The following is a 57,671-nucleotide window of genomic DNA, read 5'->3' on the forward strand; positions in this document are numbered from 1 at the left end:
TTTTTTTATACATAATCGAATTTCGAAAATACATATGAAAAAGAGGAGAAGATTATGAGCAATAACAGAGATAAAAATAGCTCATTTAACTACGTCATTCCTGTTTGTATGCTTATAGGTACTATTTTAGGTATATTGATCGGTATCTTATTGTTTCCTATAGAATATATCGTTTTTCCAATTGCTATATTTTCCGCTATAGGTTATTTAATTAGTTTATTTATTATGGTTTTTAGTAGGAGATAGTAAATGCAAGAGTAGGCTAAGTGATGTAAGGATATATGAATCATTTGGCGTTCAAATCTTTATTTGGGAATTGTTTTTTGATTTCTATTGGCTGGCACATTTTTATCTTTAGGCGGTTTCTTAATACTAATAATGATTGAATGTCCCTTTTTTACGTGCTATATAGGAACAATAATGAAATATCAATAGACCTAGGATCAGATATATTGCAGAATGAACGATGAGCATTATGAGGTGTGTAATATGAAGGTTTTCGTTTAACAAATCCTTTATATTTATAATGCCCCATGTAATTGGTAATATTTTAGAGAAAACATCTAATAATGGTGGTAATGTTTTGTCTGTAAGAAGTAAGCCTGTGAAGAATAGAAAGATATAGTTCAATATAACTGATATTGCTGATATACGTTTGAAAATAATCGACAACCCGGCAAGGATAAATGAGAAGCCATAAATACCTATCATTGTCATAATAAGAATTATAATGAGTCTTAAGTCAAACAATTGTCGTAAATCATGTAATTGAAAGGGTATGTTTGAACCTAACATAGTGATGACTATCATAGTTAGAGATGATAAAATGACGCCCCCAATAGCATCGAACACGAAAGATCCAATTGCACGGCCGAGTAGCATTTGAGATAAACGCGTTTGAGTTAGGTAAATTTGCTCTAAGGTACCGAGTTGCATTTCTTCTTGTAATATAAAGGAAAATATAGCAATCGCATTAATACCGATATACCAGATGAATATTCCAATCACTAATTGTAACAACATGTTTTGAGTCGTTGTGGTCGTTGATACAATAGTAAATGTTAATCCAACAAATAATATTAGGTAAGAAATGATTTCAGATATGGAATCAATGTAGTACCTTTTAAACATGCCTCTAAACTTATAAAATTCTGCTATGAAAACGTCTATCATGGTGTATCCCTCATAACTTCTTTAAAGATATCTCTTAAAGATTTTTCAACTTTGTAAATGTCTTTAGTTCTAATAGTATTTTTTTCTAAATAATGTAACGCGTTTGGTAAATCATCCATACATACACGGAAATGATAATCATCGACGAATATAAAGTAGGGAAGTACGTAATTTGATATCGGCACTGTCGTTTCGATCTCAACATAATTTTGATTATTATATTGCTTCAATAAAGCATGTTTCGTATCTGAAAAACATATCTTACCCTCACGTAGTATCAGGATGTTATCTCCAATTTGTTCCACGATCTCCATCTGATGCGTTGTTAAGATAATTGTTTTACCTGATGCGACTAATGTAACTAAGTAACTCAGTAATTCATCCGTCGATTGTACATCTAAACCTAAAGTAGGTTCATCTAATATTAGGACTTCAGGTTCTTTGATAAGTAATATTGCTAAAGCTACCTTTTGCTGCATCCCTCTAGATAATTGACTCACATAGCTATCTTTTTTATCGTTTAAATTAAGTTGATTCAATACGATTTTAATGCGATGCTCAAGGATGTGCTTCTTAATACGGTTCAATTTTCCAAAGTAAAATAAGTTGTCATACACAGTTAAGTAATAATAAATATTACGCTCACCTTCTAAAATGCATCCGATATTTTTAATATCGGTATCAATACGAATGCTACCATTGTCAGGTATAACGAGATTGACGATGCATTTCATTAGTGTTGATTTACCAGCACCATTTTCACCGAGTAAACATGTGATCTGGTTGCGTTTAATCTCTAAATCCAGGTTTTCGAAAACAAGTGTTTGTCCGTAATGCTTAGTTAATTGATGTATTTGAATTATTGGTGTCATAGTATCACCTGTTTCTTAAATAAAAGTCGTCAATTACAGGACAAACTTTATTGAATGAAGAATAGTTTTTAGTTAATTCATGATTCCACTTTTTATAATCATTCATATTAGGTAAATTAGTCTTCCTCTAATTGTTAGTCTGAGTGTAATAATACATGTGTGCTAAAGTCAAGTATATTTCTGATTTATCATATAAAATACATAATTATTATCTTTCTTAACTTAAGGTATACTAAAAAATTCGATTAATCCTCTCATATTAGGACTAATCGAATTAAACTTCTACAACACTTTTTCTACTTCAAGAATCTTCATAAACATACTTACCGCATATTTCATCGCGGATTCATCAATATCAAATTTAGGACTATGATGCGGCCACGTGCTTTCTTTTTGAGCATTGCCACAACCTGTAAGGAAGAAGGCACCAGGGCGTACATGTAAATAGTGTGAGAAATCCTCACCAACCATCATTAGATCAGCATCCTGATATCTGAAGTTTAGTTCATTCGCAGCAGTCTTAATCTTTTCATAAGGGGCCTCATGGTTATAAACAGGTAAATACCCTTTATCATACTCAAATTCATAAGTAATATCGTTCGCAAGCGCTAAGCCTTGAAGCAACTTATCCATCTTGTGATAAACATGTTGCTGTGTTTCTGGGCTAAACGTTCGCACGGTACCCCTAAGCGTTGCTTTATCAGGAATCACATTATCTGCGTCCCCAGCATGAATACTTCCAAATGAAATGACTGCCTCAGTAACAGGATCTAGCGTTCTTGAAACGATTTTTTGAGCGCTTAATACAAACTCAGCTAAGATCACAATAGGATCAATCGTTTCATGAGGTTTCGCGCCATGCCCGCCTTTTCCATGAAGTGTGATATTAAACTCATCAGGAGAAGCCATCATCGCGCCGTTTCGCGTGTGAATCGTGCCAGTTGGATAACCACTCCACAAATGATTGCCGTAAATGCGGTCAACGCCTTCTAAACAGTTATCTTGAATCATTTCAGTTGCGCCACCAGGATTCAGTTCCTCCCCATATTGGAATATGAGTACCACATTCCCTTTAAGTTGAGCTTTATGTTCATGCAGTAAGCGTGCGACGATTAACAATATCGCGGTATGACCGTCGTGACCACATGCATGCATCACGCCAGGCACCTTAGATTTATACGACGTTTCTTTCATATCTTGAATCGGTAACGCATCGAAATCTGCTCGAAAGGCAATCGTAGGACCGTCTCCATGTCCTTTAATCGTGGCAGTAATCCCATTCTTGCCTACGCGAGGATTTATTTCAAAGTCGAGTTTCCTAAGTTCTTGTAGGATGAAGTGGTGTGTGTGCACTTCTTGAAAAGACAATTCAGGATACTGATGCAAATAGCGTCGTATCTCAATCATATCTGCTTCATAATTTCTTGCTAGTTGAAACCAATCTTTCAATGTTACTCACTCTTTCGCTATGACTTTTAATGTTACGTATAATTGTAGCGTCAAATGCCTTAGCTTTCCACCCTATGAAAAATATTGTATGATAGATATGAGAAAAATAATACGAGGGGGATTTAAAGTGGTTCAAACACTTCAAAGCTTTTTAGACGAGAATATCCAATACCTTAAGGATAACGGTCTATACAACGAAATAGATATTATTGAAGGTGCGAATGGTCCTGAAATCACAATCGACGGCAAAAAGTACATCAACTTATCATCAAATAACTACTTAGGTCTAGCTACAGACGAAGACTTAAAGAAAGTGGCTAAAGAAGCAATCGATAAGCACGGTGTAGGTGCTGGTGCAGTACGTCCTATCAACGGTACATTAGATCTTCACGAAGAATTAGAACAAACTTTAGCTAAATTCAAAGGTACTGAAGCAGCAGTTGCTTACCAATCAGGTTTCAACTGTAACATGGCTGCTATTTCAGCTGTAATGAATAAAAACGATGCAATCCTATCAGACGAGCTTAACCATGCCTCTATTATCGATGGTTGCCGCTTATCAAAAGCCAAAATCATCCGCGTTAAACACTCTGACATGGAAGATTTACGTGCTAAAGCTAAAGAAGCTGTAGAATCAGGTGAATACAACAAAGTTATGTACATCACAGACGGTGTATTCTCTATGGACGGTGACGTAGCTAAATTACCTGAAATCGTTGAAATCGCTGAAGAATTCGGTTTATTAACTTACGTTGACGATGCCCACGGTTCAGGTGTTATGGGTAAAGGTGCAGGAACAGTTAAACACTTTGGTCTACAAGATAAAATCGACTTCCAAATGGGTACATTATCAAAAGCAATCGGTGTAGTAGGTGGTTATGTTGCAGGTACTCAATCACTTATCGATTGGTTAAAATCTCAATCACGTCCATTCTTATTCTCAACTTCACTAGCGCCTGGTGATACAAAAGCAATCACTAAAGCAGTTGAGAAATTAATGGAATCAACTGAATTACACGACAAGTTATGGGATAACGGTAACTATCTTAAAAAAGGCCTTAAAGAATTAGGCTTTGATATTGGTGATTCTGAAACACCAATCACTCCAGTTATCATTGGTGATGAGAAGAAAACACAAGAATTCAGTAGCCGCTTAAAAGACGAAGGTTTATACGTTAAATCAATCGTATTCCCAACGGTTCCAAGAGGTACAGGTCGTGTAAGAAATATGCCAACAGCAGCTCATACTAAAGAAATGCTAGACGAAGCACTTAAAGTATACGAAAAAGTTGGTAAGGAATTAGAAATTATTAAATAAGATATTGATTTATAATGAGCCAACCAAGATCATGTGCGATCTTGGTTGGTTTCTTATTTGGATAGAGCGGAAACCATAGGCCAGGCCTATGGTTTTTTTATTTGGATTTAAGTAAACACTTTTATCGGAGCCGTTACGCGAAAGAAATATGAAACAATCGCATAAGGGAGCCGTTACGCGAAAGAAATATGAAACAATCGCATAAGGGAGCCGTTACGCGAAAGAAAATAAAAACAATCGCATAACGGCGTCATTACACGAAAGAAAATAAAAACAATCGCATAACGGCGTCATTACACGAAAGAAAATAAAAACAATCGCATAACGGCGTCATTACACGAAAGAAAATAAAAACAATCGCATAACGGCGTCGTTACACTAAAGAAATCAAAAACAATCGCATAAGGAGTCCAGATACTCACCCCGGTACCCCTCAAACAGCCCATTACCACCTGATTCCTCGTCCACCTGAAGCTACCTACAATCAATCGAACAAAGGGCTTTCTCCCGTACCGGACGTCTACCCATTCCAACTCGTTCTGTATGCTCTGAGTATACAAATTGACCTAATTTTGATAAAATTAAGTAAATAAAGAAATAATGTACGTCAGAGAAATACAACGCACATTCCATGGCGTACATTCAATGGGGAGTTTTGAATATGAAGAGAATTATGATTACAGGTGCTTTAGGACAAATTGGTACGGAATTAGTAACGAAATGTCGTAAGATCTACGGTAATGATAATGTACTTGCGACAGATATTAGAGAGCCAGAAGCGGACTCTGTCATTAAAGAAGGTCCTTTTGAAATCCTAGACGTAACGGACATGGACAAAATGAAAGAACTTGCCAAATCTTTTGAAGCTGACACAATGATGCACATGGCAGCTTTATTATCAGCTACAGCTGAGAAGAAACCACTACTTGCTTGGGAGTTAAACATGGGTGGTTTACTAAACGCGCTTGAGACAGCACGTGAATTCAACATGCAATTCTTTACACCAAGTTCAATTGGTGCATTTGGTCCAACTACGCCTAAGAACAATACACCTCAAGAAACAATCCAACGTCCTACAACAATGTACGGTGTAAACAAAGTTAGTGGCGAATTATTATGTGATTACTACTTCGAAAAATTCAATGTAGACACAAGAAGTGTACGTTTCCCTGGATTAATCTCATACATTAAAGAGCCAGGCGGCGGTACGACAGACTACGCTTGTGAAATTTACTTCGAAGCGGTTCGTAATGGTAAATATTCAAGCTACATCGACAAAGGTACGTTTATGGATATGATGTTCATGGACGATGCAATCGACGCAATTATTAAACTTATGGAAGCGGACGGCGGTAAACTTATTCACCGTAACGCTTATAACTTAAGTGGTATGAGTATCGAACCTGAAATGGTTAAAGAAGCGATTCAAGAACACATGCCTAACTTTGAACTCGACTATGACGTAGACCCAGACCGTCAAGCGATTGCGGATAGTTGGCCAAACGCGATTGACGTGAGCTGTGCAAGAGGCGAGTGGGGCTTTGATCCTAAATACAACTTAGAAGAAATGACGAAAGTAATGTTAGACGCTATCAAAGAGAAAGAAAGTAAATAAGCGAGTTATGAAATACTGGGCTGAGACACTAAGCATGTCTCAGTCCTTTTCTAATAAGGGACGCTCACCAAAGATATGAAACGAAACTTTGCATTCTTTTAAGATCGTGATAGTTTCCCTTTTTTAAAAGGCAAGCCTGATGGACACTCGTAACTTTGCATCAAGATAGGGTTCCCTTTTTTAAAAGACAAGCCTGATGGACACTCGCAACTTTGCATCAAAATGGGCCTCCATTATAAAGAGACAAGTACGATAACTACTCAAGACTCTACTATATGAGACATCGAGATAAAGCCCTTATTTTTAAAGAAAAGCACATCCTCAAACCAATACTTTTCAGAACTTAAAATTCGGGTACAGATGAATAGAGTCACTTTAGCTTAAAGGGTAGAAGCAGTGAATACATAAATTTTATGAATTATTTGAAAATTCGTTGATGGTTGTAAACTTCACTGTTATACTTTTATATATTAGAAAAATTTTATGATGTTTGGAGGAAATATATCATGTCAGAAAAGATAGAACTTGTTGAACGTGAAACGCTTAAAGATAAACCTAATGAAGAGGATCTTACGTTCGGTGAAACGTTTACAGATTACATGTTAAGTTATGATTATGATAAAGAAAAAGGATGGCATGATTTAAAAATTGTTCCTTTCGGTTCAATTGAAATGTCTCCAGCCGCGCAAGGTCTACACTATGGCCAAGCGGTATTCGAAGGTCTAAAAGCTTATAAATCAGAAGATGATGTTGTATTATTCAGACCAGACCAAAACTTTAAACGTATGAATCATTCATTAGAAAAGTTAGAAATGCCTCAAATCGACGAGGAAAAGCTATTAGAAGGCTTAAAACAACTTGTTGATGTAGAGCGTGACTGGGTGCCAACAGGACAAGGACGTTCATTATACATTCGTCCATTCGTATTCGCGACTGAACCTGTTTTAGGTGTTCGTACTTCAGAGCAATACAAATTATTAATCATTCTTTCACCATCAGGTTCTTATTATGGTGGCGAAAGCTTAAAACCTACTAAGATCTACGTAGAAGATGAACATGTTCGTGCAGTACGTGGCGGTGTAGGTAACGCGAAAGTTGCTGGTAACTACGCAGCAAGCTTAAAAGCTCAAACAATTGCGAACGATAACGGCTATGACCAAGTATTATGGTTAGATGGTGTAGAACGTAAGTATATCGAAGAAGTAGGTAGTATGAACATCTTCTTCGTTATTGATGGCAAGCTTGTAACACCTGAATTAAACGGTAGTATCCTTCCAGGTATTACGCGTAAGACAGTTATCGCATTAGCGCAATCACTAGGTTATGACGTAGAAGAGCGCCATATTGCAGTAAATGAACTATTTGATTTATATGACGAAGGTCATGTTCAAGAAGTATTCGGTACAGGTACTGCAGCAGTTATTTCACCAGTTGGTAAACTTAAATACGAAGACCGTGAAATGATCGTTAACGACTTTGAAACAGGCGACATTACAAAAGAACTTTATGAGAAATATACAGGTATCCAAAACGGTTCACTTGAAGACCCTGAAGGTTGGAGAGTTGTAGTTCCACAATATCGCTAAATCTAATTATTCCAAGTACCCAATGTCTAGTTAACAGTAGGCATTGGGTATTTTTATGTGCGATTTGTTATAATTTTAACCAAAGGAGCGGATAGCACATGTGGTTACTTTTTGATAAAGACGGCACGCTCATTGAATACGATGAGACGTGGGTTGAAATCGGTATTGAAATGATAGATGACTTTATCGAGACATATCATATTCATGATAAGGATCGCGTATACCGCGACATTGGCGTTAAAGATCACCAGTTTGTGCCAGGGGGTATCATGGCTCAAGGCACGATGGACGATATTATTCAGTGCTTCAATCATCATGCACAACAAGACGTATCCGAGTGGACCAAGAAGACGAGTCAGCGTCTGATTTCATCTCGTAATCCCGAGACGACTTTAATTCCAGGTGTCGTCGAAACCCTCACCTCTTTAAAAGCCCAAGGACATCGATTAGGCATTATTACAAGTGATAATCAAGTAGGCACTAAGAAGTTTCTAAACGATTTTGATTTAACCGATATGTTCGACTATCTTATTACAACTGATGAGAAGAGCTTCGAGAAGCCAGACCCACGTGTCTTAGAGGCCTTTTTCAAAGAAACAAATTGCACCCAAGATGACATCATCATTATTGGCGACGCACCAACTGATATTGAAACTGGGCAACGTGTAGGCGCTCAAACAATCGGCGTTCTAACAGGCATTGGCGACCGTGATACCTTACACAACGCGACGCATATTATAGATGACATCACTGCTTTACCGGAATTGCTAAGGAATTAAAATTAAAAAGTGATATATGAGTGTACCGATGTAATTACCAATCACATATCCAAGAGTGCCAACAATTAGAATAGGTCCAACTAAACTATTCCAATTTTTACTTATAGCTAATGCTGCAGCTGTAGTGGGTCCACCTGCTGTAGCATTACTTGCAAGTACTATCTCTTCAATACTAAATTTAAATAGCTTACCTAAAGTTAAGGTTGTTGTAATATTACTTATAAGAATGATTATTACAAACACAAATAATAGAGGTGTATGATTAATTATAATAATTAATGAAGCTGGTGCTCCTATAACTACAAAGAAAATATAAATTAAGAATGTACCGATTTCATTAGCACCTGAAAGTTTGTCGAAAAAGTCGTTAAATACTGCAACTATAACTAGCGTGAATGTTGTAATTAATAGGTAAGGATCTGTTATGAATACTTCTAAAAATTTAAGGTAAGGCACCTCTGGAAAAATATTTTTAAGAATTTCGGATAATTTGAAACTTGTGGCTGCTATTATAAAAGCAATCCCTATAGCAAAGGCTATATCGGTAAGTTTTATTGTTTTAGGCTTCCAATAATCTTCGTTTTTTGAATGATTATTTTCTAAGTCATTGCTTCTAAAATATTTTTTAATAAAAGGTAAGTTTGGTAAAGCAAGTAATATCATAAAATAGAAGGCCATAACAGTATTATCTGCTACTATAGTAGATGAAATAAGGTCGCTTGGAGCTTGGAATTTACCACTCAAAGCAGCAAAATTCACGCCTCCTCCAATGTAACTACCCGTCATCATTGCACCTATTTTAGATAAATGTGGTATAAATGGATTCAATAGAACATATGCCAAAGTTACACCTATTACTGTTCCTAATGCGCTAATCAAAAATATAATAAGTAACCTTCTACTTTGTTTCCAAATTTTTATAATGTTAGCTTGAAATAATAAAAGTGGTATAGCAAGAGGTACTATATATTTCCAAACTGTATCATAAACTGGTGATTCAGTAGGTATGATCTTCAGGTTAGATAATAACATTGCGCTAAGTAAACCTAATATAGCTCCTGATATTAAATTAGCCCATTTATATTTATGTTCTAAAATAATACTTATAGAAGCACAACTAATTATAATTGCCCATAAAGTCCAATAATCATTATCTGCAATTAATGTGCTACCTAAATGCATCATAATACCATCCCCCTTTATAATAAATTAAGTATACCAAAATATTCATTTGTCTGAAAATACTGAAAATTAAACTCTCTAAATTAATATTACAAATATAAAAAGCCTACATTGTCACAACGACAATACAGGCATTTTAAAAGTTGAGTTTATACAATATTCACTGTCACAGTTCACCAAACTAGCATTTCATCGCTTATCGACATTGCGATAGGTCTCAATGACGCGCGCAATTTTCTCAATAATTGGGTCGATACTATCAATCGATTCATTAAGGTCATAATCATTAATATCAACGCGTACAACAGGACACGCATTAAAGCTGTCAATCCAATCTTGATAGCGCTTATATAATCGCTTCCAATAATCTATGTCCGTGTCAAGCTCCATTTGACGCCCTCGAGCTTGAATACGTTCCATAATACCATCGAAGTCACTTTCAAGGTAAATCAATACGTCAGGCTTCGGAAAGTAAGGCGTCAGAACCATCGCGTTAAAGAGCGACTGATACGTTTCGAAATCCTCATTCGTCATCGTACCTTGCTCCTGATGCATACGCGCAAAGATGTCGACATCCTCATAAATCGAACGATCCTGCACGAAACCGCCACCATATTCAAACATTTTCTTCTGCGTTTTAAAGCGTTCTGCCAGGAAGAAGATTTGAAGGTGAAAGCTCCATCTCTCAAAGTTATCATAGAATTTATCTAAGTACGGATTATGATCCACATTTTCAAAGGAAGTCCGAAACGCTAACTTCTCAGCTAACGCACGCGTTAAGGTTGACTTACCAACGCCAACAGTCCCCGCAATCGTAATGACCGCGTCGTTTGGTATTGTAGTTTGATGCATGTTTAAATTCCTCCATTTTCTTGAAAAAGTCCTTATGAACATTAACTCCATTTTTAAGTTAATTTGATACATATATGATTGTATGTTTCTCATATTTGTCGATTACTCATGTGTATCATTATGGATTCATTTGTCAATTACTCATGTGTATCATTTTTCAAATTATTATTCATGCGCATGTTTTTACTATTTTCGAATGAACTTTTCACATGAGTGATATACGTAATGTTAAAATAGAACATAAAGAGTTTAACACATTTGAGGTGTGCGACATATGAGAAGTCATGAATTTTATATGAATATTGCATTAGAAGAAGCTAAAAAGGCAGCTTTAATAGGCGAAGTACCGATTGGGGCAATCGTTGTTCATAAAGGTGAGGTTATCGCGAGAGGGCATAATATGCGTGAATCTGATCAGTTACCTACTGCTCATGCTGAACACATCGCGATTACTGAAGCGTCTAAATATATTGGTTCTTGGCGTTTAGAAGATTGTACGTTATATGTGACGTTAGAACCTTGTGTAATGTGTGCAGGTGCAATTGTAATGAGCCGTGTACCGCATGTGGTGTACGGTGCTAAAGACCCTAAAGGAGGTTGTTGCGGTAGTCTCATGAACCTCTTAGAGGAGTCTCGATTTAACCATCGTGCTACGGTTGAAACAGGGGTTTTAGAAGCGGCATGTAGCGATATTCTAAAGGGCTTTTTCAGAGAATTGAGAGCTAAAAAACGCAAACATAAAAGCATACAGGAACACTAAAGTTTGTTAAACTAGGTCTATATGAGAATAATTCTTAATCGTAATATTTAGATTTGGTTCTTAAAGCATAGAAGAAAAGAGGTATTTGCGTCACATGATTAAACTCATTGCTACAGATATGGACGGGACTTTATTAAACGCTGCACACGAAATTACAGAGGATAATATCAATGCGATCAAATTCGCTCAGGATAATGGTATTCCAGTTGTTATTGCAACAGGACGTGCATTCTATGAAGCGAATGGACCTGTTCAAGATACAGCGTTAAAGGTACCTTACATTTGTTTAAATGGTGCCGAAGTTAGGGATGAGTCGTTCGATATTCTGCACACTTCTAGTTTGAATCACGAATTACTACAGAAGATTCGTAACGTGCTCAATGCTGAGAACATTTATTATCAGGTATATACGAACTTTGGTATTTATACTGAGGATCCTGAACGTGACCTTGAAATATATATGGATATCGCTCGAAAGGCCGGGCAAAAAGGTGACGAAGCTAAAATTCGCGCCGGTATTCAACAACGTATCGACAATGGTACGTTAAAGGTCGTTGATAATTATGACCAAATCGAATCTGTGCCAGGCGAAATTATCATGAAGCTATTGGCATACGATGCTGATTTAGATAAAATTGACCGTGCGAATCGATTACTGAGCGAAAGTACGAATCTCGCAGTATCATCTTCATCACGTGGCAATTTAGAAATTACGCATTCTGACGCTCAGAAAGGGATTGCGTTAGGTGAAATCGCGGACCAACTCGGTATTGATATGAAACACGTGATGGCTATAGGTGATAACCGCAATGATTTATCAATGTTAAATCGTGTTGGATATCCTGTAGCAATGAATAATGCAGTAGAAGAAGTTAAAGATGCTGCGACATTAGTAACGTTAACTAATGAAGAAAGTGGTGTCGCACATGCCATTTTCAAACTATTAAAAGAAGAAAACGGATTAGATTTTAGAGGTGAATAAATTAATGAAAGGTTTAATGATTATAGGGAGTGCGCAACAGAACTCTCACACAAGAGCGTTAGGCCAATATTTAATTGGGCAATTTAATACACACGATTGCTGTGATTTAGAAATTTTTGATCTTGCTGAAAAGCCAATTCATACACTAGACTTTACTGGCGTTAATGAAGTGCCTGAAGCATATCAACAACATGCAAAAGAACTTCAAGAAAAAGCGCGTGAAGCGGATTTCTTTATCCTTGGTACGCCGAACTACCATGGTACATTCTCAGGTAACTTGAAAAATGCTTTAGACCATTTAACGATGGACGACTTCAAAATGAAGCCAGTAGGTCTTGTATGTAACAGCGGCGGTATTGTAAGTTCAGAGCCATTATCTCACTTACGCGTAGTCGTAAGAACATTACTCGGCATTGCCGTACCAACTCAAATCGCTACACACGACCATGATTACGGTAAAACAGAAGACGGTAAGCGCTATTTAAAAGACGAAGAATTCCAACTTCGCGCGCGATTATTCGTAGACCAAATCGTATCATTCGTCAACAATGCCCCGTATGATCATTTAAAATAATTTCAATAAGGAAGACGGAAGCTTGAGTGCTTCCGTCTTTTTCATTTGAGCGAGGCTGCGGGTAAGGGCACCGGCCTTCGGTTTGAAGGGTATATGGTTTTGAGGTAAGGGCGCCGTTAGCTCTAAGGATTATGTACGTAGTAGGGAGAAGCGCCGTTATGCGAAAGAAATTTGAAACAATCGCATAAGGGCGCCGTTACGCGAAAGAAATTTGAAACAATCGCATAAGGGAGCCGTTACGCGAAAGAAAATAAAAACAATCGCATAAGGGAGCCGTTACGCGAAAGAAAAATAAAACAATCGCATAAGGGCCCCGTTATGCGAAAGAAAATAAAAACAATCGCATAACGGCCTTTGCACCCTATAGAGATCTAAAATAATTTGTTCACGGACGACTCAACAATCAGGAATTTTCGGTGACGAAAATTTTCCTTGTTACAAAGACTGAATCAAACAATGTAATAAGGACGCCTTATTACAAAGACTGAATCAAACAATGTAACATGGCACCGAAACTATACATACTGACGCTTTAATTTTTACCCTTAACCTAAAGGCGACTGCTAATCCAACTCTTTTCAACTTACCTCAACACACCTGCTCCTTATCAAACAAAAAAAGCCAGTTCATTCTATTAAAGAATGTACCGGCACCTCTATACTTCAAACAAGACCTATCCGCTAAATTAATCGCCTGTCACATACGCTTTTGCATGAGCATTTACAGCTTTCAAGTCAATACCTTGGGCTTTTGCTGCGAAGACACAACCACAGTAACACTGCCTATAAATCTGATAATCGTTACACATTTCAATTGACCTTTGGTAGCCATTATTTTTCTTAAAGTCGCTCGGAAGATACGATGCCTTAAAGTCCTTTTCCACAGAGAGACCCAACTGATTAATAAGTTCGGCGTTCTTCTTTGGCGACAACGTCAACGCGCTTCCGAAATAATCGTAACCTAAGCGATCACTAGCTTCCGCCACGATTTCCAAGCGCATTTCAAAGCAAGCCGTACAACGTAAACCGCCCTCAGGCTCGTCCATCACACCTTTATCCTTCGCCATCTTCATGAACGACTTAGGGTCGTACGGCGCCTCGTAATACTTCACATCCGTGCCAGTTCGCGCATTAAATGCCTCAATAAACGCCTTCTGAACCTTCGCACGACGCAGATACTCATATTTCGGATGAATATTCGAGTTCGCAAAGTAAATCCCGACGTCCGCATGCGCACACAAATATTCGAGCGTAAACGTACTGCACGGCGCACAACAACTATGCAGCAGGATGGAGGGACGCTGGTCATGCCGCGCCCACGACGCAATCATCTTCTTCAAGACCCTATCGTAATTAATCTTCTGATACTTCATCTTCGGTAATATATCATTCGCTGTAATCAGTGTCATCGTCTTCTCCCATAAATTTAAATATATTTTAATATTATATGGTTGTTGTCAATATTTCTACTCCCTTGTGAAAAGCCCTTCACCGATAACTTCATTTATATGTGAAAAGCCCTTATCCAACAACATCACTAATTCAGAAGACCTAAAGTCGGCAGCTACACACAATTTCCGAAGCTCACACGCCTCTTAGCACTATCTCTGTAAAAATCTCTTTGCTAAATCCACGTCTACTTTACCCGTACCAAATCTCCGAACTAAATCATTCCTATCAAGCCATCGTACTCAATCTCCGAACTAAATCATTCCTACCAAGTCATCGTACTCAATCTCCGCTTTAAACCTCTATACTCAATCCTTAACTTCTAAGTTAACAACACGATGGAAGATATCATCGAGTTCAGAAGGGGTTTTGTCAACTTGATATTCATCAACCCATTGTGTCATACCACTTAACAAACCACCGTAGATATAAAAAATCGCATCTTCGGGCACTTTAGGGTCTACAGATATACGGCTCACATTATCCTTAATATCCTTTTTAAATAAATCAATGAAGTGGTTTACAAGTGTTGACCTGAATGCCGCATCGTACATTTGACGGCGTTCGACGTTTTTTGTATTCTCATCCATTAATTTCATAAAAGAGGTAAATGGCGCATTTATACGTGTTTTCAAATCAACCTTAAAATAATCTTCGGTCTTTTCCTTAAATAAATAAAGGAGTAAATCGTATTTATCGTAAAAGTGCTTATAAAACGTTGTCCGATGAACGAGTGCTTCTCTACAAATTTGATTCACAGAAACTGTAGAAAATTCATGTTTCGTCAATAGCTTAAACAAGGCTTCAGACAAAGCTTTCTTAGTTTTAATCACGCGTAAATCTTTGTTGTTCATTCTACACTTCTCCTTTTTTGTAGTTTATCTATACACATATTCGAAAATATACCTATGATATTGTGTTTAAACGCTTTAAAATATGTATAGAGATAATATACAGTGTATGGTTAAACTATAACGTTGAATATAAAAGGGGGCAAATTATGGCTAAGATGTTGTATCGCATAGGGACATTTCTAGCTAAACATAAGTGGATGACGATTTTAGCGTGGGTTATCATACTCGCTGCAATCATTATTCCATTATCGATAAATAAACCACAGTTTCAAAATGATATTAAGATGACTGGACTTCAGTCGCTTGATACGAATGACAAGATTGAAAAGGCTTTTGATCAAGACAGCGAAAAGGCCAACATAAGACTTGTATTTAAAGATAAGAACGAGAAGGGCATAACAAAGCCTGAAGTTACGAAAGATATTAAAGAACTCTTGAAAGACATTAAAGACAATGACAAACACGTTGAATCTGTTGTGGACCCTTACGAGAAAAAGCAAATCAACGAGAAACAAACAACTGCATTTGCGGATGTAAATTATGACGTTTCAATGACGTCTATTGATAAAAAATCTATTGAAAAAGTAAGAGACGCAGCTGAGAAAGTGGAAAGTGATGATTTACAAATCGAAATGACTGGTAACGCGATGAACTCGCAATCAGAAATGGGCGGTGCCTCAGAAGCTATTGGTATCGGTGTCGCATTCGTGATCTTACTTATCACATTCGCATCACTTATTGCGGCAGGTTTACCTATCATCAGTGCACTTGTCGGTTTAGGTAGTGGTGTCGGCATCATCGCATTACTAACGTATGCATTCGATATTCCGAACGTGACACTATCTCTAGCAGTCATGATTGGTTTAGCACTCGGTATTGATTACGCTTTATTCATTCTATTCCGCTTTAAGAAGGTCAAAGCAACTGAGAAAGATCCAATTAAAGCGACAGGTATCGCACTCGGTACAGCAGGTAGTGCCGTGATCTTCGCAGGTATTACTGTACTAATCGCCGTTTGTGGTCTAGGACTTGTAGGCATCGATTTCTTAAGTATGATGGGTTACATGTCAGCGATTACAGTGTTACTCGCTATTTTAAGTGCGATTACATTAATTCCGGCACTTATTAGCGTCTTCCACAAACGCATTAAAGTTAAAGAGAAAGATAAGCATACTGATAATAAAGATAATTTCTGGTCAAAAGTCATTTTAAAACAACCTATTATCGCAGTGTTACTTGGTGTCATCTTACTTGGTGCACTCGCAATTCCTTATTCACACATGCGCTTAGGTATTCCAGACAATGGTATGAAACCGAAAGATTCAACTGAAAAGAAAGCTTACGATATCATTGCAGATGACTTTGGCGAAGGGTTTAACGGCCCAATCGTTATGCTAGCTGACATCTCAGATAAAAAAGATAATCCGCAAGCATTACAAAAAGATTTAGGCGATATTGTAAAACACATTAACGACATGGATAACGTGAAGATGGCGTCTAAACCGCAAATTAGTAAAGATCAAAATCATGCATTAATTACCGTTATTCCTGAAAAGGGACCTAACGCAAAATCTACTGAAAACTTAGTTCACGACTTAAGAGATTATCAAGATGATACGAAAGACAAATACGATATCGATACAGAACTTTCTGGTCAAAGTGTGATTAACATCGATATGTCAGATAAACTTAATCAAGCTATTCCATTATTCGCAGGCGTTATCGTATTACTCGCATTCATCATCTTAATGGTAGTCTTCCGTTCAATCCTTATTCCGTTAAAAGCTGTGCTAGGTTTCGTACTTTCATTACTAGCAACGCTTGGATTTACGACTCTTATCATTCAAGACGGTGTCTTCGCGAACCTCATTGGTATTGATACGACAGGTCCAATACTTGCATTCTTACCGGTAATCACAATTGGGTTATTATTCGGTTTAGCGATGGACTACGAAGTCTTCTTAATGTCTCGTATCCATGAAGCTTATACGTCAACTCAAGATAACGACCGTTCAATCCGTACTGGTATTAAAGAAAGTGGTCCCGTTGTAGTAGCTGCAGCATTAATCATGTTCAGTGTCTTCATCGGCTTCGTATTCCAAAACGATGTCATGATTAAATCAATGGGTATCGCGCTTGCATTTGGTGTCTTATTCGATGCATTCGTAGTCAGAATGACAATCATTCCTGCACTAACAAAACTCTTCGGACGTGCATCATGGTATATGCCTAAATGGTTAAAACGTATTCTACCGCACGTCGATATCGAAGGGCATGCACTTACAAAATCGTTAAAAGACAAGAAATAATATAAGATATAACTTTCGTTAACCTTGCGTAAGGGTTTGGTTGGATTGCTTCAAGTAATCGCCAAGCTCAAGCGCAAGGTTATTTTTATGTATAGGGGTTCGGACTATGTGAAGGGTATTTAAGCCGAGTTAAGAGGGCGAACTTCTAAAATAATAAGGTTAGTTCATGGCATAAATCCTAAACGTGTTTAAGGGGGTCACGACTTCTTTAGGAGTAGGGCGCCCATGCTACATTGTTTGAGAGAGTCTTTGTAACAAGGCGCCCATGCTACATTGTTTGTGTCAGTCTTTGTAACATGGCGCCCATGTTACATTGTTTGAGAGGGTCTTTGTAATAAGAGGTCCATGCTACATTGTTTGTGTCAGTCTTTGTAATAAGGCGCCCATGCTACATTGTTTGAGTAAGTCTCTGTAACAAGGCGTCCATGTTACATTGTTTGAGTCAGTCTTTGTTATAAGGCGCCCATGTTACATTGTTTGAGTAAGTCTCTGTAACAAGGCGCCCATATTACATTGTTTAAGTAAGTCTCTGTAGCAAGGCGCCCATGTTACATTGTTGACGTCAGTCTTTGTAATAAGGAAAATTTTCGTCAACGAAAATTTCTGATTATTGATCCGTTTGTCATACATCTAGCTTTAGATCACTATAGGGTACTTCAGCCGTTATGCGATTGTTTGAAAAATCTTTCGCGTAACAGCTTCCTTATGCGATTGTTTCAAATTTCTATCGCGTAACGGTGTCCTTATGCGATTGTTTAAAATTTCTATCGCATAACGGCTTCCTTATGCGATTGTTTCAAATTTCTATCGCGTAACGGCGTCCTTATGCGATTGTTTCAAATTTCTATCGCGTAACGGTGTCCTTATGCGATTGTTTGAAAAATCTTTCGCACAACAGCACCCTTATGCGATTGTTTAAAATTTCTATCGCATAACGCCCCCCTAAAACAATCGCCTCAAAAATCGATCATCTGACACCTCTCCTTAATAACTCCATTCCGCTCTAATCCTAAAATATCCCAAATTAAAAAAGCCTTCTAAAGTGTTGCACCACTCTAGAAGGCTTTCCTTATATAAAATTTAACGTCCGACCGACGCCAAAACGCACATACGGACCTGAAAAATCCTATTTACGATGTTTCAAACGCGCATAGGCATCATGTTGATGAATAGACTCTTCATTACGGCATTCAATATCAAAGTCATCTAACCATGTTAGCTCAACTAAGTCCGCAGCTACTAAGCGAATTAAATCTTCAACAAATCTTGGATTCTCATAAGCAGTTTCAGTTACATGCTTTTCATCCGGACGCTTTAAGATCGGATACAACAGTGAACTTGCATTCGCTTCCATTGCATCTAAAATAATATCTTTATAGTCATCAATAATTTCTTCTTCTTTATTAATATACGCTTTAACCGTAATGACACCACGTTGATTATGCGCAGAGTACTCACTAATTTCTTTCGAACAAGGGCAAAGCGTCGTTACCATCGCTTTAATTGTAAGTTCTTTACGTGTCACAGTGTCATCTTCAATCGCCATGCCGTACGTTACATCAGCATGCCCAATCGCTTTCATGTTCGTAACAGGGCTAAGGCGGTTAAAGAACCATTTCGCGCTAACATCAAGTCCTGCGTCACGTTGTTCCATTTTGCTTTGTAGACTTTTCAATAATCGATATAAGGTATGAAACTCAAGTTCAATACCATTATCATAATGTTTTTCTACACTCTCTAGAATACGGCTCATGTTAATGCCTTTTTCATCCTGATTTAAACTCGTTGAAAAGCTAAAGTTTCCAGCAGTTTGAAACTGGTCAACTAGCACGGGATAGACAAGGTTCGTAATACCTACTTCCTCGATTTCAAAAAGAAAGTCTTTATGCGTGCTTTGAAGATCAGTCATTTCAGATTTAGTGGTAGGTTTAGTACCTTTAATAGGATCTACAGAGCCAAAATGTTTCCATCTTCCTTCACGTGTAGATAAATCAAATTCAGTCATGCTTTATGCCTCCACCTATCATTCAAAGTTATATGTCCAGTATGTTTCATATTCAAAGAAACCGCGTGTACCTTCAGTAGACGCTTCATCAAGCTGTTTTAATACTGGTTCAGATTGTGATCTATGTGCTTCGAATGCACGAATTTTACGTTCTTTATAGTCTCTAATATCATTTACAACGTCAGGTTCACCAAGAACATCATAGGCATCGTGGCTAAATGCGACTAGTTGAACTTTCGGCCTTTGTGATGCTTCCATACGGCCAATCGTACGTACAACCGCTTCAGCCGTAGCTTCATGGTCAGGGTGAACAGCATGTCCTGGATAGAAAGAAATAACGAGTGATGGATTTACATCATCAATCAATTGTTGAACCATTGCATCTATTTCCTCTTTAGGTTCAAATTCTACAGTTTTATCACGTAATCCCATTTTACGTAAGTCCGTGATACCAATAACATCCATTGCATCTTCAAGTTCTTTTTCGCGAATTTTAGCTAACGATTCGCGTGTAGCAAAAGGTGGGTTACCTAAGTTACGGCCCATTTGACCGAGCGTTAAACATGCATACGTTACAGGCACACCACTGTCTACATATTTAGCTAAAGTTGCAGCAGATGAGAATGTTTCATCATCTGGATGTGGGAAAATTACGAGTACGTGTCGTTCTAAAGACATGTCATCTTCCTCCTATATTTGAAAAGGCTTTTCGCTGATTTGAAGTGAAGCAGCAAGTTTACCTTCATAATTTAAGCCTGAAATTAAAAATTCATCATCTTCGTTAACCTCAAAGTGAGTAAGACCTTGAACATAAACCCATCCATTGTTGTTTAATTTTAAACCAACACGGTACGGATCATTAAGTCCGCCTTTTAATTCAGCATGCGTAAACGTTACTTCAATATTACGTAAGAACGTTCCCGCATTAAAGACACGATCATCGAAATGACTCGCATAAGAGCCATTCGTTGTTTCAACGTGTAGGTAAACAGGTTTATTTTCATAGGATTCTAATAAAGATTGCACTTTATCTTTGTTAATCGGTTCCAACGCTTTCACTCCTTGCATTGTATATCTTACTATTCTACTAAAAAAAGAGAGGGAAATGTACCTCTCTGCTCAATTTTTAAAAAGCAACGTATCTCATTTATTTGCATTCTTATACATTAGCACGATTAAATCATAACATACTATATATTGGTTGAGATATCCCCCATTATAATGAAAATGAGCGACCTCTTCATTGACTGTAAAAAGCTACATGATATATTAAAGATGAAATTGTCACTGCACTTTGATAAGTACGACTATAACCGACTGAACATGCATCGTTTTTGAAATCGGCGAATGGAGGTATCTTTTTTGAAAATAACAAACCTTGGCACAAGAAGTTATGCTTCATTTTATGTCGCTTGTGAAATATATAAAACCATCTTACACTGCCCAACTTGTAAATTAGGACTTGCCACGGGTGGTACAATGGTAGATATCTACAAGTTTTTAGTAGACCTTTTAAAGAGAAATCAATTAGACGTCTCTCAACTCGAAACATTCAATCTAGATGAATATGTTGGTTTAGACGGCACGCATGAAGCAAGTTATCGTTACTACATGAACGATATTTTATTCAAACAATATGATGGCTTTACAGAATCGCTACTTCATATTCCTAACGGCGTTGCGCCTGATCTTGAACAGGAAGCTCATCGCTATGAACAACTTATAAATGAGAAAGGACCAGTCGATGTCCAAATTTTAGGCATCGGTGAGAACGGTCATATCGGCTTTAACGAACCTGGAACAGACATGCATAGCGTGACGCACATCGTAGATCTCACTGAAAGTACAATCGAAGCAAATAGCCGCTTCTTTGAAACACGTGATGACGTTCCTAAACAGGCGATATCCATGGGCCTTTCTTCTATTTTAAAAGCCAAACGTATAATTCTAGTTGCTTTTGGTGAAAAGAAACAAAAAGCTATCGAAGCACTCATTAAAGGGGACGTTACGAAAGACGTACCTGCAACCATTCTTCATGCACACCCGAACGTAGAAGTTTATGTCGATGACGGAGCCATGCCAGATAAAGAAAAATAAGGAGCAATAACCGTGATATTCTTTTTCGATTTACTAACTTACTATAACCCGTTTACCGTGTGCGATAGACGACATTTAAAGAAACTAGGTAAATCTTTGAAACAACAATCTAAAGTGGGGTACACTTTTATTTCAAAAAATGCGAATTTAAGACAACGAAAGTTTATTACAAGACGTATCAAAAAGTGATATATTGAAACTAAAAAATACGTAGCGCATGTGCTACGTATTTTTTTAATTTTATGAATACGCCATAAGTAAAGCTTTAAAACGTTTAGTGCTTGGATAATAACTACTTCCATCCATCTACTCAAACCCTATAAAGGCATATCGGCGTCTACCATCTTTCATCTTACCTTCCGCATCCATAAATGAGTAATTTAATAGTTTGTAACGCTTTCGGTCTAAAATACGCTTACCCATAAACGTTTTCATCGGCTTAACGCCAACTTTAAAATTAAACTTATATTTCGTTTTACCGTCTTCATTAATCTCCTTAATATAGGGTTGTTTACGTTTCTTGTTCACTTTATATACAGCAACAATAATCCCATTATGCGGGTGAACGGCGAGTATATAGTCGATCTTTTTAGCACGTGATTCACTGGTTTCAATTTGACATAGTACATGATTTTGTATACGGCTCGACAAAGGGTTCTTTAAGTGGTGCAATTTTATTTCTTCGCCTGGTTCGACTTTGACCACGAGAACATTATAAATAATATCTCGTGCTTCTAAAGTTTCGTGTTTCATCGTTAGTTGAAGGTCAGCACCGATACCGTAGAAATGATTGTAGCTCGAAGGTACCACATTGCCGTGATGATTCGCGTTGATGCTAAAGAACTTCGTACTCACGTGTGATCTAAGTTCACTAGGCGATATCATTTGATGATGGTTCATAAATGCCTGTTGAATCTTGCTTGCTTCACGTTCTGTTAAATCATTCATAATGATACTTTTCGACAGTTTTAAATGACCTTTCTCTCGAATATCGATTAACTTATTTTGAAGCTTAACACCATAGGCACCAAGCATTTCGCGATGACCATCAAAATCGCTATAATAAAGAGATTGATTCGAATATCCAATATGTAATAAATCATGACGGTCTAAATCATATAGCGCATAAACATAGTACCTACTTAACTCAAGCTTGTCATAATCGATAAGTAGGTCGGTTTTATCATCAATTTCATATTTATGAATCGTTGGTAATACAAGATGTTTCTCTAGATCTCTATGATAATCGTCTACAAAACGACGTTCATAAAGCGACCGGAATTCATCTACAAACCTGAATCCTGTTTTAGATATACGCATCACGTTTTGGCCTTTGATGTGATCGACGAGACCGTATTGTAATAAGATGCGCAGTATTTTAGTGATTTGACCATCGAGTATCAAACTATCTTCAAGAATGCGATTTCTGTAGACCTCTTGCTTAAATTTCATTTCAAAGAATTGAGCTGTGTTGATAAGTTTCGTATCACTGATTCGTATCGCAACCTTATCAGGCGACATTTCGTAAAGTACTCTCAGTAAGAAATAATGCTCATAGTTAAAATTATCTTTATTATGATTATCTAGAAATACACGGATTTCTTGCATTAAATATTCAACGCTATCAAAGGACGTATAGAAAAAGGACTTAATTGGTTTATAAAAGATTTTATTGCGATGATCACTAATACGAAAGGTGATAAAACGTGCTTTTTCGCGTTCCATAATCGTGATGTAGAACGACTGTCTTTTCTTCGAACGGTCCACAGTTATTAAAGTCTCGTCATTCTTAAGATGCTGCTTCATCTCATCTTCTAAAATGTTCAAGAAACGATCTGATTTCGTATTAATTTCCTGCTTTTCATAATACATACCATCACCCTCAACATGCTTTGATATACTATAATGTTATCATATATGCGACATAATTTTGTGATATCAAATAATCGCTAAAATTCAAAAGGGTTCCGTCTAATGAACGTCTAAATTAATGCAATCACACGTTCTTGCACGCAATTACCACTTTACACGCTTTATCCATTTTATTCGCATACTATTTGGGTCTATAATAGACACATTAGTAGAAATTTACGCGTATGGAGGATTAAATTGGGATTACTTACCACTTACTTAAACCACGTCCAATCACAACCGAATAAATGCGCGCTCTTAATAGACGACAAACGTATTAGCTATCGTCAGCTTCATGACGACGTTCTTAAAGTGTTTGAATCACTTCCTCTCTTTGAAAAGGGAAGTCGTATAGGCATCGCCATACATCAACCGGAACGCTTTACCGTATGGTATCTCGCGGTGCTTTTCAAGGGTGGGGTTCCATGTGTTTGTGACGCAATGTGGAAGGCTTCTCGGTTAGAAGACGTTCAAGAAGCATACGGTTTTGCCTATTTAGTGAATCAACACGAAGATATAGTCGCTTGCAAGAATGCTTATACAAAGCATCAACCTGACACCTTACATATCAGCTTTACGTCAGGCACGACAGGCACACCTAAGGCATATGTGCGTTCTCTGGCGTCATGGATTGCTTCATTTAAGGAAAATGACAAACTTTTTGATGACGCACCAGACGTCCTTATCGCGCCAGGACCTCATGCTCACTCGTTAACTTTATATGCGATTGTGTACGCGCTATATAAAGGACTCACTTTTATAGGCCAAACGCAATTTAATGCATCGTTACTCTCAGAAACCGTTCAACTAGTAGACGGGAAGAAGGCCGCTTTCTTAGTGCCAACCATGATTCTATCGATTGTTGCGCAACGTCCAATGCCCGATATTGAAACGCTATTATCATCAGGCGCTAAATTACCACCTTCGTTGTTCGAAGGCATTCAACATGAGCGACCTCATACACGCGTGATTGAATTCTTTGGTACCTCTGAAGCAAGTTTCATCAGTTACAATGCGAACCAAGCGGCACCAAGCCATTCCGTGGGGCAATTATTTTCAAATGTTGAGGCACATTTAGACAACCCTGATTCAGATGGTGTGGGACGCCTCCTAGTGAAAGGCCCTATGACGTTTAGTGGCTATCTGAACCAAACTGACGACGATGAGTGGATTGAAACGGGCGATTACGCGTCCATCGACGACCATCAATACCTCTATTTACACGGTCGTTTAAGTGACAGAATGAATATTGGTGGTAAGAATGTTTACCCTGAAGAAATCGAACGTTATGTATTGCAACATGATCACATTCAAGAGGTAGTGTGTTTCAGCATTCCGCACCGTTCGCTAGGTGAAATCATTATTTTACTCTTTACTTCCAATTCAAAAGTCACGCCTCTAGAAATACGTGAGTATTGTAAGAAAGGCTTAGAGCGTTATAAAAGGCCTTTTAAAGTAAAGGAAGTTCAAAACTTAACGCATACGCATAGTGGTAAGATCGCGCGTCACATGCTACGTGCGCAGTATTTGGAAGGAGCGTTAGAATGAATCAACCGATAATTGTCTATGCAAAACGTACGCCGATAGGTAAGTATGGTGGCATGTTAAGCCATATTGAACCGGAATATCTTGTTAAAGCACTGATTGAAGATTTACGTGATACGCATCCAACTGTGGTTGATGAAGTTAATGACGTCATCCTCGGTAACGTGGTTGGAAATGGTGGTAACATTGCGCGGAAGGCCTTACTTGAAGCAGGGTTAAGTGAGACGATTCCTGGCATGACAATCGATCGTCAGTGCGGTTCTGGGCTAGAAACGATTCATACCGCATGTCGTATGATTCAAGCGGGTGCAGGTGATATGTATATTGCGGGTGGTGTCGAAAGTACGAGTCGTGCACCGTGGAAGATTAAACGACCTCAATCTGTTTATGAAACAGCGATGCCTGAAATATTTGAACGTGCGGCCTTTGCGCCAGACGGCATGGATCCATCGATGATTGAAGCGGCTGAAAATGTCGCAAAGCAGTATGGTATCTGTCGTGAAGACCAAGACCAATTTGCTTATGATAGTCATCAGAAGACATTGAAAGCGGTCGAGGCAGGGTTCTTTGAGCGTGAAATCGTACCACTACGTATCAAAGGTACAATTGTTACACACGATGAAAGTGTGAAGCCGCGATTAACGATGCGTATACTGTCACGGTTCAAACCTTTACTTGCAGGCGGCACTGTTACGGTAGGTAATAGTTGCATGAAGAATGATGGTGCTGGGATTGTTCTTGTAATGCGTGCAGACAAGGCACGTGACTTAGGTATTAAAGAGGGATTACAATTTATAAATGCAAGTGTGAAAGGCGTAGACCCAACGCTACTAGGTATTGGTCCCATTCCAGCAGTAAAAGACCTCCTTAAGAAGGAAGGGCTTGAGATAGAAGATATTGACGCTGTTGAATTTAACGAAGCCTTTAGTTCACAAGTGCTCGCATCTACACGTGCGCTCAATATACCTATGGAAAGGCTTAATCAATACGGGGGTGCGCTCGCGACGGGGCATCCGTATGGTGCGAGTGGTGCGTTACTTGTATGTCGTTTATTTCACATGGCACATTGTCGCTTTGGGCTCGCGACTTTAGGAATTGGAGGCGGTATTGGTCATGCGACATTATTTAGAAGATGGAAAAGTTGAAGTGATTGAAGGGGCCTTTTCAAAAGAGGAAGTTGAAGCATACACGTCCATCTTTGGATTAGATGATCGAGACGGGGTACCACCGTTGTATCTCGCAAGCGTCTGGCCGAAGTTTAAAATGTTTCAACCATTTCATCGAGCTGAAATCCTACTTCTAAAGACGTCAGTCTCGGTCCATGATATATTAGAGGTGCACACATCGTATCGATTCCAATTAACGCACATTAGGACGAAGGTATTGAGAGGTAGCATCTACTACACATTTAAGCTTTCAGTATTTAAGCAATCAACGCTCATCGTTGAAGTCACTCAAACGTTCGTTCAATCGGAGGTGTCTCATGAAATTTTCAGCTGAGGATGTTCAAAGATATCTGAAATGTGTTCATGATGCGAATCCGATTCATCACTCAATTGTACCGGGGCAGTTAATCGTTCAATATATTATTAAGGATTGTCATGATTATTACGAGGTTAAGTACTTACGTCCAGTTGGTGTGAATGAAGACATTCGTGTGGTAAGTCATGATAGTGGGTATGTTTGTCAGAATGCATTTGGGGAAGATGTGATTCGTATCGTCATTAAATAAAGGGGGGAATCTTGAATGTCTAAGACCGTTAAGGATTGGTTAATCGCAATTGTAATCGGCGTAATCATCGCTTTCTTGTTGAATTATTTCGTAATGAAAAAGTACACAGTACAAGGCGATTCAATGGATCCAACCTTTAAAAATGGCGAATAATTAATCATCAATAAATTATCCGTTACCTTTAATCGCGTAGACCGTGGAGATGTTATCGTCTTTCATGCTGATCGTGATCATGATTATATTAAAAGATTAATTGGTAAACCGGGAGATACCGTCTCTTATAAGAACGATCAACTTTACATAAATGGTAAAAAGATACAAGAACCTTATTTAGAGGAGAATAAAAAACATAAGTATACTGATACACTTACAGAAGACTTTACGGTCGAAGTTATTAAAGGTGCCAAACAAGGTCAGAAAGAAATACCTAAAGGTAAGTATCTTGTACTAGGAGATAACCGTGCAATCAGTAAGGATAGTCGTGGTCAACACGGAATTGGCTTTGTGTCAAAGGACCAAGTAGTAGGCACAGCGCTAATAAGATTCTATCCGCTTGATCGGTTTGATATAGGCTTTGGCTCTAAGGATTTCGAGAAGGTTAATTAAGGGAAAGCAATGGGGCAACTTAAATATATAAAACGAATATTAAATTGCGCTATAATATATATGTAAAAACGCCGCATGCTGGTATACGTGACGCTTTATAAGCCCGTTTTTGACGGTGGCTTAGGTTATCAATTAACTATCTTTAGCCAAAGTGATTTGCACCCCTAAAGTTGAATTCTACGTTCAACCTTAGGGGTGCATTTCATTGTATAAGTTAGTTATTATTTTTAAATATCCTTTTCACATCGGTGCGCCTCATCATCGGGTTCAGCATGTACATACAATGATACAATCCCTTGTTCATTCATATGACATTCCACGTTATCACAAATACGGTGCGCTTCAGTAATCGTCATATTAGGATCGACCGTAATAACCACATCTAAGAAGACGTTACTACCATGATAGCGTCCTTTAACACTCGGTACAGAGCAAACGCCCTCAACAGAAAGTACTTCATGCTTATATTCATCTAAATCCTTCTCATTAAATCCATCACTTAACGTGAATATCGCGACTCTAAAAATACCATAGCCAGTATACATAATTAATAACCCTAAGATACAGGCAAGAATGGTATCGACAATAGGTAGGCCAAATTGTGTAAAGATAAGTCCTACAGCAGTACCAATACTCACAAGTCCGTCTGATAAGTTGTCTTTAGCTGCTGATGACAGCGAACTACTTTTGGTCTTTTCAGCAAGTTGACGATTATAAAGGTAAACACCAATCATCACTAAACCGCTCGCTAAACTGACGTAAATCGTTAAAGGATTCGGTGTTTCATATTTCTTAGCAAAGACGTTAGCACCATTCGTGATGAGGACTTCAAGACCTACGAACATAATAATAAAAGAAACGAGTAACGCCGAGATGTTCTCGCTTTTTAAATGACCATATGGATGGTTACTATCAGGGGGCTTAATCGAAATCTTTAAACCTACGAGCACAGCAATTGAAACGAGGATGTCAGTAATATTATTAAAGCTATCTGCACGTATGGCAGCGGAACTATAGATGTACCCTACAATATATTTAATAATTGAAAGTATGATGTAAACGACTAAACTTAAGTAAGCGCCTTTTTGCGCCTCTTGTAGGTTATGTTTCGCGTGCATGATAGACACCCCTAACGACTTGATTGAATCAATATTATCTCTATAAATGTCACCGAATTCAACTATTTAACTTAACACTATAATGCTAACATATAAATATTTGTAAAGTATGTATAAGCAGACACATCATGCATGTTTTCCACTTTTTTGAAAAGCCCTTTAAATAAGATACGCTTCAGCGGGTTTAAAAGGACTTTTCCACGAAAAAAAGACCCCTCAATTACGCAATATCCATTGAGAGGGGCCTTTTATTATAAGTATTATTTGGAACAGTTACATGGGTGAAAAGTTAGGGGTAGCTACGTCTTGTGTAGCTACTTTGTATTATAGAGAATTTTTAAAAAATTTACATGCGTCTTTCGTCCCATATTTATATCAGGCTTTAATATGATACGATTTAGAAAACTTAAATTTGCGAAATAGACCTTAATTCTTATAAAATATAATGATGAATAGTATATATTTCAATTACGTTTATTTAGAATCGAGGAACGACAATGAGAAGTGAAAAAGTTTGTTGGCGAGATTTGTGGATCGTGCCACTTTATTTTGTATTAAGTTTCTTACTCCCATTTATATTTGCAATCATTTACACGCTTACGCATCCAGTAGACATCAACCATATTGAACAAGAAATCCCTGAGTCACTATTTATTTATAGTTCTTTAATAAGTTTAGCGTTAGTATTACTTACATACTATCTCATGCATATTAAAGGGTTCTTTACGCGTTCAATTAATGGGATTAAATCCGTTAAGCACTTTGTGCTACTAATCATTATCGGGTACCTTGGCATAATGGCATACAACATGTTCTCAGGGTGGTTTATGGAACTTATGCCTGAACACTTACAAGTTAAAGATTCGCTCAACCAACAATTAATAGAACAATCCTTTGAAGAACGATCTTTATGGCCCGCACTTTTTGTTGATATCGTACTCTTAGCGCCGATCATTGAAGAATTAATCTTCAGACACGTACTGATTGGCGAGCTAGGTAAAAAACTTAACTTTAAAGTCATGAGCGTCGTCTCAGTAATTGGATTTACGGCATTACACGTTATCGGAGGCACGTCGCCTTTAGAATTCATCTTTTACATAGGGATGGCTGCGATTATCGTGTATGTATACAATAAATCAGGCCGTAACCTTGCGATATCCATCGCGTTACACATGTTAAATAACTTTATCTCATATATCATCATTATATTTGAGCAATTGTTAAGTTAATCTCATTAGAAAAAGCCCATTAACCGACGTAAAGCGGTTAGTGGGCTCATTTTTTAAATGAAATGATTAAATTTCAGTAACTTCAACTTCGATTTTTTCAACACGGTTTGAAGCGCCGTGGTCTACAGGACCTACGAAATCATTCATCTTCCAACCATTCTTAATTGCAGAAGCAACAAAGGCTTTTGCATTAATGACAGCGTCTTTAGGTGATTCGCCATTTGCAAGGTTCGCTGTCGTAGCAGCAGCAAACGTACAACCTGCACCGTGGTTATAACTTTGTTGGAACATATCCGTTGTTAATTGATAGAACGTTTCACCATCATAATATAAATCATAAGACTTATCTTGGTCTAATGCTTTACCACCTTTAATCACAACGTGTTTCGCACCTTGTTCATGAATGACTTTAGCCGCTTCTTTCATATCGTCTAAAGATTTCAACGTACCTAAATTAGATAGTTGACCTGCTTCAAATAAGTTAGGTGTTACAACTGTTGCTTTAGGTAGTAAATGGTTAATCATTGCTTCAGTATTTCCTGGATTTAATACTTCGTCTTCGCCTTTACAAACCATTACCGGGTCTACAACGAAGTATTTAGCGCCTGATTCTTCAAAGGCTTCACCAGCACGTTTAATAATTTCTTCAGTACCAAGCATACCTGTTTTTATAGCATCTGGACCGATAGATACCGCAGTTTCGATTTGGCGTTCAATTGTTTCGAATGGAATTGGTGTAACGTGGTGAGACCATGTTTCCTTATCCATTGTAACGATACCGCAAAGTACGACCATGCCGTACGTGTTTAATTCTTGGAATGTTTTTAAATCTGCTTGCATACCAGCGCCAGCACTAGTGTCAGAACCAGCGATTGTTAATACTTTATTTAATGCCATGTTTATTACGCTCCTTTTTAAGGTTTCATATTTAAGGACTTAAGATAAATTACGATATAGTTAATATAATTTCAGATGAATGATGCAATTTCTGTTACAGCATGCTTTCCTGGGGCGTGGCTGGAGCCTGTAGTCTCCAGACTCACGCTACTCCCCTAGGAGTCAGCTGTATGGAAATCGCATCAATACCTTTAAGGTATTATTTAAATATGAGTTCTTATGAGCTAACTTTTAAAATAGACCATAACTCTATCAAGTTCTTAAATTCTTAAACGTATCTTACATCTATAATATCACGTGGTCGATCTATTCTGAAATAAGAAGTTTAAGAAAGCGATATAGGGTATTTGTTATAGTATTACGAATTTATAGGGTGGTGCTACGATGGAAATTAGAAAGCCTACTAATGACGAGATGGAACGACTCTACCAGGCAATGCCGGAAGCTTACTTTGAGTCCGTTACCGTTGATGTTTCAATCTCTAACGAACAAATTATTAATAATGCGCGAAAGGGTCATGACGATACGACCGTATACTTAACCCTTTTTGATGGTTCTGAGATTCTAGGATGGGTCATGATTGGTGATCAACAAGAGAACTATACCAATTCTAAATTTGGCTATATCTATGAGATTTTCATTTTCAAGGGGTATCGTGGGAAAGGCTATGCGCGTAAACTGATGGAGCGTGCGATTCACGACTTGAAGGCTCGCGGTCACCAGGAAATTCGTTTGAATGTCTATGCGGGGAACGAAGCACGAAAGTTGTATGAAGCGTTCGGTTTCAAGGATCGTCAAATCATCATGAGCTTAGATTGTTAAACCTCTGACTTGCCTTATCTTCCCCCACTTTGAAAAGCCATTTCGAACCTCTGATAACAATGATATTACCAAGGAAATGAATGTGTTAAAATAGCGATTGAGGTGAAACGAATGGAATGGTCGACAATATTTCATGAAATTACGACAAAGCATGACTTCAAGGCCATGCATGACTTTTTAGAAAAGGAATACACAACACAAACGGTTTACCCAGACCGAGATAATATTTATCAAGCATTTGATTTAACGCCGTTTCAAGATTTAAAAGTGGTGATATTAGGTCAAGATCCTTATCATGGACCGAATCAAGCACACGGACTAGCATTCTCGGTGCAACCAAATGCGAAATTTCCGCCATCATTACGCAACATGTACAAAGAGCTTGAAGATGACATTGGTTGTAAACGCACAACGCCACATCTCCAAGACTGGGCGCGAGAAGGCGTATTATTATTAAACACAGTGTTAACCGTGCGACAAGGCGAGGCGCACTCGCACCGTAATATTGGATGGGAAACCTTCACAGATGAGATTATTCGAGCGATTTCAGAGTATAAATCTCATGTCGTATTTATCCTTTGGGGGAAACCTGCGCAATCTAAAATTAAACTTATCGATACGAATAAACACCACATCATTAAATCAGTACACCCAAGCCCGTTATCTGCTTACCGAGGCTTCTTTGGTTCTAAACCCTACTCTAAGGCTAACGATTATTTAGCGTCTCAAGGTTTAGAAACGATTTCTTGGTGTGAAAAGTGAGGTCTTATTTATGATTCAAAAGGAACGCATTATTGAACAAATTGAACATGAACTTGTTCAAGCTGAAGCAACGGATTCGAATCAAGCATTTGAAAAACATATGTATACCATTCATACATTGACTGAGCTAGTAGTTGGACAAACGGCGTCTCAGCAGCCCGTTCAAAATTCTAATCCTAAACAATCGGTTACAACATCGAGTCAATCAACTACGTCGTCAAGTAAAGACAGTATTAGTGATCAAGAACTTAAGATGATGGGTGGAAAGGTGAAACAACCATCCTCAGACAGTACTTCAATGAACAACAATATGGTTACAGATGATAACATTGGTAATGGAGATTCGATATTTGATTTTTAATGAAGAAAGAAGGTCATTTATATGATGAAAGCATTTTTAATTCTAGGTGCACTTAACGCATTAATGGCTGTCGGAACGGGTGCCTTTGGGGCACACGGCTTAGAAGGTAAATTATCCGAGAAATATATGTCCGTTTGGGAAAAAGCAACAACGTATCAAATGTATCATGCGTTAGGTTTAATCTTACTCGGCATCATTAGCGGTACAACGCCACTTAATGTTAACTGGGCAGGCTGGTTAATGTTTGGCGGTATCGTGTTATTTAGCGGTTCGCTTTATATTTTAGCTTTAACACAAGTCAAAGTGTTAGGCGCTATTACACCTATTGGTGGTGTGCTATTTATTGTAAGTTGGTTAATGTTAGCAATTGCAGCATTTAAAATTTAGAAGTCTTTACAAAATTTAAATGTTATAACTGTTCCAATATTCTCAAATACGGGTATAATGTCTCATGAGGTGAATATCTATGAGGCATAAAGATAAAAAGGTAAATAGAGGAGACCTCCAACAAACTTTATCAGAGCGTTTTGTATGGGCAATCGCTTATGGTTCATGTATCGGTTGGGGGTCATTTATTTTACCTGGTGATTGGATTAAATCATCAGGCCCCATAGCAACGTCAATTGGGATCATTATTGGTGCTTTACTAATGATATTAATTGCAGTTAGTTATGGCGCACTCGTTGAAAGATTCCCAGTTTCTGGCGGGGCATTTGCTTTTAGTTTCTTAGGATTCGGACGTTACGTCAGTTTCTTTTCAGCTTGGTTTATCACATTTGGGTATGTCTGTGTGGTTGCCTTAAACGCCACCGCATTCAGCTTATTAATTAAATTTATTTTCCCAAGTGTACTTCAAACCGGAAAACTATATAGCATTGCTGGATGGGATGTATACATCACTGAAATCATACTTGCTACAGTGCTATTGCTCGTGTTTATGTTAATTGCAATTAAAGGTGCGAGCGTGTCCGGAACATTACAATATTACTTCTGTATCGCGATGGTTATCGTTGTCATTTTAATGTTCTTAGGTTCATTCTTTGCACCGAATTTCGACGTATCAAGTTTACAACCTTTAAGTAATCCTGATAAAGGTTGGTTCCAGTCAATCATTGCAATTGTTGCAATCGCACCATGGGCATTTGTTGGTTTCGACAACATTCCACAAACTGCTGAAGAATTCGACTTTAAACCAAACAAGACTTTCAAACTTATCGTTTATAGTTTACTTGCTGCCGCATTGACGTATGTATTAATGCTTTTATATACCGGCTGGCTTGAAAATAAGAGCGGTAACTTGAACGGTAATTTATGGTTAACAGGTACAGTTACTAAAGACGCATTTGGTATGGTTGGCCTAGGCATTTTAGCTTTAGCCATCATAATGGGTATCTTCACTGGACTCAATGGATTTTTAATGAGTTCAAGTCGTTTACTCTTTTCAATGGGACGTTCTGGCATTATGCCGACTGTATTTAGTAAACTACACCGTAAATACAAAACACCTTATGTTGCGATTATCTTCTTAGTACTTGTTTCAATGATCGCACCATGGTTAGGCCGTAATGCACTGACATGGATTGTTGATATGTCATCTACAGGTGTTTCAGTCGGTTACTTAATTACGTGTCTTGCTGCAGCTAAACTATTTAGTTACAACAAGGAAAGTAATACGTACGCACCAGTTTATAAGACATTTGCGATAATCGGTTCAATCATGTCATTCATATTTTTATGTTTATTACTCGTGCCGTTCTCACCGGCAGTACTATCAATGCCGTCATTTATCGCACTAGGTGCATGGACGCTACTTGGTCTTATCTTCTTCTTTATTCGTTTACCGAAACTTAAGAAGATGAATAAAGACGAGCTAAGCCGACTCATTTTAAATCGTAAAGAAGAAGACTTAAAGTCACTTGTAGGCGACGATACGTCTCGTAAATAATCTTTTGAAAAAGCGGATTTGAGCCTTGAAGGAGGCTTAAATCCGCTTGTTTTTTTGCTTAAGATTTTACTTAAATTAAACAGGTCGCTTGTCGTGGCTTTTCCGCTTAGGTTTAGAAATTAAAAATTTCGATAACTGGTCGGCAAAGAGTAGACCGACTGCGATCGCACCGGCCACTAAAGTAACCTCGAACATTAAGTTCATGGCTTTTCCATAGTTTAAGATAATTAAATTCTTTGTCGCATCAAAAGCAACCCCACCTGGTACGAGTGGGATGATGCCCGGTACCATGAATATGATAACGGGTTCTTTATGAAAACGTGCCATTAAGTGGCTAACGATGCCTAAAATCAAGCTTCCGAACATAGAAGCGTAAATGGCATTCATACTATAGTGATAATTAAGTACTTCGAAGACCATCCATCCGCAACTGCCAACTATCCCTGCTGACACAAATAAGCGTTTAGGGGCGTCAAAGATAACCGCAAAGAAAAATGACGATAAGAAACTGAATAATAAATGTAGTAACCAGAACATAATATTCCTACCATTCTTTAAGTTGTTCTATATATTATCTAAAACTTTTTGAAAGTTGTCTAGGTAAAAAGTAGGGAAATGTTGGAAGCGGTTGAGTAGTTTTTAAGTTAGTGAAGATGTCAATTTACAACAAAGTGTGAAATAATATAATTTTTAAAAATTTTAGTTTTGATTGTTATTAGTGTGTGATAAAATAAGTATGTCGATTTTTTTCTAGTAGTGGGATTTAAATCTGACATTAAAGTAGCTGTATGAAAGTTTTCCTGAATATGACATGTATAGCCGTCTCGCGAAGACGGCTATATTTTTTATGAATCAAGGCGTTCGAGTTGCTGTCTCACGTCAGATCGTTTATCGAAGTAATGCTCGAATATGAGTAATATCGTGCCTAAAATGATTGGAAAAATGATAAGCCATGCCTTTGATCGAAAGGAAATCAAAATAACGAAAATTGAAGTAATTGATAATTGAGCGACGAAACCATTAAGGTACACGTAACGCAGATCTCCAAGAGGGCTAAAATAGTAAGTACCGCTATCATTTATTTTTGCTTTCTTAGCTTTATAATCCCTGTACGAAGCTATAGCGATATATACGAAACTCACCGTAAGGAATATATACAGCGCGAGTTGAGACCAAAAGTCTGAAACATTATCAAAGAACGCACAGGCTAGTAATAATACTACAAATAAGATGACTTGGCGCCATTCCTTTCTTCGTCTTGATTGTGCAGTCATCTACATCATCTCCTTCTTAAACATAACCTTATTCCATATGTAACATACTTCAAAAATGATATGTCTCATTTCCTAAAAATTTATGGTATTTTATTATAAACTTAATATTAAATCAAACTTAAAGTGATATTTTCATCTCGTAATCAAATTAGAGGAGAAAATATATGTATAAAAAAAGAAAACGTGTATCTCAAACACTCGCCATTAGTTTATCAAGCTTGATAGCCGTAAGCAGTTTCGCAACTATGAATATGAACTACGCTCAAGCAGAAACAACAAGTTCCTTTAACCAACGTACTATTGAAACTTCAGATCAGACGCGTGATGCGTTAGGGCTCCAAGATGCCGATCATCAACATAACACGCAAGGCACTGAATTTAAAAACCAATATCCAATCGTATTTGTACACGGTTATAACGGTTTCGTCGGTGAAAATATCCCTTCAGGTTATCCAGATAATTATTGGGGCGGCAAACGCGTCAATGTTCAAGAAAACTTAACTCAAAAAGGTTATGATGTGCATCAAGCAAGCGTCGGGGCGTATAGTAGTAACCATGAACGTGCGGCTGAATTATATTACTACTTAAAAGGTGGCACGGTTGATTATGGTGCTGCCCATTCAAAAAAGCACGGTCACAAACGTTTTGGTAAAACATACGAAGGTGTCTTAAAGGATTGGAAACCAGGCCAAAAGGTACACTTTGTCGGACATAGTATGGGTGGCCAAACGATGCGACTTCTAGAAGCAACACTGCGCAATGGATCTCAAGAAGAAATTGAATATCACAAGAAGCACGGTGGCGAGATGAGTCCTTTATACGAAGGTGGTCATAATGATATGGTCGCATCTATGCAAACTTTAGTAGCACCGCATAACGGATCACCAGCTTCAGATGTAGCGAATAATTCTGACTTTATCACGCGCATTTTGTACGATCGTGCGAAGAATCAGAACACTACTCAAAACGGTGCTGACTTTGGTTTAGAACATTTTGGATTAGAGCAACGCGAAGGTGAAAGTTATATAGAGTACTCTAACCGAGTTAAAGACAGTGCTATTTGGACATCTAAAGACACTGCTTTATATGACTTAACACGTGAAGGTGCGGCAAAAATTAATCAACAAACGCCAATCAATCCTAACGTCTATTACCGTTCTTTTGCAGGAGAAGCCTCACACGAAGGTCCTTTAGGTAAACATCGTCCAGATATGAGTATGCTTGATTCTTACATTCTGTCTTCAAACATTATTGGTGAGACCGAAGATAAAGCTTGGCGCGAAAACGATGGCATCGTTTCAACTATTTCCGAGCATTACCCAGAAGGTCAGCCTCATGAACAAGCGCAATTCACAGATGCACCTAAACCGGGGGTATGGCAAGCTACACCTACCAAGCACGATTGGGATCATACAGATTTCGTAGGTCGTGATTACAAAGACAAGAACCGTACATCAGAAGAACTCGAAACATTCTATACCAACCTTGCTAAATATACCGTTAAAGTCGAACAAGATATGCAATCTAAGTAATTTAATCATTTCTCCCTTTGAAAATGAAGGTGAATGCCCTGGCCGGCATTCACCTTTTTTATAAACTAAGAATTGTATTGGAGCTATAGTTATAAAGATAGAGATAAATAATGTTGATAGGGGTCCTTGTTACAAAGAGTGTAGTAAACAATGTAACAAGGAAGCCATATTACAAAGATTGAGGTAAACAATGTAACAAGGGCGCCATGTTACATAGACTGAGTCAAACAATGTAACAAGGAAGCCATGTTACAAAGACTGAGTCAAACAATGTAACAAGGGGCATTTCCCGTTATGCGAAAGAAAATAAAAACAATCGCATAACGGAGCCGTTACGCGAAAGAAAAATAAAACAATCGCATAACGGAGCCGTTACGCGAAAGAAAATAAAAACAATCGCATAACGGAGCTGTTACGCGAAAGAAAATAAAAACAATCGCATAACGGAGCTGTTATGCGAAAGAAAATAAATATAATACCGCTCGAGCCCCTAAAATAGCACTTCCGCTACCATGCACGCTTACTTCCTGTTCTTAACCAATGCAACAATGATGACTACAACACCAGCGATTATCGCAAAGGCCATTGTACCCATTGATTCGAACAATGCTTTACCAATACTTAACCCGTCTACAAGCCAAAAGATTAAAAATTGCCCGAAACAATACAAACAAATGAGTAAAAGTGTCGTACGTAAGGACCAATCTTTTTTCATACCGACTACCATGAGCACTATAAATACAACTGTTAATACGCCGTAAAGCACGTTACTTAGCACTGTACCAACTCCTTTAGAATTAAAGGCGTGACTGAAAGCACATACGCTTTCAATCACACCTTTTCACAAAAAGAAATGTTTTCAATATAAGTCCTACTGACGTTACAAATTAAGAGCGTTTCCTTTGATTGCTTTTCAGAAGGAAGTAATAAATTGGTGCACCGATTGCTAAACCGATTAATGCGAGCACGGCACCTAATAAATCATTGACTAAAGTATTAACGATAATAAATAAGCCACCTAGAATCGCGAGTATCGGTAAGATTGGGTAAAACGGCACCGAGTAGGCACGTTTCTGACCTTTATTCTTCTTACGCATGATAAAGACACCAACGAACGCAGCGATATAGAAGAAATAAATAATAAATATTGTAATTTCTGATAAGAAATCTGCGTCGAAAATATTAGGGAATAACATGCATAATACAAGGATAATGATTGTTAAAATCGTCATTGTAATATGCGCACCAACCGGCGTTTCGAAGCGATCACTAATATATTTAACTTGGTTTGAAGCTGGCAACAAGCGATCATTTGCCATCGCAAATGGAATACGTGGGAAGGTCATCACTTTACCATTTAACGTACCGATGATAGACACGATTAAACCAATGTTGACGATCTTACCGCCAATGTCGCCGAACAACACTTTCGCCGCTTCAGCACTCACGTTATTACCGTGCTCGAGAATCGTAGAAGCAGGGAAGATATGGAATACTGCTATATTAATCAGTAAGTAACAAGCTGTCGTAATCATAAGTCCCGCGAACATGGCTACAGGTAAATCACGTTGCGGTTTCTTCATTTCACCAGACATTGTCGTTAAAAGAATCCAACCGTCATACGCGAATAAACAAGCTAACACCGCACGACCGAAGTTAATCGTACCGTCTTTATTTTCAATGATCTTCGTCGCATCTTCGCCAAAAATTTGCGAATCACCAAAGATTAAGCCGAACACAACAATCGCTAAAATTGGAATCAACTTCGCGAAAGTAGTGAGGTTCTGAACTTGATTCGCATACTTCGTCCCTATAATATTCACGATTAAGAGGAACAAGAAGATGGCACTTCCAATAGGCACAATAAAGAACGAACCTAAATTAAAGAAATTCGAAATCAAGATACCTAAGAACAAGATTAAAGACACAATAATTGCAGGGCCATAAAGCACGGTTAACGCATAGCCCGTCAAGAAGCCCCAGAAAGGCCCATAAATATCTTTAATATATGCATAAAGTCCGCCAGTACGCGTGATTTGAGAACCAAGTTCTGCAATCGTAAGACCTGATGCAAGGGTAATTAATCCCCCGATAACCCATGCAAGAATCGCTAAGTTACTTGTACCGGCATAACTCAGTACTGTAGCTGGTTTCACGAATACACCAGAACCTATAATCGTTCCCACAATGATCATAATTGCCGAGAACAAGCCAATCGAAGGCTTCAACGTTTTGTTGTTAGACTGAGATTCGATACTATGACCTCCTTAGTAATTATTCTTTTTTATATGTACAACAAGATTACTATAACATGCTTTTCACAAGCCGTGTTGTAATTATAAGTTATAAATTATTGCTACATTATAATTGCGTAATTATCTTATCACGTTAGTGCTTTTCATGAGGGAGAAGGGTTAAAGTTAGCAGTTTCCCCACCTTGAAAAGCCCTAAAAAAGAGGCTCGACATTAAAAATGTCAGCCTCCTTAAATCATAATTAGAATAACATTAATGGCATTCGGCTAAAGGACCTATGCCATAAAAAATAGATTAAGATTCAAAAGATTTAAGCACAATTATTCAGCTTCAGACTCCATCTTGAAGAATTCTTGGAAGTCTTCGTTCGCTAATTTATGACCAACGTAGAAACTACCGAAGTCTCCATAACGTGCAGTAGTTTCATCGAATCTCATTTCGTATACAATTTTCTTGAATTGTACGACATCGTCAGCAAATAATGTTACGCCCCATTCAAAGTCATCAAAGCCTACTGAACCTGTGATGAATTGCTTGATCTTACCAGCGTATTTACGACCAATCATACCGTGTGCATACATTAATTTCTGACGTTCTTCCATTGAAAGCATATACCAGTTGTAAGTTTCATTACGGCGTTTATCCATTGGATAGAAACAAATGTACTCAGCATTTGGTAATTCAGGATATAAACGTGCTTTAATGTGAGGATTTTCGTAAGGATCTTCGTCAGAGTCTTTTGCTAAATAGTTACTTAACTCGATCACTGATACATAAGAATAAGTTGGAATTAAGTAATCAGCGATGCGTAGTTTATTAATGTCGTTCTCAATAGCATTTAATTCTTTCATTTCAGGACGTAAGAACCATAATAATACGTCTGCTTTATGACCTGTAATATTATAAACGACATGGTCACCACGTTTTTCTTCACGTGCAGAATTTAATTTATCTAAAAATGTAGTGAATTCGTTTACCATTTCTTCACGTTCTTCATTTGGAACTAAACGTAATGTTGTATAGTCGATGGCATAGAATAAATGTAAACTATACCAACCTTCTAGAGTTTGTGCTGCTTCACTCATATTATCGCTCCTTTTTGAAAAGTAAATCTCGATACACCCTAAATATTATCATATTGAAAGGATTGAAACAGTACTAAAGATTTAACGATTTAGTGTCATGGCAAAAAAGGTCATTTTGATGTAAAATAATGTTGGAAATAATGTATATAAATATGAGGAGGCCATTATGTCTAGTTTATTAGATGTATTACAAGAAAAATTATCTGGCAAAAACGTTAGAATCGTATTACCTGAAGGTGAAGATAAGCGTGTATTAGAAGCGGCTGCTAAATTAAAAGCAACTGACTATGTAGAACCTATCTTATTAGGTGACATCGCTAAAATTAAATCTTTAGCCGAAGAAATCAACGTTGAAACTGAAGGAATTGAAATTATCCACCCTGAAACAAGCGGATCAAAAGCTGACTTAGTTGAAAAATTCGTTGAGCGTCGTAAAGGTAAAGCGACTCAAGAACAAGCTGAAGAACAATTAAACAACGTGAACTACTTCGGTACAATGCTTGTTTACGCAGGCGAAGCTGACGGTTTAGTAAGTGGTGCTGCGCACTCTACTGCTGATACTGTACGCCCTGCATTACAAATCATCAAAACAAAGCCTGGTGTTCAAAGAACGTCTGGTATCTTCTTCATGATTAAAGAAGATAAACAATATATCTTTGGTGACTGTGCAATCAACCCTGAATTAGATGCTCAAGGCTTAGCTGAGATCGCTGTTGAAAGTGCTAAATCAGCTCAAAGCTTCGGTATGTCACCACGCGTTGCTATGTTAAGTTTCTCAACTAAAGGTTCAGCGCAATCTGATGACACTGAAAAAGTTGCTGAAGCAGTTAAGATGGCTCAAGAAAAAATCGAATCTGAATCACTATCAGATGTTGTTGTAGATGGTGAATTCCAATTCGACGCAGCTATCGTTCCTGAAGTTGCACAGAAAAAAGCACCGGATGCTAAAATCCAAGGAGACGCAAATGTATTCGTATTCCCTAGCTTAGAAGCAGGTAACATTGGTTATAAAATTGCACAACGTTTAGGCGGTTATGATGCAGTTGGACCTGTATTACAAGGTTTAAATGCACCTGTAAACGATTTATCACGTGGCTGTTCTACAGAAGATGTTTATAACTTAGCAATCATCACAGCTGCTCAATCATTACAATAATGGATTTAATTGAACGTTATTTTAAAGATGTAAACTGGCGATACGTCGATCATACAACAGGTTTACGACCAATGGAGTCATTCGCATATGATGATACATTTTCAGAAAGTGTTGGAAAGGAACAATCTGAGAATGTCGTACGCACTTGGATTCATCAACATACTGTGATACTAGGTATTCACGATTCACGCCTACCTTATTTAACAGATGGTATTAAGTATCTGACTGACGAAGTGGGTTATAACGCTATTGTACGTAATTCAGGTGGACTAGGTGTTGTGCTAGATCAAGGTATCCTTAATATTTCACTCATCTTTAAAGGTAAGACTGAAATTAAAATTGATGACGCGTTTACACTAATGTACATTTTAATCGACGCAATGTTCGAAGATGAAAATGTGCATATCGACACTGTTGAAATCGAACACTCATATTGTCCGGGTAAATTTGACTTAAGTATTGATGGGCAAAAGTTTGCCGGTATCTCTCAACGCCGTGTTAAAGGTGGTATTGCTGTTCAAATTTATCTATGTGTTGAAGGTTCGGGTAGTGAACGTGCTGAAATGATGCGAAAGTTTTATGAGATAGCTTTAAAAGGCGAAACGACAAAGTTTAAATATCCTGAAATTGAACCTGATTGTATGGCATCTTTAGAAAGTTTATTAAATCAACAAATAACCGTTCAAGACGTCATGTTTAAGTTATTACATGCTATAAAAGCTTTAGGTGGTCACTTAACCACACGCGAATTATCAGAAACAGAATTCGAACGTTTCCAATATTATTTTGATCGTATGATTAAACGTAACCAAAAAATAAACGAACAAATCGAATATTAATTGTAGATAAGAGGCTGGGACATAAGTCGTTAAATAGAGCAATTAAGCTTTATTTCCTACAATTCTCAAAACAGCTGACTCCTAGGGGAATAGCATGAGACCGGAGACTACAGGCTCCGGCCATGCCCCAGGAAAGCATGCTGTTTAAGGGAATTGTAGTTTTATGTCCTAGCTTCTTTTAATTTTAAAGTTCACAAATTATGGTATTGAAATTTTTCTTAAAAAGCGTAAAATAGTTGAAGTGAAAATTTTACGAAAGGTGGGTTGAACGTGAAAAATAAATTTCAAGTTTGCGATGATTGTCAGGCCGTAAATTTAAAATCTGTTCTTAGAAAATTAAAGAAATTAGATCCAGATGCAGAAGTTGAGATTGGTTGCATGTCATATTGTGGACCAGGTCGTAGAAAGACTTTTACATTCGTAAACAACCGCCCACTTGCTGCTAAAGATGAGGACGAACTTATGGAGAAAGTACAAAAGCAGCTTCAAAAACCAAGGGATCCTGAAGAGGAAGAGCGTTTAAGAAAACGTAATGAAGAACGTAAACGTCGTAAAGAAGAGCAAGATAGAAAGCTTAAAGAAAAATTAGCGAAACGTAAGAAAACCAATGCGTAACTTAAAAAAAAGGGCTCTAGGACATTCGTAATGTCTAAGAGCCCTTTTTATATTTAAAATGTTTCTTCTCCGTTTTCGTCGTACTTAGTTACAACGCCGTCGTCTGATATTTTATAAGAACCAGCTAAGTTGCCATCTTTATCTGTGAAAGAAAAGCCCCAGCCACCTTCATCTAGTTTTTCTGGCTCTTTGTACGTATAAGTATCCGTATCTAATTGGCTACCTTCGTAGTCTTCTACAATATCAATGACGTTCTCACGCGTAACTGTTTCAGTTGATTCAGAACTACCATCTTCAGACTTAGAAGTATCTTCCTTAGAATCAGAGGAATCTTCCTCAGAATCTGAAGCATTATCGCTATCATCCATTGTTTCTTGAAGTTCTTCATCTAACTTTTTATCTTCGTATGCATCTATGGCTTTATCGTCAAATTTTAATTTAATGTCTTCGAGTTCATCGTCATCGGTTGGTGATTTGACTTCTACAGTATTTGACTTAAAGGTCTTGTCTTCAATTTTACCTTCAGCATAAACACTTACTTTTTCATCAGGTGTAAATGGACCAAATGTCTTGTCATATGTGTCATTTTCATCGTACGCCTTTTTATTGACGTATACTTTGATATCTTCTAATGAGTACCCACCATCAACACTGACAGTAAAGCGTTTTTGTTTGAAAGATTCCGTAGCTAAATCAGTTTCATCTGTCATGTCGATATCAATGGCGCCATCTAAAGTTTTGTCTCCAATTTTCTTCTTAGCTTTAATATGATAATTACCTAAAGCAAATTCGCCAAGTTCTTTTTCATCTTCTTCTACTAGAGTAACCTGTTTCTTTTTACCGTTAAACTTATATTCTAATTCACCGTCTGTTTCTGGTCTAATATAGATTGTTTTAGTCGGTATGTCGAACTCATAATTTGGGAATAATAAAAACTTTTTACCGTTTTTATCAATATTCATAATTGTTTCGTTGTCAGCTGATACTGAATTACTCGTAAAAGATTTATCCAATGATTGACTTTTATTTTTAATGTGGTCTGCGACAGTATCACGGTTACTAGCGTGATCAATGTATTCTAAGTATGCTGTAGCTTCAGTTTCAGATAAATCCTCGCTATTTTTAGTAACATGTTGTGATAACGATTTCGCATCATTGTTTCTAATATCTGAAGCAATTTGATCTGCTTGTTTTTCGGGCGAAAGCTGACTTTTAGCGATTAAATAAGCAATTAATAATAAGATAAGTAAGGCAGCGATAGCACCAATGATAATTTTAGTCTTTTTAGACATTGGCTTTTTAGGTGTTTGATTTCGAGACGGTTGGTTTGAAGTTTGTGTTGTATCATTTTGTTGCTTTGATTGAGATGCTTCATGAGACGCTGTAATTTTCGCACCACAGTTCGTACATACTTTGGTGCCTTCGCGTAATTTCGCACCGCATTGTCTACAAAATTTCATTAAAAGTCACCTCCCATAATTTGATTAAGGAAGTTTTCAGCAACTTGATTCATTACTGATTCACCAAGGAAGGCAAGACAAATTAACTCAATTACAATGAAAATAATAATGAGATAAAATGACGAAAAGCGTGTCATTCCATGAGATGTGTATTTCGTGATTAAATAAATAGCTGAAGTGTTAAATAAAATAAGCGATAATAAGACGCCGAATCCAGCTAGACTATAGATACCTAAGATGAAACAGAATACACTTATTACGAAAATAGCTAACGTTATTGTATTAACGAGCATGTAATCTGAGAGTACTTTTTGAAAAGAAATAGGGTGTTTAGATCCTAGCTTTGTTAAACCAAAAATGAGACCAACCAGTATTGCAAGTAAGATCGTAGCAACTAGTATGAGTCTGATAACGATGCTTCCTTTAGAGGTGCTAAAATAGCTAACTTCATTAGGAATCATGATTAAGAATAATAAAGCAATGACGATAACGCCTAAGCCAAATAACGCGCCCAATAATGGGAATGAGAATGGCTTTGCGTCACGAATTGTTTGGTCGTGTGATGTAAAAGCTTGTTTAAAGAAAGATTTACTTTCAGTAACGATATGACTGAAACGGTGACTGACTTGGTTGTTATCATTATTACTGTTGTTTGAGACGTTAGTGTCTTTTAATTTATGACCACATTCGCCGCAAAATGAATCTGATTCGTGGACTTCGCGTCCACACGATGGACATAACATAAGATAACTCCTCCAATAACTAATGAAATAAAAAGAAACTACACGGTGAAATATGTAAAATTATCGTATAATTATATAATAAAATGATGCAGTTTCTAATAATAACTATAATTTGATTATGGCTATCAATTAAATAATACATCAAGTTTTGTTATGTATAAATACTTTTTAAGTAAAATAATAATGTAAAGATTTTGTAAATTTATATTACTTTTAAAGAGGGTTTAAGGATTAATAGAAGAAATTCATAGTCTTGATTTTACGGAACGTATGTTCTATAATATCTTTGAGGTGACAGAATATGGAATTGAAATTAGATTGGTCTGCTGAATTCCAAGAATTTCAAGAAGTATTAAATTCAGGCATTGACCCTAACTGGTTATATGCAGTAAAGCGAAACTTAATTTTAGAACCATGTTACACAGGACAAGGGAAACAATATTTTAGAACAGAAGATATTTTAAAAGCGAGCGAGAGTGTGCCTTTCTTTTAAATCAATATAAACAGGACTGAGTACCCAAACTAATAGGTTTGGATATTCAGTCCTTTTTTTGAAGTAATCAGACGATTGTATACGTATACCATTATGAAAGGATTAAAACGGTGGCAACCCCTGCGCCAATAGCAAATGAGGTCGCAAGTGCTTCAAGTGATTTTGTGGCGAACATTAACATGTGGCCACCGAACAAATCTTGAATTGCGTTGGTAATGAGGACACCAGGTACAATCGGCATGACGGCAGCAATAATGATGACTGCTATGGAGCCTTCAGGAAAGAAATAATGACTGATGACCGCACACAATGCGATAACAACGGATCCACAAAACTCAGAAATGAATTGAGTGTCTAAAATTTTAGAGGATGATTCAGTAACGAAGAAACCGAGTGCTCCAGCTATAATAGTCGCTACTAAATCGACCATTGAACCACCTTGTAAGTAGAGAAAACTTAACGCAATTACACCTGAAGCAAGCGTCTTATATAACAAGTTATAGTCTCTCGTATTGTTATAAATATGCTCTAAAGCTTCTTTTGCTTCTTCTAAAGTGATTTTATGTTCAGCGATCTTACGTGAAATAGTATTTGTTTGAGATATTTTAAGTAAATTGGTATCACGTTGTTTAATACGATATACACGTGGATACGTTTTCTTATGTAAATGGAACGTGATTACAGTGTTCGTAACAAAACTATTACTTGATGCATAGCCAAGCGTAGATGCAATGCGAGACATCGTGTCTTCAACTCTAGTACCCTCAGCACCGGATTCAAGTAAAATACGCCCAGCAAGTAGAATGACGTCTTTAATCATTTCTTCATCATGTGATACATACTCACGGACATTATCTATTGTATGTTCATAATTATTCATAGCTTCACCTTAAATTAAATGTATATTGTTATACTATTGTACAATAGTTGAGAATTTTCTGATAGATTAATTTAGGTTAATACCAATTGTTAGAAACTCGTATCTTATTTCTCTATAATTATATATACGAAGCATAAATAGGGGGTTTTTTAATGCGCGAATTAAGAGAAGAACTATTTAAGCGTTTGGACGAAAAAGAAGATAAAATAAAAGAAATTAGACGTCATCTTCATGAGTACCCTGAATTATCTTTTGAAGAAGAAGAAACAAGTGCTTATATCAAGGACTTTTACAAAGATAAAGACGTTAAGATTTATGATGAATTAAATGGTCAACATGGCCTTGTAGTTGAAATTAAAGGGGACAAACCAGGTAAGACGATTGGTTTACGTGCTGATTTCGACGCTTTACCTATCAAAGAAGCATCAGACGTTCCGTTCAAGTCTAAAAATGATGGCGTGATGCATGCATGTGGTCATGACGCACATACAGCCTATTTAATGGTTGTGGCAGAAACGTTAATTGAAATGAAATCACAACTTCCAGGTACGGTAAAAATCATTCACCAACATGCTGAAGAGGTACCACCTGGTGGTGCACGAGATATCATCGCGTCAGGTGCTATCGATGATTTAGATGAAATATATGGTATTCATTACTTCCCTCAAATTGAAACAGGGAAATTATTTATCCATTCAGGACCAACATTTGCTGGTCGATCTAATTTCGATTTAACGATCAAAGGTAAAGGTGGTCATGCGGCCTTACCACAAGAGGCGAAGGATGCTTTAGTTGCAGGCGCTTATTTCGTTACGGAAGCACAAACAGTAGTTTCAAGACGTATTGATCCATTAGAAACTATGGTTGTAACAGTTAGTGCCTTCGATGCACCAGGCGGTTATAACGTGATTCAAGATGAGGTAACACTTCGTGGTACGGTGCGTTACATGAATGAAGATCTTAAAGAAACAGCTTACAACGAAATTAAACGCATTGTAGAAGGTATTGAAACGTCATTTGGCGTTACAGCTGATCTTGATTATAAATATGATTATCCGGTTCTTCATAATAGTGAACAAGAAACGAAAGAAATTATTGAAACGCTAAATGAATCTGCAGGCACATACTTTAAAGAAATTGTGGATTTAGGTGAAATTACTGGTTCTGAAGACTTTAGTTATTATCTCACTCAATTTAAAGGTAATTTCTTTGTCGTAGGTGCTATGCCTGAAAATAGTGATGAAATGTATTCGCTTCATCACCCTAAAATGAAACTAAATGAAGATGCATTTATTATAGCGGCTAAATCAGTGACAGATGTATTATTAAGTCGTCTTACTAAATAAAGGGCAAGTGTCTTGGGTTTGGGACATAATACTACAATTCTCTTAAACAGCATGCTTTCCTGGGGCATGGCCGGATCCTGTAGTCTCCGGTCTCATGCTATTCCCCTAGGAGTCAGCTGTTTTGAGAATTGAATAAAATAAAACTTAAATGCTCTATTTCACGACTTATGTCCCGGACCCGCACACCTTTATTCATACATATTCATACTGCTTTTAAACATTTAGTTTAAATATAAAATCAAATTGATTCATGTTGTGCCATATAAATGTTTGAGACTAAAAGACTATGATATAATGGGAAGCGTTATATCAGTTAAATTAATGATAGTGAGGAGAGAAATCCATGATTGAAGTTAGAGTAGCTACGAAAAATGATGTAGTAGGAATTAGAGATGTTGCAACAAAAGCGTGGTATAACACGTATCTTAATATTTATGCTGCAAAGACAGTAAATGAATTGCTCGCAGCTTCATATAATGAAACTCACTTAACGAAACGCTTAGATGATCAATTATTTTTAGTTGCAGAAGATGAAGAAGATATCATAGGCTTTGCTAATTTTATCCACGGTAAAGAACTTTATTTATCTGCGCACTACGTGAGACCTGCTAAACAACATAAGGGTACAGGTACTAAGTTACTCGAAGAAGGTCTTAAGCATTTTAAAGACCAATATGACACGGTTTATCTTGAAGTAGATATAATGAACGATGAAGCTGTTCAATATTATGAGCGTAAAGGCTTTGAACTTATACGTAAATATGAACATGTGATGTATGGCGAGAAGATGAACCTAGGTTTATTTAAAAAGGAACTATAGAATGTTGAATGAAAAAGGAGGCGCACCATTGTCTCAAAATACGTATGCCTTTAAGAAACTCTCAGAAGAAAAAGTATTTAAAGATCCCATTCATCGTTACGTTCACGTTAACGATCAATTAATATGGGATCTATTAAAAACGAAAGAATTTCAACGTTTACGTCGTATTAAGCAACTGGGGACGTTATATCTTTCGTTCCATACTGCTGAACATAGCCGTTTTGGTCATTCCTTAGGCGTATATGAAATTGTGAGACGAATGATAGATGAGTCGTTTGTAGGGCATGACACTTGGGACAATCGCGATCGCCCGTTAGCTTTATGCGCTGCGCTTTTACACGACTTAGGACATGGTCCTTTTTCGCACTGCTTTGAAAAGATATTTAATACGGATCACGAAATTTTCACGCAAGAAATCATTACTGGAGATACAGAAATCAACGCTGTGTTAAGTCGTGTGTCAGAATCTTTTCCTAAAGAAGTCGCAGAGGTGATAAATAAAACACACGAAAATAAACTTGTCATTTCGATGATCTCTTCTCAAATAGACGCTGACCGTATGGATTACCTTCAAAGAGATGCATACTTTACAGGTGTGTCGTACGGTACGTTTGATATGGAACGTATTTTACGTTTAATGCGTCCATCTAAAGACGAAGTTCTGATTAAAGAAAGCGGTATGCATGCGGTCGAAAACTTTATCATGAGCCGTTATCAAATGTATTGGCAAATTTACTTTCATCCCGTAAGTCGCGGTGGAGAGGTTCTACTTAATAATTGTTTAAAACGTGCCAAGGAACTTTACTTAGATGGTTATGAGTTCAAATTGTTTCCTAAAGATTTTATTCCATTCTTTGAAGAGTCTATTACAATCGAACAATACGTGAATTTAGATGAAACAGTTGTGATGTATTATATACAACAGTGGATTCATGAAGAAGACGACATCTTAAGTGACTTATCCAGACGATTCGTAAATCGTGATTTATTTAAATACCTACCGTTCGATGGTTCAATTATCACCATCTCAGAACTTAAGGAATTATTTGAAGCGGGTGGTATTGACTCAAATTACTATTTCGTAAGTGATGCGTTCTCAGATTTACCTTATGATTATGATCGACCAGGTTCTAACCGTCAACCGATTCATCTACTTAAACGTAATGGAAATATAAGAGAAATTAGTCATGAATCGTTAATTATATCCAGTATTACGGGTATCAATCGTGAGGATTACAAACTTTACTATCCAAAAGAGATGATATTAAATATAGAAGATCCAAATATTAAAGGCTCGATTATCAATTTATTAAATGAGTTGAATTAAGTTTTGAAGTCATTATTGGTATGCTAAAATTGTGATACACATGAATTCGTGGAGGTGTAGAGATGGCTGAACAAAAAGGTTTTAAATTTAATATTATTAAAAATGACCCATTAGATGGTCATAAAGGTACGAATATCGGTTCTATTAGTTTAGATAACGTAGCGCCTGTATTTATAGATATGCAATCTAAAGAAGCTTTTATCGACATTGGTGCGATGCACGCTAGAGCAGAAGTCGAGAAAGGTGTTAAATGGATTAAAGATAAAGAAACAGTTGAAGGCGATGAAGCTAAAGCGTATTGGCTTTGTTGGGTAACAACTGAACGTGGTGCTAATGGCCCTTACTACGCAGGTTTAACAGCTTGTTATTTACTTGTTAATAAGAAAATTAGACGTGGATACAAGAGTATGCCTGAACACGTTAATATGATGGATAAATCTATGAAGCATAAAATCGTGATAGACCATATTGGTGATGAAAATAAAGCGATTATTCGCGACTTCTTAATGAATCACAATAAAGAGATGTGGGAGAATTCTGAGCAAGAACTTAAAGATGCCTTAAATGTATAATATAGAGAAGAGTCTGAGACATTTTTGAATGAAGTCTTAGGCTCTTATTTCTTCTTGAAAGGGCTTTTCAAAGGGAGAAATGAACAAGGTCGTAAACCTATATTATGTAACTTGATGTATATGTTATAATGGTGAGTATTATTTTAAAGTTAAGGATGACAGAAATTGGATAATAATGTAATTATACACACACATCAAATTGTTGAACAAGGTAATGACACGGATCGTTTCGACACGACAACGAAAGGTGTTTGGAAGCAAAAGCAAGCGGAATTTATTCGCTACGTCGAAACAGTGGAACAAAATCGTGTGAATGTTACTGTTAAAGTTGAAGATAATGGTGTTAAAATTATACGTAAAGGTGACATTAATATGCGTCTTCATTTTGTTGAAGGTGAAGATACGATTACATTTTATGAGTTACCAACTGGACGCATTCCATTAACAGTGCATACGAAGAGTATTATTACTTTTCAAGAGGCACACGGCGGTCAAGTTAAAGTGAACTATGACCTATATCAAGAGAATGAAATCATGGGTAGCTATCAATACGAAATTAAATATAAGGAGATATAACTATGAATTTAATCGATCAAGTTAAACAAACGTTGATAGAAGAGATTAAAGCGAGTATTCAAAAAGCTGAATTAGCATCAGATATTCCAGAAATTAAAGTTGAAATTCCTAAAGATACGAAAAATGGTGACTATGCTACGAACATTGCGATGGTCTTAACGAAGATTGCAAAGCGTAATCCACGCGAGATTGCCCAAGCAATCGTAGATAACCTTGATACGTCAAAAGCGAACGTTAAAGATGTTGATATTGCGGGACCTGGTTTTATTAACTTCTATATGGATAACCAATATCTCACTCAAATCATACCTGAAGCGCTTGAAAAAGGGGACGACTTCGGTCATGTTGAAACACCTAAGAATCATTCTATCTTATTAGAATATGTTTCAGCGAACCCAACAGGTGATCTACACATTGGTCATGCGCGTAATGCTGCAGTAGGTGACACGTTAGCTAACGTGTTAATTGCGGCTGGTTATGACGTAACACGTGAATATTATATCAATGATGCTGGTAATCAAATTACGAATTTAGCTCGCTCTATCGAAGCGCGTTTCTATAAAAGTTTAGGCGAAGATAAAGCGCTACCTGAAGATGGCTACCATGGTAAAGATATTGTTGAAATTGGTAAGGATCTTGCCGAAAAGCGCCCTGAGATCAAAGATTTATCTGAAGATGAACGTCTTAAAACGTTTAGACAACTTGGTGTTGAATATGAAATGCATAAGCTTAAGCAAGATTTAGCCGACTTCAACACACACTTTGATTCATGGTTTAGTGAGACGTCACTTTATGAAAAGGACGATATTACTCAAGTATTCAATAAAATGAAAGAACTTGGTTATACGTACGAAGAAGATGGTGCGACATGGTTAAGAACTTCAGACTTTAAAGATGATAAAGACCGTGTATTAATTAAGAAAGATGGCAATTATACGTACTTCCTTCCAGATATTGCCTATCACTATGACAAGATCGAAAGAGGTAATGATACGTTAATCGACTTATTCGGTGCGGATCATCACGGTTATATTAATCGCTTAAAAGCTTCTATGGAAACATTCGGTGTCGATAGTGATCGTTTAGAAATTCAAATTATGCAACTTGTTCGTTTAATGAAAGATGGCGAAGAAGTTAAGATGAGTAAACGTACAGGCAATGCGATTACGCTTAGAGAAATTATGGACGAAGTTGGTATCGACGCTGCACGTTATTTCTTAGCAATGCGTAGTGCGGATACACACTTTGATTTCGATATGCAGTTAGCGAAGGAACAATCACAAGATAACCCAGTTTACTATGCACAATACGGTCATGCGCGTATTTGTTCAATCTTAAAGCAAGCTAAAGAAAAGGACATTACACCTTCAAGTGATGTAGACTTTAGCCTTATTACGAATGAAAAAGCGATCGATTTACTGAAAAAAGTAGCTGAGTTTGAACCGATGATTGAAGGTGCTGCAGAAATGCGTGCGCCTCATCGTGTCGCGAACTACATTCAAGATTTAGCTTCTCATTTCCATAAATTTTATAATGCTGAGAAGGTTCTAACTGACGATCTAGAAAAAACGAAAGCACATGTTGCTTTAGTTGAAGCGGTTCGAATTACGTTACGTAATGCATTACATTTAATGGGTGTTACAGCGCCAGAAACAATGTAATACACGAAATCGAGCGCTTTGTTAACAAAGTAACTTAAGATTTAAGCGTAAGGACGGAACACAGTTATGTAAATGGCTTGTTTCGTCCTTCTTTTTTATGAGGTGTTTGAGGTATAATATGAGATAAATTCACAGGTTAATTTGAAAGTACTTTTAAAGAGGGGATAAGTATGAAACTAAAAGCATTCTACGTCATCATCATGATCATATGCATCACTTTGGCAGGGTGTAGCGAGTCAAATGAAAAGGGCAACGACAACGCGACAGCGCATCAACAACGCATTATCTCACTAATGCCAAGTAATACTGAAATCTTGTATGAATTAGGACTCGACAAACAAATTGTAGGGGTTTCATCAGCAGACGACTATCCGAAAGACGTCAAACAAAAAAAGCAATTTGATGCGTTTAATTTGGACAAAGAAGCTTTATTAAAGGCAAAGCCGGACTTAATTTTAGCGCATGAATCACAAAGAGGTACGAGTTCTAAAGTACTTGATGCGCTAGATAAAAAAGGGGTTAAAGTCGTTTACATCAAAGATGCGACATCGATCAACGAGATGTATGATACGTTCTCAGACATTGGTCGTCTCACGCATAAAGAAAAAGCGGCGAACCAACTTATTGACGAAACAAAGCGTAACATTAAGAAAGTCATTCAATCCGTGCCAAAGGATGAAAAGCGCAAAAACGTATTTATCGAAGTATCATCTAAACCTGATATCTATACGGCAGGGCATCAAACATTTTTCGACGATATGCTACAAAAGTTGAATGCTAAAAATAGTTTCCACGATAAAAAAGGTTGGGTTAAAACGGATAAGGAAGCGATTATTAAACGTAATCCTGACATTATCATTAATACATCAGGCAGCTCTAATCAAGCCTTTCAAAAGTTAATCAATAGTCGCAGTGGTTTCGACAAAGTTGAAGCGGTTAAGAACAAGGAAATTAAATCAATTAATGGCGATGAAATTTCAAGACCGGGTCCACGTATTGATGATGGCTTGAAAACATTACGTGACGCTATCTACAAACAAAGTAAATAAAGTCGTAATGATATTAATCGGGCTTGTGGCAAAGTTGATTGTCATAAGTCCTTTTTATTTTTACAATAGATATAACGACGATAATTGATAAAGGATTTACATTTATGCGATTTAAAACATTTATATTATGGGGTGCAATGCTACTCATTCTTATCGGATTAACGCTTTTTTACCAGCTCGGTGACTTACATGAACCGATTTCAAAGACCATTTTATTAGAAGTACGTTTACCTAGATTACTACTTGCGATGTTAAGCGGAATGGGTCTTACCCTTGCAGGACATTTATTTCAATTGATACTTCGAAACCCGCTAGCTGATAGTTTTACACTAGGTTTAGCGAGCGGCGCGACGTTTGGCTCAGGCCTCGCAGTCATTCTAGGGGCGAGTTATATTTTGATATCCTTATTCTCGATTGTATTTAGCTTGCTTAGCCTAGCGTTAGTCTTAAGTATGTCATTACTCATCAGTCGATATCGTCGAACTGAAACATTAATTATAACGGGTGTCATGATCGGCGCCTTGTTTAACGCATTTTTGTATGTACTCATTCAATTTAATCAAAATAAATTAAACAGTTTAATGAATTATATGTTTGGTAGCTTTGGTTCGGCGGAATATAAAGAAGTGTTGTATGTCTGTATCATGCTCATTGTGACGCTTTTCATCGTTGTCATGTTATTACCAAATCTAAAGTTGCTACAAGTCGACACGCTTAAGCAAACATCGCTAGGCATGAAGGTCTCATACATAACGCACGGTACACTATTGATTGCGTCAATTTTATCAAGTGTCATCATTGCACAAGTCGGTATTATCGGATTCATTGGTATGATCGTGCCTCAACTTGTACGATATCTATACCGTGTACCACTCGGCGTTCAAATAGCGCTCAACGTGCTTATAGGTGGCGTTATCATGCTAATAGCCGACTTTATAGGTGGATATGTATTCGGTGATATCAATATCCCAGCAAGCATTATACTATCACTAATCGGTATACCTGTATTATTCTATTTATTACTACAACAAAAGCCCTTGAGATAAAGAAGCGCTTAATTATGATTTATGTCCAGATAAAGAGGTTGATGATGTGAATTTAGAAAATATAAAAGCCGTCATATTTGATTTAGAAGGAACCCTTTTAGATCGTAAAAAATCACGAGAGAAGTTTATTGAAGAACAATATGAACGATTTCATGACTATCTCGTTCACGTTCAAGCTAAAGACTTTAAAAACTACTTCATTGAGTTAGATGACGATGAAGACCATGATAAACCCGAATTATATAAAGAAATGTTACGACGTTTTAATGTAGACCGATTAACTTGGAAAGACTTATTTAACGATTTTGAAATGCACTTTTACCGTTACGTCTTCCCGTACTATGATACAGCATATACGCTCGACAAACTGAGAAAGCATCATTATTTCACAGGTGTCATTGCTAATGGTAAACGTCAGATTAAACATTATCGTTTATATGCTTTAGGTATTGAAGACTATATCAATTATTTATCAACCTCAGAAGTTGTAGGTTACCGTAAACCACATCCGAAAATTTTTGAGGACATTCTTGATAAATTAGATGTAGCACCTGATGAAGTGATGTATGTAGGTGATGACCCACTAAATGATGTTGCACCAGCACGCGCAATGGGAATGGTAAGTGTGTGGTTTGATGACGAAGAGTCAGAAATAGAACCGTTACCAGAAGAAATGGATTTTAGAATTACAACGCTTGAAGAATTACTCGATATACTATCAATTAAAAGAGAAGGTGATCGAAATGGATCTTTATAGAACACAAGATAATACAGCTCTAAAAATTAAATCTATGGGCGAAGGTAAACCAATCGTATTCATTCATTCAATTTTTTCAAATTCAACAGTATTTGATGAGTTAGCGTATCGATTATCATATCGTTATCAAGTGATTCAAATTGATTTAAGAGGTCATGGCTTTTCAGATAAACCAATGAAAATCGATTTCCATGACTACGCAGATGATATTATTCAAATCATGGATAGTCTTTATATTAATCAAACTACAATCATTGCGCATGAATTGGGTAGTTTTATGGCTGTAGAGCTAGCGACGAAATATCCAGATCGTATTAAGGATTTAGTACTTATTAATCCGACTGATACGCATGATATCCTGCCACAAGAGCGCTTATTTAGAAAATATGCTGAGAAAATACGTACTTGGGATACAACGGAACAAACAAAGTTCTTAGAAAAACATTTATACTATGCGAGACGCAAAGTAAGAAAGTTCATGAAATCAGTTAGCGATTCTGCAACGCTTTTAACAGATTATGAAAGACAAGCTGTTGAGCATTCATTCTTAAATCATCATAATTCAGAGTATTATGCTAAAGTACAGGCCCCAACGTTAATCATTTCTGGTAAATACAATGAACGTATTTCAAGTGTGGACTCACAAAAAGTTAAAGATTTAATGCCAAATGCGTCGATGGAGATCTTCAATAAATCAGGTGTATTTCCATTTGTTGAGGAGAAAGATCGCTTCTTTAAAATTGTTCGTAAATTCATTCAAAACAATTCGTAACTTTTAGATTTGTAATTTATATGTAATATTTCTGTTATTTCAGTAATATTTATTGTATAATGAAACTATAGAAAGATTACAGATAATTTCGTTAGGAGAGAGTACTTATGAAAAAGCTAATTGGCGCAGTTATGGTAACTGGATTAATGATGACAGGTATGAACTATGGTACTGCTGAAGCAAGTTCAAATGACTTAAGTACAATCGAACAGTTAGATAAAGGCACTCAAACACTAGAAGACGTTAAATTAGGTGAACCTATTCAAAACGTAATTAAACAATATGGCACACCTGTTTATTCATATCAACCAAACGGTAAGAAACATTTCTATGAATTTAACACTAAAGAAGGCTTATTAATCGTGACAGCTGACGGTGTTAAGAATAAAGGTAACGTACAAGCAATCTCAATGAGCTATAACAATATGGATGGTGCTACGATCGACCAAGTTACAGAGGAACTAGGGCCACTTGCTTTTAAACAAGAGTTCTTTAATAACCAAACAGGTAACTTTGGCTACGTTAAAAAAGGTAACATGAACTTACAATTCACAACACCTTCACCTGATGATAAAGAGTTAAAGTTATACAGAATTGATATTAGTAAGTAATTCTAATTTGATACGTCATT

General features: G+C 37.1%; 56 protein-coding genes and 1 pseudogene. 36 read left to right on the top strand and 21 right to left on the bottom strand.

The window, feature by feature from the left end:
- Window positions 1–372: 372 nt before the first annotated feature.
- The 3 genes from A33S_RS0109855 to A33S_RS0109865 form a co-directional block, all read right to left on the bottom strand.
- Window positions 373–1,173: an ABC transporter permease gene (locus A33S_RS0109855; RefSeq protein ID WP_009383853.1), complete on the bottom strand. Its 801-nt coding sequence runs from the start codon at window positions 1,171–1,173 to the stop codon at window positions 373–375.
- Window positions 1,170–2,045: an ABC transporter ATP-binding protein gene (locus A33S_RS0109860; RefSeq protein ID WP_009383854.1), complete on the bottom strand. Its 876-nt coding sequence runs from the start codon at window positions 2,043–2,045 to the stop codon at window positions 1,170–1,172. Before A33S_RS0109860 ends, A33S_RS0109855 begins: the two co-directional genes overlap by 4 nt.
- A 282-nt stretch (window positions 2,046–2,327) precedes the next feature.
- Window positions 2,328–3,494 carry a M20 family metallopeptidase gene (locus A33S_RS0109865; RefSeq protein WP_009383855.1) on the bottom strand — a complete coding sequence of 389 codons (1,167 nt, stop codon included), beginning with the start codon at window positions 3,492–3,494 and terminating at the stop codon, window positions 2,328–2,330.
- A 127-nt stretch (window positions 3,495–3,621) separates the two neighbouring features.
- Here A33S_RS0109865 and A33S_RS0109870 point away from each other — a divergent pair, with 127 nt between their 5' ends.
- The 4 genes from A33S_RS0109870 (at window position 3,622) to A33S_RS0109885 (ending at window position 8,792) form a co-directional block, all read left to right on the top strand.
- Complete coding sequence (locus A33S_RS0109870) at window positions 3,622–4,812, top strand: glycine C-acetyltransferase (RefSeq protein WP_017176809.1); 1,191 nt, start codon at window positions 3,622–3,624, stop codon at window positions 4,810–4,812.
- Window positions 4,813–5,473: 661 nt separating this feature from the next.
- Entirely contained in the window at window positions 5,474–6,427 is a 954-nt protein-coding gene (locus tag A33S_RS0109875; RefSeq protein ID WP_009383857.1) for an NAD-dependent epimerase/dehydratase family protein, read from the top strand.
- A 506-nt stretch (window positions 6,428–6,933) separates the two neighbouring features.
- The gene (locus A33S_RS0109880; protein ID WP_009383858.1) at window positions 6,934–8,013 is read left to right on the top strand and encodes a branched-chain amino acid aminotransferase; all 1,080 of its coding nucleotides are present in this window, start codon (window positions 6,934–6,936) and stop codon (window positions 8,011–8,013) included.
- A 98-nt stretch (window positions 8,014–8,111) separates the two neighbouring features.
- Window positions 8,112–8,792, top strand: coding sequence for an HAD family hydrolase (locus tag A33S_RS0109885; protein WP_009383859.1), 681 nt, complete (start codon window positions 8,112–8,114; stop codon window positions 8,790–8,792).
- Here the strand turns inward: A33S_RS0109885 and A33S_RS0109890 are convergent.
- Window positions 8,781–9,977: a DUF819 family protein gene (locus tag A33S_RS0109890; protein ID WP_009383860.1), complete on the bottom strand. Its 1,197-nt coding sequence runs from the start codon at window positions 9,975–9,977 to the stop codon at window positions 8,781–8,783. The two genes, A33S_RS0109885 and A33S_RS0109890, sit on opposite strands and share 12 nt — an antisense overlap.
- Window positions 9,978–10,163: 186 nt before the next feature.
- The gene (locus tag A33S_RS0109895; protein WP_009383861.1) at window positions 10,164–10,826 is read right to left on the bottom strand and encodes a deoxynucleoside kinase; all 663 of its coding nucleotides are present in this window, start codon (window positions 10,824–10,826) and stop codon (window positions 10,164–10,166) included.
- A gap of 274 nt (window positions 10,827–11,100) precedes the next feature.
- On the opposite strand from A33S_RS0109895, the gene tadA reads away from it, so the two are divergent.
- The 3 genes from tadA to A33S_RS0109910 all read left to right on the top strand — a co-directional run bounded on the left by tadA (window position 11,101) and on the right by A33S_RS0109910 (window position 13,142).
- Window positions 11,101–11,586 carry a tRNA adenosine(34) deaminase TadA gene (gene tadA / locus A33S_RS0109900; RefSeq protein WP_009383862.1) on the top strand — a complete coding sequence of 162 codons (486 nt, stop codon included), beginning with the start codon at window positions 11,101–11,103 and terminating at the stop codon, window positions 11,584–11,586.
- 94 nt (window positions 11,587–11,680) lie between these two features.
- The gene (locus A33S_RS0109905; protein ID WP_009383863.1) at window positions 11,681–12,568 is read left to right on the top strand and encodes a Cof-type HAD-IIB family hydrolase; all 888 of its coding nucleotides are present in this window, start codon (window positions 11,681–11,683) and stop codon (window positions 12,566–12,568) included.
- Between the two features lie 4 nt (window positions 12,569–12,572).
- Window positions 12,573–13,142: an NADPH-dependent FMN reductase gene (locus A33S_RS0109910; protein ID WP_009383864.1), complete on the top strand. Its 570-nt coding sequence runs from the start codon at window positions 12,573–12,575 to the stop codon at window positions 13,140–13,142.
- A gap of 685 nt (window positions 13,143–13,827) precedes the next feature.
- On the opposite strand, the gene A33S_RS0109915 is transcribed toward A33S_RS0109910, so the two are convergent.
- Window positions 13,828–14,544, bottom strand: coding sequence for an epoxyqueuosine reductase QueH (locus A33S_RS0109915; RefSeq protein WP_026049003.1), 717 nt, complete (start codon window positions 14,542–14,544; stop codon window positions 13,828–13,830).
- Between the two features lie 354 nt (window positions 14,545–14,898).
- Window positions 14,899–15,444: a TetR/AcrR family transcriptional regulator gene (locus A33S_RS0109920; RefSeq protein ID WP_009383866.1), complete on the bottom strand. Its 546-nt coding sequence runs from the start codon at window positions 15,442–15,444 to the stop codon at window positions 14,899–14,901.
- A 146-nt stretch (window positions 15,445–15,590) separates the two neighbouring features.
- On the opposite strand from A33S_RS0109920, the gene A33S_RS0109925 reads away from it, so the two are divergent.
- The gene (locus A33S_RS0109925; protein WP_017176810.1) at window positions 15,591–17,753 is read left to right on the top strand and encodes an MMPL family transporter; all 2,163 of its coding nucleotides are present in this window, start codon (window positions 15,591–15,593) and stop codon (window positions 17,751–17,753) included.
- Window positions 17,754–18,879: 1,126 nt separating this feature from the next.
- On the opposite strand, the gene folE2 is transcribed toward A33S_RS0109925, so the two are convergent.
- From folE2 to A33S_RS0109940, 3 genes are read right to left on the bottom strand one after another with little or no spacing between them, the layout of a single operon-like run.
- Window positions 18,880–19,758, bottom strand: coding sequence for a GTP cyclohydrolase FolE2 (gene folE2 / locus A33S_RS0109930; RefSeq protein ID WP_017176811.1), 879 nt, complete (start codon window positions 19,756–19,758; stop codon window positions 18,880–18,882).
- Between the two features lie 18 nt (window positions 19,759–19,776).
- Complete coding sequence (bshB2, locus tag A33S_RS0109935) at window positions 19,777–20,436, bottom strand: bacillithiol biosynthesis deacetylase BshB2 (protein WP_009383870.1); 660 nt, start codon at window positions 20,434–20,436, stop codon at window positions 19,777–19,779.
- Between the two features lie 12 nt (window positions 20,437–20,448).
- Window positions 20,449–20,826 carry a YojF family protein gene (locus A33S_RS0109940; RefSeq protein WP_412093819.1) on the bottom strand — a complete coding sequence of 126 codons (378 nt, stop codon included), beginning with the start codon at window positions 20,824–20,826 and terminating at the stop codon, window positions 20,449–20,451.
- Between the two features lie 294 nt (window positions 20,827–21,120).
- Between A33S_RS0109940 and nagB the strand changes: the two genes are divergently transcribed.
- Window positions 21,121–21,855, top strand: a complete 735-nt coding sequence (gene nagB / locus A33S_RS0109945) for a glucosamine-6-phosphate deaminase (RefSeq protein ID WP_009383872.1) — start codon at window positions 21,121–21,123, stop codon at window positions 21,853–21,855.
- Window positions 21,856–22,161: 306 nt separating this feature from the next.
- Here nagB and A33S_RS0109950 read toward each other — a convergent pair whose 3' ends face one another.
- Window positions 22,162–23,727 (bottom strand): hypothetical protein, encoded by a 1,566-nt coding sequence (locus tag A33S_RS0109950; RefSeq protein WP_017176812.1) that lies wholly within the window; start codon window positions 23,725–23,727, stop codon window positions 22,162–22,164.
- A 237-nt stretch (window positions 23,728–23,964) separates the two neighbouring features.
- On the opposite strand from A33S_RS0109950, the gene A33S_RS0109955 reads away from it, so the two are divergent.
- The 5 genes and pseudogenes from A33S_RS0109955 (at window position 23,965) to lepB (ending at window position 27,649) form a co-directional block, all read left to right on the top strand.
- Window positions 23,965–25,314: an AMP-binding protein gene (locus A33S_RS0109955; RefSeq protein ID WP_009383874.1), complete on the top strand. Its 1,350-nt coding sequence runs from the start codon at window positions 23,965–23,967 to the stop codon at window positions 25,312–25,314.
- Window positions 25,311–26,456, top strand: coding sequence for a thiolase family protein (locus A33S_RS0109960; protein ID WP_009383875.1), 1,146 nt, complete (start codon window positions 25,311–25,313; stop codon window positions 26,454–26,456). Before A33S_RS0109955 ends, A33S_RS0109960 begins: the two co-directional genes overlap by 4 nt.
- Window positions 26,425–26,811: a hypothetical protein gene (locus A33S_RS0109965; RefSeq protein ID WP_235044507.1), complete on the top strand. Its 387-nt coding sequence runs from the start codon at window positions 26,425–26,427 to the stop codon at window positions 26,809–26,811. Before A33S_RS0109960 ends, A33S_RS0109965 begins: the two co-directional genes overlap by 32 nt.
- The gene (locus A33S_RS0109970; protein WP_009383877.1) at window positions 26,795–27,043 is read left to right on the top strand and encodes a hypothetical protein; all 249 of its coding nucleotides are present in this window, start codon (window positions 26,795–26,797) and stop codon (window positions 27,041–27,043) included. The genes A33S_RS0109965 and A33S_RS0109970 overlap by 17 nt, the downstream gene beginning before the upstream one ends.
- A 15-nt stretch (window positions 27,044–27,058) precedes the next feature.
- A pseudogene (lepB, locus tag A33S_RS11860) lies at window positions 27,059–27,649 on the top strand (signal peptidase I).
- A gap of 227 nt (window positions 27,650–27,876) precedes the next feature.
- Here the strand turns inward: lepB and A33S_RS0109980 are convergent.
- Window positions 27,877–28,767, bottom strand: coding sequence for a cation diffusion facilitator family transporter (locus A33S_RS0109980; protein WP_009383879.1), 891 nt, complete (start codon window positions 28,765–28,767; stop codon window positions 27,877–27,879).
- Window positions 28,768–29,264: 497 nt separating this feature from the next.
- On the opposite strand from A33S_RS0109980, the gene A33S_RS0109985 reads away from it, so the two are divergent.
- On the top strand, window positions 29,265–29,996 hold the full coding sequence (locus A33S_RS0109985; RefSeq protein WP_009383880.1) for a CPBP family intramembrane glutamic endopeptidase: 732 nt from the start codon (window positions 29,265–29,267) through the stop codon (window positions 29,994–29,996).
- Window positions 29,997–30,062: 66 nt separating this feature from the next.
- On the opposite strand, the gene thiD is transcribed toward A33S_RS0109985, so the two are convergent.
- Window positions 30,063–30,893, bottom strand: a complete 831-nt coding sequence (gene thiD / locus A33S_RS0109990; protein ID WP_009383881.1) for a bifunctional hydroxymethylpyrimidine kinase/phosphomethylpyrimidine kinase — start codon at window positions 30,891–30,893, stop codon at window positions 30,063–30,065.
- A gap of 384 nt (window positions 30,894–31,277) precedes the next feature.
- Between thiD and A33S_RS0109995 the strand changes: the two genes are divergently transcribed.
- The 5 genes from A33S_RS0109995 (at window position 31,278) to A33S_RS0110015 (ending at window position 34,783) form a co-directional block, all read left to right on the top strand.
- A complete protein-coding gene (locus tag A33S_RS0109995; RefSeq protein ID WP_009383882.1) occupies window positions 31,278–31,715 on the top strand; it encodes a GNAT family N-acetyltransferase in 438 nt (145 codons plus the stop codon).
- Between the two features lie 111 nt (window positions 31,716–31,826).
- On the top strand, window positions 31,827–32,477 hold the full coding sequence (locus A33S_RS0110000) for a uracil-DNA glycosylase (RefSeq protein WP_009383883.1): 651 nt from the start codon (window positions 31,827–31,829) through the stop codon (window positions 32,475–32,477).
- A 10-nt stretch (window positions 32,478–32,487) separates the two neighbouring features.
- Entirely contained in the window at window positions 32,488–32,838 is a 351-nt protein-coding gene (locus A33S_RS0110005) for a DUF5327 family protein (RefSeq protein WP_017176814.1), read from the top strand.
- Window positions 32,839–32,862: 24 nt separating this feature from the next.
- The gene (locus tag A33S_RS0110010; protein WP_009383885.1) at window positions 32,863–33,225 is read left to right on the top strand and encodes a DUF423 domain-containing protein; all 363 of its coding nucleotides are present in this window, start codon (window positions 32,863–32,865) and stop codon (window positions 33,223–33,225) included.
- A 79-nt stretch (window positions 33,226–33,304) separates the two neighbouring features.
- On the top strand, window positions 33,305–34,783 hold the full coding sequence (locus tag A33S_RS0110015) for an APC family permease (protein WP_009383886.1): 1,479 nt from the start codon (window positions 33,305–33,307) through the stop codon (window positions 34,781–34,783).
- 75 nt (window positions 34,784–34,858) lie between these two features.
- Here A33S_RS0110015 and A33S_RS0110020 read toward each other — a convergent pair whose 3' ends face one another.
- Window positions 34,859–35,320: a threonine/serine exporter family protein gene (locus A33S_RS0110020; RefSeq protein ID WP_009384685.1), complete on the bottom strand. Its 462-nt coding sequence runs from the start codon at window positions 35,318–35,320 to the stop codon at window positions 34,859–34,861.
- 308 nt (window positions 35,321–35,628) lie between these two features.
- Window positions 35,629–36,057, bottom strand: coding sequence for a hypothetical protein (locus A33S_RS0110025; protein WP_009384684.1), 429 nt, complete (start codon window positions 36,055–36,057; stop codon window positions 35,629–35,631).
- A 164-nt stretch (window positions 36,058–36,221) separates the two neighbouring features.
- On the opposite strand from A33S_RS0110025, the gene A33S_RS11865 reads away from it, so the two are divergent.
- Window positions 36,222–37,589, top strand: coding sequence for an esterase/lipase family protein (locus A33S_RS11865; protein WP_009384683.1), 1,368 nt, complete (start codon window positions 36,222–36,224; stop codon window positions 37,587–37,589).
- A gap of 520 nt (window positions 37,590–38,109) precedes the next feature.
- On the opposite strand, the gene A33S_RS0110035 is transcribed toward A33S_RS11865, so the two are convergent.
- From A33S_RS0110035 to hemQ, 3 genes are all read right to left on the bottom strand, one after another.
- Window positions 38,110–38,367, bottom strand: a complete 258-nt coding sequence (locus A33S_RS0110035) for a hypothetical protein (protein ID WP_009384682.1) — start codon at window positions 38,365–38,367, stop codon at window positions 38,110–38,112.
- A gap of 109 nt (window positions 38,368–38,476) precedes the next feature.
- Complete coding sequence (locus A33S_RS0110040) at window positions 38,477–39,817, bottom strand: APC family permease (protein ID WP_017176816.1); 1,341 nt, start codon at window positions 39,815–39,817, stop codon at window positions 38,477–38,479.
- Window positions 39,818–40,163: 346 nt separating this feature from the next.
- On the bottom strand, window positions 40,164–40,928 hold the full coding sequence (gene hemQ / locus A33S_RS0110045; RefSeq protein WP_009384679.1) for a hydrogen peroxide-dependent heme synthase: 765 nt from the start codon (window positions 40,926–40,928) through the stop codon (window positions 40,164–40,166).
- Between the two features lie 166 nt (window positions 40,929–41,094).
- Here hemQ and pta point away from each other — a divergent pair, with 166 nt between their 5' ends.
- The 3 genes from pta to A33S_RS0110060 all read left to right on the top strand — a co-directional run bounded on the left by pta (window position 41,095) and on the right by A33S_RS0110060 (window position 43,538).
- Entirely contained in the window at window positions 41,095–42,084 is a 990-nt protein-coding gene (gene pta, locus A33S_RS0110050; RefSeq protein ID WP_009384676.1) for a phosphate acetyltransferase, read from the top strand.
- Window positions 42,084–42,923 (top strand): lipoate--protein ligase family protein, encoded by an 840-nt coding sequence (locus A33S_RS0110055; RefSeq protein ID WP_009384674.1) that lies wholly within the window; start codon window positions 42,084–42,086, stop codon window positions 42,921–42,923. The genes pta and A33S_RS0110055 overlap by 1 nt, the downstream gene beginning before the upstream one ends.
- Before the next feature lie 270 nt (window positions 42,924–43,193).
- A complete protein-coding gene (locus A33S_RS0110060) occupies window positions 43,194–43,538 on the top strand; it encodes a YuzB family protein (RefSeq protein WP_009384672.1) in 345 nt (114 codons plus the stop codon).
- Window positions 43,539–43,591: 53 nt separating this feature from the next.
- Here the strand turns inward: A33S_RS0110060 and A33S_RS0110065 are convergent, their stop codons facing one another.
- On the bottom strand, window positions 43,592–44,998 hold the full coding sequence (locus A33S_RS0110065) for a TcaA second domain-containing protein (protein ID WP_009384669.1): 1,407 nt from the start codon (window positions 44,996–44,998) through the stop codon (window positions 43,592–43,594).
- Window positions 44,998–45,741: a zinc ribbon domain-containing protein gene (locus A33S_RS0110070; RefSeq protein WP_009384663.1), complete on the bottom strand. Its 744-nt coding sequence runs from the start codon at window positions 45,739–45,741 to the stop codon at window positions 44,998–45,000. Before A33S_RS0110070 ends, A33S_RS0110065 begins: the two co-directional genes overlap by 1 nt.
- Before the next feature lie 301 nt (window positions 45,742–46,042).
- Between A33S_RS0110070 and A33S_RS0110075 the strand changes: the two genes are divergently transcribed.
- A complete protein-coding gene (locus tag A33S_RS0110075) occupies window positions 46,043–46,234 on the top strand; it encodes a hypothetical protein (protein ID WP_009384661.1) in 192 nt (63 codons plus the stop codon).
- A 91-nt stretch (window positions 46,235–46,325) separates the two neighbouring features.
- On the opposite strand, the gene A33S_RS0110080 is transcribed toward A33S_RS0110075, so the two are convergent.
- Window positions 46,326–47,114, bottom strand: a complete 789-nt coding sequence (locus tag A33S_RS0110080; RefSeq protein ID WP_017176818.1) for a threonine/serine exporter family protein — start codon at window positions 47,112–47,114, stop codon at window positions 46,326–46,328.
- A 152-nt stretch (window positions 47,115–47,266) separates the two neighbouring features.
- Between A33S_RS0110080 and A33S_RS0110085 the strand changes: the two genes are divergently transcribed.
- The 11 genes from A33S_RS0110085 to A33S_RS0110135 all read left to right on the top strand — a co-directional run bounded on the left by A33S_RS0110085 (window position 47,267) and on the right by A33S_RS0110135 (window position 57,651).
- Window positions 47,267–48,460, top strand: coding sequence for an amidohydrolase (locus A33S_RS0110085; RefSeq protein ID WP_009384656.1), 1,194 nt, complete (start codon window positions 47,267–47,269; stop codon window positions 48,458–48,460).
- Window positions 48,461–48,803: 343 nt separating this feature from the next.
- Complete coding sequence (locus A33S_RS0110090) at window positions 48,804–49,280, top strand: GNAT family N-acetyltransferase (protein WP_009384652.1); 477 nt, start codon at window positions 48,804–48,806, stop codon at window positions 49,278–49,280.
- A gap of 1 nt (window position 49,281) precedes the next feature.
- Window positions 49,282–50,607 carry an HD domain-containing protein gene (locus tag A33S_RS0110095; protein WP_193765461.1) on the top strand — a complete coding sequence of 442 codons (1,326 nt, stop codon included), beginning with the start codon at window positions 49,282–49,284 and terminating at the stop codon, window positions 50,605–50,607.
- A 62-nt stretch (window positions 50,608–50,669) separates the two neighbouring features.
- The gene (locus tag A33S_RS0110100; protein ID WP_009384646.1) at window positions 50,670–51,179 is read left to right on the top strand and encodes a YwhD family protein; all 510 of its coding nucleotides are present in this window, start codon (window positions 50,670–50,672) and stop codon (window positions 51,177–51,179) included.
- A gap of 165 nt (window positions 51,180–51,344) precedes the next feature.
- The gene (locus tag A33S_RS0110105) at window positions 51,345–51,755 is read left to right on the top strand and encodes a YwiB family protein (protein WP_009384641.1); all 411 of its coding nucleotides are present in this window, start codon (window positions 51,345–51,347) and stop codon (window positions 51,753–51,755) included.
- Between the two features lie 2 nt (window positions 51,756–51,757).
- The gene (argS, locus tag A33S_RS0110110; protein WP_009384640.1) at window positions 51,758–53,416 is read left to right on the top strand and encodes an arginine--tRNA ligase; all 1,659 of its coding nucleotides are present in this window, start codon (window positions 51,758–51,760) and stop codon (window positions 53,414–53,416) included.
- 170 nt (window positions 53,417–53,586) lie between these two features.
- Window positions 53,587–54,465, top strand: a complete 879-nt coding sequence (locus A33S_RS0110115; protein ID WP_009384638.1) for an ABC transporter substrate-binding protein — start codon at window positions 53,587–53,589, stop codon at window positions 54,463–54,465.
- 104 nt (window positions 54,466–54,569) lie between these two features.
- A complete protein-coding gene (locus tag A33S_RS0110120; RefSeq protein WP_009384636.1) occupies window positions 54,570–55,511 on the top strand; it encodes a FecCD family ABC transporter permease in 942 nt (313 codons plus the stop codon).
- A 46-nt stretch (window positions 55,512–55,557) separates the two neighbouring features.
- Complete coding sequence (locus A33S_RS0110125; RefSeq protein WP_009384635.1) at window positions 55,558–56,268, top strand: HAD family hydrolase; 711 nt, start codon at window positions 55,558–55,560, stop codon at window positions 56,266–56,268.
- Entirely contained in the window at window positions 56,255–57,040 is a 786-nt protein-coding gene (locus tag A33S_RS0110130) for an alpha/beta fold hydrolase (protein WP_009384634.1), read from the top strand. The genes A33S_RS0110125 and A33S_RS0110130 overlap by 14 nt, the downstream gene beginning before the upstream one ends.
- A 107-nt stretch (window positions 57,041–57,147) precedes the next feature.
- Window positions 57,148–57,651 carry an SA0570 family protein gene (locus tag A33S_RS0110135; RefSeq protein WP_009384633.1) on the top strand — a complete coding sequence of 168 codons (504 nt, stop codon included), beginning with the start codon at window positions 57,148–57,150 and terminating at the stop codon, window positions 57,649–57,651.
- Window positions 57,652–57,671 lie beyond the last annotated feature (20 nt).

This window comes from Staphylococcus massiliensis CCUG 55927 (assembly GCF_000298075.1).
GTDB lineage: Bacteria > Bacillota > Bacilli > Staphylococcales > Staphylococcaceae > Staphylococcus > Staphylococcus massiliensis.

Bases quoted from the DNA above. Each gene is read 5' to 3' on its own strand.
- A33S_RS0109980 (WP_009383879.1), bottom strand. From the start codon at position 28,767: ATGCACGCGAAACATAACCTACAAGAGGCGCAAAAAGGCGCTTACTTA.
- A33S_RS0109895 (WP_009383861.1), bottom strand. From the start codon at position 10,826: ATGCATCAAACTACAATACCAAACGACGCGGTCATTACGATTGCGGGG.
- A33S_RS0109920 (WP_009383866.1), bottom strand. From the start codon at position 15,444: ATGAACAACAAAGATTTACGCGTGATTAAAACTAAGAAAGCTTTGTCT.
- argS (WP_009384640.1), top strand. From the start codon at position 51,758: ATGAATTTAATCGATCAAGTTAAACAAACGTTGATAGAAGAGATTAAA.
- bshB2 (WP_009383870.1), bottom strand. From the start codon at position 20,436: ATGTCTTTAGAACGACACGTACTCGTAATTTTCCCACATCCAGATGAT.
- A33S_RS0109925 (WP_017176810.1), top strand. From the start codon at position 15,591: ATGGCTAAGATGTTGTATCGCATAGGGACATTTCTAGCTAAACATAAG.
- A33S_RS0110080 (WP_017176818.1), bottom strand. From the start codon at position 47,114: ATGAATAATTATGAACATACAATAGATAATGTCCGTGAGTATGTATCA.
- A33S_RS0110090 (WP_009384652.1), top strand. From the start codon at position 48,804: ATGATTGAAGTTAGAGTAGCTACGAAAAATGATGTAGTAGGAATTAGA.
- A33S_RS0110075 (WP_009384661.1), top strand. From the start codon at position 46,043: ATGGAATTGAAATTAGATTGGTCTGCTGAATTCCAAGAATTTCAAGAA.
- A33S_RS0110115 (WP_009384638.1), top strand. From the start codon at position 53,587: ATGAAACTAAAAGCATTCTACGTCATCATCATGATCATATGCATCACT.
- A33S_RS0109965 (WP_235044507.1), top strand. From the start codon at position 26,425: ATGCGACATTATTTAGAAGATGGAAAAGTTGAAGTGATTGAAGGGGCC.
- A33S_RS0110005 (WP_017176814.1), top strand. From the start codon at position 32,488: ATGATTCAAAAGGAACGCATTATTGAACAAATTGAACATGAACTTGTT.
- A33S_RS0109985 (WP_009383880.1), top strand. From the start codon at position 29,265: ATGAGAAGTGAAAAAGTTTGTTGGCGAGATTTGTGGATCGTGCCACTT.
- A33S_RS0109910 (WP_009383864.1), top strand. From the start codon at position 12,573: ATGAAAGGTTTAATGATTATAGGGAGTGCGCAACAGAACTCTCACACA.
- A33S_RS0110015 (WP_009383886.1), top strand. From the start codon at position 33,305: ATGAGGCATAAAGATAAAAAGGTAAATAGAGGAGACCTCCAACAAACT.
- A33S_RS0110130 (WP_009384634.1), top strand. From the start codon at position 56,255: ATGGATCTTTATAGAACACAAGATAATACAGCTCTAAAAATTAAATCT.
- A33S_RS0110100 (WP_009384646.1), top strand. From the start codon at position 50,670: ATGGCTGAACAAAAAGGTTTTAAATTTAATATTATTAAAAATGACCCA.
- A33S_RS0109995 (WP_009383882.1), top strand. From the start codon at position 31,278: ATGGAAATTAGAAAGCCTACTAATGACGAGATGGAACGACTCTACCAG.
- A33S_RS0109875 (WP_009383857.1), top strand. From the start codon at position 5,474: ATGAAGAGAATTATGATTACAGGTGCTTTAGGACAAATTGGTACGGAA.
- A33S_RS0110135 (WP_009384633.1), top strand. From the start codon at position 57,148: ATGAAAAAGCTAATTGGCGCAGTTATGGTAACTGGATTAATGATGACA.
- A33S_RS0110095 (WP_193765461.1), top strand. From the start codon at position 49,282: ATGTTGAATGAAAAAGGAGGCGCACCATTGTCTCAAAATACGTATGCC.
- A33S_RS11865 (WP_009384683.1), top strand. From the start codon at position 36,222: ATGTATAAAAAAAGAAAACGTGTATCTCAAACACTCGCCATTAGTTTA.
- A33S_RS0110065 (WP_009384669.1), bottom strand. From the start codon at position 44,998: ATGAAATTTTGTAGACAATGCGGTGCGAAATTACGCGAAGGCACCAAA.
- A33S_RS0110000 (WP_009383883.1), top strand. From the start codon at position 31,827: ATGGAATGGTCGACAATATTTCATGAAATTACGACAAAGCATGACTTC.
- A33S_RS0109970 (WP_009383877.1), top strand. From the start codon at position 26,795: ATGAAATTTTCAGCTGAGGATGTTCAAAGATATCTGAAATGTGTTCAT.
- A33S_RS0109960 (WP_009383875.1), top strand. From the start codon at position 25,311: ATGAATCAACCGATAATTGTCTATGCAAAACGTACGCCGATAGGTAAG.
- A33S_RS0110055 (WP_009384674.1), top strand. From the start codon at position 42,084: ATGGATTTAATTGAACGTTATTTTAAAGATGTAAACTGGCGATACGTC.
- A33S_RS0109855 (WP_009383853.1), bottom strand. From the start codon at position 1,173: ATGATAGACGTTTTCATAGCAGAATTTTATAAGTTTAGAGGCATGTTT.
- pta (WP_009384676.1), top strand. From the start codon at position 41,095: ATGTCTAGTTTATTAGATGTATTACAAGAAAAATTATCTGGCAAAAAC.
- A33S_RS0109885 (WP_009383859.1), top strand. From the start codon at position 8,112: ATGTGGTTACTTTTTGATAAAGACGGCACGCTCATTGAATACGATGAG.
- A33S_RS0110020 (WP_009384685.1), bottom strand. From the start codon at position 35,320: ATGTTCTGGTTACTACATTTATTATTCAGTTTCTTATCGTCATTTTTC.
- tadA (WP_009383862.1), top strand. From the start codon at position 11,101: ATGAGAAGTCATGAATTTTATATGAATATTGCATTAGAAGAAGCTAAA.
- thiD (WP_009383881.1), bottom strand. From the start codon at position 30,893: ATGGCATTAAATAAAGTATTAACAATCGCTGGTTCTGACACTAGTGCT.
- A33S_RS0109880 (WP_009383858.1), top strand. From the start codon at position 6,934: ATGTCAGAAAAGATAGAACTTGTTGAACGTGAAACGCTTAAAGATAAA.
- A33S_RS0109940 (WP_412093819.1), bottom strand. From the start codon at position 20,826: ATGCAAGGAGTGAAAGCGTTGGAACCGATTAACAAAGATAAAGTGCAA.
- A33S_RS0110120 (WP_009384636.1), top strand. From the start codon at position 54,570: ATGCGATTTAAAACATTTATATTATGGGGTGCAATGCTACTCATTCTT.
- hemQ (WP_009384679.1), bottom strand. From the start codon at position 40,928: ATGAGTGAAGCAGCACAAACTCTAGAAGGTTGGTATAGTTTACATTTA.
- A33S_RS0109950 (WP_017176812.1), bottom strand. From the start codon at position 23,727: ATGTATTATGAAAAGCAGGAAATTAATACGAAATCAGATCGTTTCTTG.
- A33S_RS0109860 (WP_009383854.1), bottom strand. From the start codon at position 2,045: ATGACACCAATAATTCAAATACATCAATTAACTAAGCATTACGGACAA.
- A33S_RS0110085 (WP_009384656.1), top strand. From the start codon at position 47,267: ATGCGCGAATTAAGAGAAGAACTATTTAAGCGTTTGGACGAAAAAGAA.
- A33S_RS0110025 (WP_009384684.1), bottom strand. From the start codon at position 36,057: ATGACTGCACAATCAAGACGAAGAAAGGAATGGCGCCAAGTCATCTTA.
- A33S_RS0109905 (WP_009383863.1), top strand. From the start codon at position 11,681: ATGATTAAACTCATTGCTACAGATATGGACGGGACTTTATTAAACGCT.
- A33S_RS0109890 (WP_009383860.1), bottom strand. From the start codon at position 9,977: ATGATGCATTTAGGTAGCACATTAATTGCAGATAATGATTATTGGACT.
- folE2 (WP_017176811.1), bottom strand. From the start codon at position 19,758: ATGACTGAATTTGATTTATCTACACGTGAAGGAAGATGGAAACATTTT.
- A33S_RS0110070 (WP_009384663.1), bottom strand. From the start codon at position 45,741: ATGTTATGTCCATCGTGTGGACGCGAAGTCCACGAATCAGATTCATTT.
- A33S_RS0110010 (WP_009383885.1), top strand. From the start codon at position 32,863: ATGAAAGCATTTTTAATTCTAGGTGCACTTAACGCATTAATGGCTGTC.